Source organism: Paenibacillus sp. BIHB 4019 (genome assembly GCF_002741035.1).
Lineage (GTDB): Bacteria > Bacillota > Bacilli > Paenibacillales > Paenibacillaceae > Pristimantibacillus.
In genome coordinates, this window is record NZ_CP016808.1 from 6,001,975 (window position 1) to 6,059,396 (window position 57,422).

Sequence of the window (57,422 nt, forward strand, 5' to 3'; positions counted from 1 at the left end):
AGGTATTAAAGCAATTTACGTTTAACGATCCGGATGGCAATGGCAAACAGGATACCATCGGATTATCGGGCTATACCTTTGCCGCCGGACTAGGTACGCTGTCTTGGGTCGAGCAAGCTTTTACTGGAAGCCCTGACCGTTTCTCCATGAAAGACGGCAAGCTGATTGACCATGCCGCTGCGCCTGAACAAGCACAGGCGCTGAAATGGCTTGCCCGCGCTTATCGCGATGGGCTGGTGGACAAAGAATTCGCCGTTAGAACCGGGGAACAGACGAAGGACGCCCTGAGTGAAAACCTCACAGGCCTTGCTGCCATGAGCGTCACTGAAGCAGCACAGCTTTCAACTGGACAAGCGGTATGGGTGCCGCTTTCCGGCGTTCAAGCCACTTCAGCAACCCCAGCGATTGCCCCATGGAAGCTGGAGGGAAATGGGATGTATATCGTTAGCACTATGACGAGAACCGATCCCGGGCTGATGCTGAACTGGCTGAATCGCGGCTATGAAATGACGGAGAAAAACGAATGGGGAGCGATTGCCGAGCTTGGTGCCGCGGACTATTCTGCCATCAATCATCTGTTCGGACAAACCGATATGCTGAAAGGCAATCAAAGCGTAGCAGCGTTGCCTGCCAATGTAAGGAGCACTTATGAAACAGCCGTTGCCGAGTGGCGTAAAACCTCTTATGCCGACACGGCGCTGCCTCAGCTTAACAGCTTCTGGAGCCAAGGCAACTATGCCGATCTAAACAATAAGCTGGCGATGTTTAAAATTAAAGTAATTATGGGTGCCGCAACGATTGAGGAATGGGAGCGTTATATTGCCGCTCTTGTCGCGAGCGAAGAATATAAGCTAATGATCGCCGATATCCATACCCATCTTGCAGCCCCAGCCAAGTGAGCGTCTGGCTAGTCGCATTTTCACAGGCAGCTAGTCTTGCCAAGCATTAACCTATTTACACGTCTGGGCATATAGTGGAGCATCTTAGTTTGAGAGGAATATAAAGATGAACGCTACTTATGCAAGCTATAATCACGATCCCTATCGCACGTATCCGATGAACGGCTGGCAAGCCCAGCCTCATCATGCCGCGATGCATATGAAAGTACAACCGACCGAACCACAGCAGCCGCTTACCTTTGTGCTTATCCACGGCTCTTGGGCGGATGCCAGTTTTTGGGACGAATCAGCTGCTGAGCTGCGCAAAATGGGCCACGCCGTGTATACGCCAGAGTATCCCGGACACGGCAAAGATCCTAACAAAGCGGTAACCCACGGGATGTTATCGCGCTCGATTGCAGATTTCATTATCGCCCATCATTTGCAGCAAATTGTCCTAGTGGGACATAGCTTTGGCGGCTCTTTAGTTCAAAAAGTGGCGGAACTTGTTCCGGACCGCCTGAAGCGGCTCGTATTTTTCAATGCCTTCGTGCTGAATGACGGGGAAATGGTTGCAGACGAGTTGCCGCCAGCTGCCGGGGCCCTTTTTCAACAGCTGAGAGAAAGCTCCAAGGATAATACTATTATGCTGCCGTTTCCTTTTTTTCGAGAAACCTTCGTCAATCTTGCAGGCCTCGGTTTTGCCAAACATGTGTACAGCCAAATTACACCGGAGCCCGCTGGCCCATTATATGAAAAGCTGGATCTCAAAAAATTTTACAGTCTGACTACTCCCAGAAGCTATCTGTACTTTACGGTAGACAACGTTATGCCGCAATATAATCAAATGTATGGCTGGCATCCTCACATGTCCAGCAGACTGGGCTTATTCCGGCTTATAAGCGGGCATGGCGATCATTTTTCTACCGCAAAAACCGAGCCGCGCATGCTTGCGCAAAAGCTATATGAGGCGGGAAGGGACTAACCTGTACAAAAAAAAGGGCAGCTCATGAGCTGCCCTTCCCTCCGTACTTTATTAATAATTTTCCTGCTTTAAATGAATAGAGAACAAGCGTCTCCCGCTATCATCAGCTTCCCTGTACTGAACGATCTGCCACTGCCGATGGATAAGGGCTTGCAGCTCATTTGCTGCATGCTCATCCAGCACAAAACCCCGCACTCCATCATCCGCGCTTCTGTAATCCCGCTCCGCTTGAAGGCCGAAGCGGAAACGAAGCAGCTTCTTCAAACCATTTAAATGCAAAAAACCAAATTCATAGCCGCTGCGGAAAGCTTCCTCCAAATCAATAGACAGCTCCTCTGCAAGCTGGACACGCTCTACGAATGCCATTGAAGGCTCTGCCGTTCGATCGATAATGGAGGAGAAATCCTTGCTTCGTATACAAGCCGCAATATGCGCATCCGATTCGCCGCTAGTCCGGCAGTTTTCAATGAGCAACGCAATCGGCAGCGGCAATTGCATTTTATGCTTCATCTGGCGCGCCCCCTGTTTGAGCAGTTGCGGCAAGATGCTTATCCAGCCAAGCGTTCACTTCACGGAGTGCCTCCACGCGATAAGAGGGCTTTCCGTTTTTGAGGAAGGCGTGATTAGAGCCCGGATAGCGAATGAGCTTCGTTTGCTTGCCTAACCGCTTAAGAGCGGTGTACCACTCGTCAGATTGTCCGACTGGACAGCGAAAATCCTGCTCGCCATGCATAATAAGCACAGGAGCCTTCACTTGGCTCACATAGGTCAATGGCGATTTTTCCAACAGCAAGCCCTGCTGCTCCCATGGGTTCCCGCCTACGATACCTTCTGTGTAGGAAATGCCAATATCGCTTGTCCCGTAGAAGGAGAGCCAATTTGAGATGCAGCGCTGTGACACAGCCGCTTGGAAACGGTTATTTTGGGAAATAATCCAGTTGGTCATTAGCCCGCCATAGCTTCCACCCATGACACCCAAGCGCTCAGGATCGATAAAATCAAAGCGTTCAAGCGCCACATCAACAGCGTCCATTAAATTGCGGTAGTCCCCGCCGCCGAAATCACCTCGGCAGCTCTGCGCGAAGCGCTGGCCATAACCGAAGCTGCCGCGTGGATTTACATAGAGAACTGCGTATCCTGCGGAAGCTAGCGTTTGAAGTTCATGGCTATAGGCTGGCGCATACATCGCATGCGGGCCGCCATGAATGACGAGCACCAGCGGCGCCTTTTCGCCTTGAGGGAGTGCTGGCGGGCGCATCATCCAGCCTTGGATACGGTCGCCATCCGTGGAATCGAACCATAACGTCTCAGGAATGCTGATGTCCAGCTCGTCCATTGCCGCCTTATTCCATGACGTCAACCGCAGTTCCTCTCCGCTCAGTCGATCCAAACGGTAAAGCTCGCCCGATCCATGAGCATCCATAGACAGCACAATAAAGTAACGGCTATCTCTGGATTCCTCTAGCTGGTAAATGTCGCGTTCCCCCGATGAGACCGGCTCCGGTGCTCCAGCTTCTCTGAACCGATATAGCTGGGCTTGTCCATGATGTGTACCTATTGCGAATACACTCGTTCCATCCTTAGCAAACAACGGGCCGGGCATAACCGCAGCCGTGCGCATGTCGTTCAAAATATAATTGCCAACCTGAACATCTGTCTCCTGCCATGCGACAGGAGCCCCACCGCTACTTGGCACTGTATAAATGTTGCTTTGGGTGCCACTGCCATACTTGCGGTCTTCGGCGATTAGCGCAATCGTGCTGCCGTCCGGCGAATAGCTGAACTGGCTAATGCTCAGTGAATGATCCGTAATCCGGCAAAGCTCTCCGCCAACTGCACTAACTGTAAACAAATCCTGATAGGCGATTAAATCCGGGTCCAGCTCAGAATCATCTATTTTTTTGCTTAAAAAAGCAAGCTTGCTCCCATCCTCCGTCCACACGGGCTGTGATACATTGAACTTGCCTGACGTAAGCTGCGTCACTTCTCCGCTCGTTACCTCAATCCGAAACAGCTGGCTGTATCTGCCGTCCCACCAGCCTGATCCTTCCGCCTTTGGAATCGTCCGCTCGTAGCTTCGGCCGCGGCGGCTTTCCTGCTTGACGATTTCTTCCTTTGTGAGCTTTCCCTGCGCCTCTTCCTCGCTTATTCGGCTCGTAAAGGCGATTGCGCTCCCATCTGGCGACCAGACGAAAGCAGCAACGCCATGCTTTGCCGAAGTAAGCTGGGCAGCAGTACCTGCGCTCACATCTGCCAGCCACAGCTGCTTGCCGTTTTCATTCACCCGCAGAAAGCCCAGCTTCAGGCCATCCGGCGACCAGCTCGGTGCGAAATCCTTTGAACCATCCGTTAATGAAGCATCCTCTTGGCCATCTATCGTTACGACGCGGATATGCGTCTTATAATCATTTTTATCTTGATCGATTTCTTTGTACACATAAGCAACTGAAGATGTCACCGGATGAAGGGACGGATCGCTGATCCAGCTGTAATTGTATAAATCCTCAGGCTCGATTAAGCGTTTAGGCTCAGGCATATAAGCGCCTCCTCTTGATCTTAGCTTTAGTCTAGTTCAGCGGAAAATGGCAGGCCGCCATGTGTCTGGAACCGGAAGGCTCCAGGGCGGGCGCTTCAATTTTGCATATAGGCTGCACATAAGGGCAGCGAGGATGAAACGCACAGCCAGTCGGCGGATTGACAGCGCTTGGCAGTTCGCCAGACAGCACAATCCGTTCCTTGCGGATCGTCGGATCAGGCACAGGAACGGCCGACAGCAAAGCCTGCGTGTACGGATGCTTCGGCCGTGCAAACAAGTCGTCACGATCAGCAAGCTCAACAATTCTCCCTAAATACATGACCGCAATGCGATCGCTAATATGCTTCACGGAAGGCAAGCCGTGGGCGATGAAAATATAAGTGAGCGAAAACTGCTGCTGCAGCGATTTTAGCAAATTTAAAATTTGCGCTTGAATCGATACGTCCAGCGCCGATACGGGCTCATCGCAGACGATCAGCTTCGGCTTGAGCGCGAGCGCTCTTGCAATACCGATTCGCTGGCGCTGTCCGCCGCTGAACTCATGAGGATAACGGTCCAACTGATGGGCACCAAGGCCCACCGTTTCCAGCAGCTGGACTACCTCGCTTTGCAGCTCGCGCCCTTTCGCCAGACCATGAATTTTGAGCGGCTCGCCAACGATATCTTTAACGGTCATTCTTGGATTCAGCGAGGCGTATGGATCTTGGAAAACAATTTGCAGCTCCCGCCTTACTTGCCGGATGTCCTGCTCATTCATTCCCGTAAGACGCCTTCCCTCAAACCAAATCTCGCCAGAAGACGGCTCAAGCAGCTGCGCTACCATCTCGCCCGTTGTTGATTTGCCACAGCCGGACTCGCCGACGATGCCCAGCGTTTCCCCTTGATTAATCGTGAAATTGAGGCCATCCACTGCACGGACATACTCATTGCCTCGGGCAAACAAGCCCCGCTTCAAGGGGTAATGCTTTCGCAAATCTTTCACTTCCAGCAGGGGCGCCGCATTAAAGCCTCTCTGGTTCATCATGACACCTCCTCGCTTTTCAGGCATCTCGCATAATGACCATTGCCAACTCGCTCAAGCTCCGGTTTAATGACCATGCATTCGCTGCCTGCATAAGAGCAGCGAGGGTGGAAAGGGCAACCGCTTGGCATGTCCAGCAAATTAGGCACCATGCCGGGTATTGACGCTAGCTGCTCCCTCTGCTCATCCATTCTCGGCAATGAACCGAGCAGACCGACTGTATAGGGATGCTTCGGAGCAGCGAACAGATCAATGACCGATGCCTCTTCGACAACTTCCCCTGCATACATAACGACGACTCGATCCGCCATTTCCGCTACAATGCCTAAATCATGCGTAATTAAAATAACGCCCGTCTGCTGCTCCTTGCTGAGCTTTGAAATTAAATCTAAAATTTGCGCCTGAATTGTCACATCCAGCGCCGTTGTCGGCTCATCAGCAATAAGCAGCTTCGGCTCACAGGCAAGCGCCATCGCTATCATAACCCGCTGCCGCATCCCTCCTGACAGCTGATGGGGAAATTGGCGAACCAGCTTGGAAGCATTAGCTATGCCTACACGCTGCAGCATATCTATACTTTTCTGCTTGGCCTCCGCTTTGCTTGTGCCTTGATGGACGCGGAATACTTCCGCCAGCTGATTGCCAATCGTAAACACAGGATTAAGCGATGTCATCGGCTCTTGAAAAATCATCGACATTTCGTTGCCGCGAAGCTTCCGCAGCTCCTTGCGAGAGAGCTTTACCAGATCGCGCCCTTGGAATGTAATCTCCCCTCCCATTATAGTACCTGGAGATGCGATAAGACCCATAATGGAAAGCGACGTGACGCTTTTTCCACAGCCTGATTCCCCTACTATGGCAAGCGTTTCCCCCGCTTCGACGGAGAAGGAAACGCCGTTCACTGAAGGGATAACGCCCTTGTCCGTTTTAAAGCTCGTTTGCAAATGTTTAACTTCCAGCAAAGGTGTCGGCATATTGCTCCCTCATTTCCCTTCTTATTCCTTCGATTTCATGCGAGGGTCCAGCATATCGCGAAGCCAATCTCCGAAAAAGATAACGCCTAGAACCGTAATCGTAATGGCAAGCCCCGGAAAAGTAGCGACCCACCAGCTTGTAGCCAAATATTGGCGACCATCGCTCAGCATCCCGCCCCAGGAAACGGCAGGCGGCTTAATGCCAAGCCCTAGAAAGCTAAGTGACGCTTCCATAATAATCGTTGTAGCCACGCTCATCGTGGAAATAATGATAAAGGATGACAGTACATTCGGCAAAATATGGGTGAAAATAATTCGCCCATTCCGTGCGCCTAGCGCTCTTGCAGCTTTTACAAAATCCCGTTCCTTTACGCTGAGCACTTCCCCGCGGACAACCCGCGCATAGGAGACCCAGTTGGTAACGCCAATAACGAAGATTAGCGTTCCAAGTCCCGGTCCAAGTACGGCGAGTACAACGAGCATAAACAAAATCGCCGGGATAGCGATAAAGGCATCGGCGACCCTCATAATAATGGCATTTACCCATTTGCCATAAAAGCCTGCAAGCAAGCCCAGAAGCGCTCCGATTGCACCTGACAGCATAACGGCTCCAATGCCGACGATTAAAGATACTTGCGAGCCATAAACAATTCGGCTCCAAATATCTCTGCCCAAATTATCCGTCCCCAGAAAATGCTCATGCGTGCCGCCCTCCAGCCACATCGGCGGAAGCAGCCGCTGCGCCGGGCTGATCTTCGCTGGCTCATGGGTGGCAAACAACGGCGCGCCAATGGCAATGATGCACACGGCGAGTACGATCAGAATGCCGAGCGTACCGGTCTTGCTTTTCAAAAGCGACTTTATGCCTTGCCGCCACCGGCTTTCCGTTTCCTCGGGCCGCTTGCCCCGCAAGCCATCCGCTTGCGTTTTGGATAATAACGACATCTGCCTCACCTCTGGCTTTAACTGTATTTAATGCGTGGGTCCAGATACCGGTATACAATATCCGTTAATAAATTTACAACCAATACGATGATGGCAATGACGAATACGGCAGCCTGTACAATCGACATATCATGCGTATTGACGGCCGACACGAGCAGTTGTCCAAGCCCCGGCCATGAGAACACGGTCTCGGTTACGAGCGTCCCGCCGATCAGGCTTGTAAATTGCAGGCCCATGATCGTAACGACGGGAATAAGTCCATTGCGCAGCGCATGCTTGAAAATAACGATCGTCTCCAGCAGTCCCTTGCTTCTCGCCGTACGAATGTACTCCTGGTTTAAAATCTCCAGCATGCTTGCTCGAATGAGCCTCGTCATTTGCGCCGCAATTCCGGCTCCAAGCGTGATGGCCGGAAGGACAAGATGCTCCGGCCCGCCCTTGCCGGAAACGGGGAAAATGCCCAATATGACCGAAAACAATAAAATCAGCATAATGCCTGTCCAGAAATTCGGCATCCCTTTGCCAAGCGCAGACAAGCCTGAAATGAATAGATCCAAATAAGTGTTGCGCTTCAGCGCCGAAATAATGCCCAGTGGAATCGCAATCAGCGTTGCAATCAGCATTCCCGCTCCAGCAAGCTGGAAACTTGCAGGCAGCCTTTCCAGCACAAGCGGCAAAGCTGATTGTCCGTAATGGAAGGAATGTCCGAAATCTCCCTGGATCGCATTAAAGAGAAATAGGCCGAATTGAACATATAGAGGGCGGTCCAGCCCCAGCGCCTCAGACAGAACGGCCCGATCCTCCGCTGTTGCCGTTTCCGGCAGCATCAGATTGACCGGGTCACCCGTCACATGCACAAGCACAAAAACGATGGCGGATATGAGAAATAGAACCGGCACCATTTGCAGCAAAGATTTGATCAAGTATTTGCCCACTGAACGGCCCCTCTCCCTGTAATAGATTAAAGCAAAAGGAAGGGAATAGAACGCTATTCCCCCCTTTATAGTTGCTGCTATTTTAGCGTAATGTCTTCCGCATAATACATTTCATCGAGCCTTGGCGTATAGCTGATGCCTGCTCCGACGCCGTAAATGCCTTTCATTTGATACAAATAAATAGTAGGACGGTCAACTGTAAATTGCTGTTGAACCTTCTGGTATTGCTTCTCGCGGTCTGCTAAATTCATGTTTTGCAGCGCCGATTGCAGCAGCTCTTCTACTTCTGGATTGTTATAATCCGTCTCGCCAGCCGCATTTTCTTTCTTGAAGCGATTGTAATTGTTCGAGGCATCAAACAAGGAATTTCCTACGCCCAGCAGGAACAGCTCGTTGAATTTCTTCGAGTTCAGCTTCTCGCTGAAGCTGCTGGCTTCCAAAATTTCCAAATTAACTTCAAAGCCTACATCCGTAAGCATTGCTGCTACGACCTCGGCCACCTCTTTGTATTGAACGGAAGCTGAGAACGATACTTTCGCGCCATTTTCATAACCAGCTTCTTTCAATAAAGCTCTTGCACGCTCTTGGTCGTACTCAAACGTATCATACAAGCTCGGATCTGAACCGAAGTTGCCCGGCGTAACCGACGTTCTAGTCGGAATGCCTGCGCCGCCAGCGATGCTGTCGATAATAACCTGATTGTCGATCGCAAGATCAATCGCCTCGCGAACCTTCGGATCAGCCGTAATCGAACCTTCCGTCATGCGCATAATGATATGAAGCACACGCTGAATTTTCGCTTGTTCTACACTCAGGCCATCGACGCCGTCAATACGGGCAATGTCCGTTGCCGGAACGCCAGCAGCAATATCAACGCCGCCTGTCAGCAGCTCGGATACACGAGTGGACGCTTCAGGAATGGAGCGGAAAACAACATTTTCCCATTTCGGCGTTCCACCGAAATAATCGGCATTTTTCACCAGCTCAATGCGGTCATCTTTCGTCCATTTGGAAAATTTATAAGGGCCTGTGCCTACCGGAGCTTTCAAGAAAGCTTCCATGCCGTTCTCCTCAATATATTTGGAAGGCAAAATGCCTGCGCCCATACGGGACAAACGATTAAGCATAATCGGATCTGGCGTTTCAGTAATAATATCAACCGTATAATCATCAATAACATTGACTTCTTTAATATGCTTGTAATACGTATTTTGCTTCAATGTGGTATCCTTTGCGACACGCTCAAGCGAGAACTTTACATCCGCCGCTGTGAATGGGTCGCCGTTGTGGAACTTGACGCCTTCGCGCAGCTTCAATCTCCATGTTGTATCATTGACCTGTTCCCACGAAGTGGCAAGCACGGGCACTTTGTTTTGCTCGTCGTCATTTTTCAGCAAATAATCAAACACATTGACGAGTACCGCTTCGCTCATCGTATTGTTGTTGTTGTGGGTATCGAAGCTTTCGATATCCGTCGAGTTAGCGATCGTTAAAGTCGTTTTGTCTGCGCCAGCTGGAGCGCTAGCCGTCCCGCCATTCGTTTGCGTCTCATTTTTCGTCTCTGCGGCATTGCCGCATCCTGTAACAACCAGCATAACCGCTATTATTGCTGCAAAGCCCTGTACATACCATCTTTTCAAATCGCACAGCCTCCTGAAATTCGTTTAGTTTGTTTGTTTGTTCAAATATAAGAATTTATAAGTTTAACCTTGCCATTCACAATTGCGGATCAGCCAAATAGTTAAGTGCAAGGGCCGACAGCATTGCAGCTCCGTAAGGGAGAGCAGCTTCATCCAAATCAAATTGGGGATGATGCAGCGGGTAGGATGTATAGGCCTCTCCGCTTCCAACCCCCAAGCGGAAAAACACGCTTGGCACAGCTTCTGAATAAAAAGCAAAGTCCTCGCCGCCCATCGACGGCTTTACATAAATCCATTTTTTCCCGCCGAGTACCTGCTCGCTTGTCGTGGTAAGAAAATCAACCATCGCTTCATCGTTTTGCACAACTGGATAGCCCATCTGGTAGTTCAATTCGTAATCCGCGCCAAAGGATGAGGTCACGCCGCGAATGATGTCCTCTAGCAGCTGCGGCATCCGATCGCGTACTGCCGGTGTCAGTGTCCTGACTGTGCCGACCATCTCCACTTCAGGTGCAATCGCTGCTCCCATGTAGCCTCCGTTGATTTTGCCAATGGTCACGACCACCGGCTCAAGCGGATCAACCAGACGGCTCGCTACATGCTGCAAGGCTGATATCACCTGTGCCGCTACCGTAATCGCGTCTACTCCCTCATGAGGACGGGCAGCGTGGCCGCCTTTGCCGATCACCTTGATCTTTATGCTGTCCGCTGAAGCGAAGGCAACTCCCTTCGTTACTGAAATGGAGCCTGTCGGCAGCGCAGGAAAGACATGAAGCCCTGCCATTACGTCCACAGCGGGATTTTGAAGCACACCGTCGTCCATCATCGCTTTCGCTCCAGCAAGCCCTTCTTCGGCAGGCTGAAATACAAATTTGATATTTCCGCTTGCCGGCTTCCCTAAACCTGCTAGCAGCTGGGCTGCGCCCATAAGCATGCTCGTATGAGCATCATGGCCGCATAAATGTGCTTTTCCCGGTATTTTCGATTTATAAGGAACGCTCTTCAAATCCTCGATCGGCAAGGCATCCATATCTGCCCGAAGCGCGATGGTGGGACCAGGCTTTTCGCCGCGAAGCAGTGCGACAACGCCTGTTTTCCCAATATTCGTCTGAACCTCCAAGCCTAGCTGCCGCAAATGCTCGGCGACGATTCCCGAAGTTCTTACTTCCTCAAATCCAGTTTCAGGGTATTGATGGAGATCTCTGCGCCATGCTACTAGTTGTTCCTTCTGCTGATTTGCAAGAGCAAGAAGCTCATTTAATTTCAATTTGTTCACCCTCCTACAGTGCCGGTTGACCAGTTAACTGTCTCCTTCGACAACGACACGCGCATAAATCGCATGCACGGTTTCGTCGATATGCTGATTCATCGCTTCTTTCGCGCCGTTTCCATTGCCGGCTTGAAGCGCATCGAGCAGCAGCATATGCTTGTCATAACTTGTCCGTCTGACGTTCTCGTTATAGGGCATCAAATCCAGTGCAGGATTAATTTTGGTGCGAATTTTCCTGACTGCCTTCTCGAAATAATCGTTGCCGGAAGCTTTCGCAATCGACAAGTGAAATTTGACGTCCAAGGAGCGGAACATTTCACGCGTGCAATCCTCTTCCATGCTCGTTTCAATAAAACCCCGCAGCAGTTCTAGCTCTGCCGTGCTTATCCGCTTAGCAGCAAGGAAAGCCGCTTCCGGCTCTATAATGGAGCGATACTCGAATACTTTCAACATATCGTCCCAGCCGCCGCGCACCTCCTCGCGTGTTCTCTGGTGCGAGTTTATCGTTAAAGGAAGAACGAATGTGCCGCCCTTGGCTCCAATTCGCTTCTCGATTAGCCCTTTGCCTTCAAGCTCGGATAATGCTTCCCTGACCGCAAGCCTGCTAGCCTTGAATACTGCTGCAAGCTCGCGTTCCGTCGGCAGTTGCTCCTCCGCCAGAAAATCTTTAAGGATAATCGCTTCCTCTAGCTGCTCCAAAATAAAATCGCTAACTTTTTTAGCGGATACTTTTTCGAACTGCATTTGACCCCTCCAAATCAACAGAAAAACATTAAGGTTCAAACCTTAGACCAAAACTACCATATCAATCCCTATCTGTCAACTTGGTATTTGAATTTTCTTCGACAACGGCTTCCTTTATCCGACAAAATCCACCTAGTGCAAGTGTAAACGGCTGTTGCCGTCCTCTGGCGGCAAAGCTACCGTTTCGAGGGTGACCTATGAGCCGATTATAAGTATGAACCTGATAAATTCTTAAATTTCAAAAAAGACCGCCAAGTGGCATTTGGACGTATGCTCCAAACCCTTTGGCGGCCTGCTCTGCTGCTTTCTATTATTTTGGGTGCCTTTTGAACGCTTTAAGAAGCCTTTACACGAGTGAAGTATCGCGCGCACTGAATGACGACAATGAGCCAAACCAAGCTAATCAAATAAGCACCTACAACATCACTCGGATAATGCACGCCTAAATAAATTCGGCTGATCCCTATGCTGGCAATCATAATCGAGCTGAAGGCGAGCAGCCATATCCTCGCCTGCTCTAACGGAATATGACGCCAGCATAAGTATGTAACGATTCCATAAAAGGTAAACGCACTCATGGAATGACCGCTCGGAAAGCTGTAGCCAGCTTCAACAATAATCGCATGCAGACTTGGTCTTTCGCGATGAAACAACAGCTTCAGTCCAATGTTTAACAATGCGGAGCCAATTACAGCTGTTAAAAACACGATCGTCTCCCTGCGGCTTTTCCATGCAAACAGCAGAAACAGCGTAATGGGAACCGAGAGAAGGGCAACCATACTGCCTGACCCAATGAAAGAAAGAAATTTCATAATGCTTGTCCATGCCGGTGCCTCGAGCAATTGAATAGTATGGATCACCCCTTGATCCACGATTTTCACAAATTCGGTTTGCACGGTTAGCCCGATAAAAATAAATAGAACGAAGCTTACAAATGCAAGTAAATTCAGCTTTGAGTAAGAAAAAACAACCACTTCCTTCACCTTTTGATTTTCAGTCCTTTGTACAGCTTTTCCAAATTTTAAAGGACGATACCAGCATGCTAACATTGTTGATCTGCAGGGTCAGGCAAGGCGGGTCAGCCTTTGAACCATTCAGCGGCAATTTTCCAGGCCAATAATGACCAAAAAGCCTGTGTGAACAGGCTTTTCCCCCTGTTTGCGCCCGCCTGTTCTCGCTCCCCCTATAAGAGCTCAGGGACGTTTTCGGATCAAGCGATTTAATGCTGCAGTCACCGCTTTTTCATTATCGCCGTCCGCATCTGCTTTCTCCAATGCAACTAATGCCAGACCATAACCGAATAGCGACAATGAGGCAGAAATTTTAAACAGATCGCTAGAGGTTATTTTTGGTTCATCAGACATCATTAGCCCCTCCTCAATAGGTGATCCTATCCTCCATCAGCCCTATACTTATAAAACGAAGCTGCTAATGGCTTTGTCAGGAGGTATCCTCTTTCTCTGCTCTCGCTTTCAGTACGGCAAATAGCCCAAAAAGATCGCCAACCACTAATATAACAGCAGACCATAAGGCGAGATCATCGGCTGAAGGCTCATTCAATTCCGGTTTTGCGACGGTTTTTGACATCCGGATTAAGCTCCTTCGTTACTAATAATGATAACAGCCTATGCGAAAAAGCATGGCGCGGTATAGGCATTTGTAACGTGTGCGGAAATTTTCATCAATCCCGCACATGAAGAAAACCGTCAAAGTCGGGCTTTGACGGTTTTTTAAAGCATTTGGCTAGTATTGCGGCTCTCCCGCCCGAACGTCAAAATCCTTCAAAAGAACAAGTGGTTTTTGGCCGCGATTGCTCTCCTCGCTCAAGCGTTTGCCTGCCGCTGCATCCCATGTTTTTTTCATATAATCGCCTGTCAGCAAATTATAATCTTCTTCATCCGCATCCTCCATCAGCTGAGTGCCGGTGAAATACGAGCCCGTTGTGGCCCCAATCAAATACCAGCCCTCATCCTGATAACGAAAACGATACGTATTGTACCATCTCCAGTTGCTCCCGCCAATATGACGAAGAACAAGAACGCCCTTCTCAATTGTCAAGCCTTCAAACGGATCGCCGTAAATGCCGCCTTCATTAGCGCTCAAAACCGCATGCTCTGCAATAACAGATCGCTTGTATGTGTGATCCACCTGTCCAAAAGCAATCATAATGGCGCGGTCTGGCGCTTCTTGCGAGATGTCTTCCTTCTCCAGCACAGCAGCGATGTCGACAAGGCCGTCGTTGTTCAAATCTCCTTCTGTTTGCTCCGGCTCTCCCTCAAAAATCTCCAGCACCTTCCATCCAGCTGGAACGAGTGACTCGAAATCTGCTGCTTCAGCCTCGTCATCATTCGTGGCGCTTGCTATTGGCGATTCCGAATCCCCCTGACTCGTATCCAATGCATGATCCTGACCCGCTGCATAACCCTGACTGAACGGATTAGGCGATGCGCTTGCCGAAATTGGATCAGCTTCAGGCTCAATGCTCCCAGTATTCGTATTCGTGCCGCCGCTGCATGCGCTCGTGAATAGCAAACAGGCAATAACCAGCGTGTAACAAATTCTCAAATACGTTCCCCTTCTCTATCTCCATCCAACCGTTTTAGTTCCTCATCGGTAAAATGCTTAATCGCTTTCTCTTTGGCAAATTTCCCTGCATTGTATTGCTTTGATCCATTTTTTGGCACGGACAAGCTGTTCCACTCGTGTTCCTTCAATCCTTTTGCAGCGTAAACGATTTGCCCAATATGATAGGGGTAATGCGCCAGCTGACGGTTGATCGCCTCCAGAACGGTATGCCCCTCGTTGCGAATATAAACAATTTGGCTAAGCTGCTCCGGCTGGAGCGAATCTATCGCCTGAAAAAAACAAGCCCATGCTTCGTCCCAGCTTGCGAGCAGCTCTTCCTTATTCGCCCAGTCATTTTCAAACTCGGCATCGCGATCCCGCCAATCCTTCTCGCCGTCTGCTGTCAGAAAATCCGTCCATCTGGACAAAATGTTGCCGCACATATGCTTGACGATCGTGCCAATGCTGTTTACATCCTCTTTAGGCTGCACAAACAGTTGCTCCGGCTCAAGCTGATTCATCGCTTTTTCAGCAAGCTTTTTGTAATAGTGGAACTGTGATTTAATGCTATCCAAATAAACAAGTTGTAAATTCATCTCAACGCCCCCTATTTTCGAGTAAAAAATAGTCGTTCCACCGTTTGCATGCTACTCCATGCTCCAGCCCATGCGCTCACGCAGCCGGGTAATATGGGCGATATGATGATTGCCATGCCAAGCATAATTGCCCGCATTCCAATCGAGCTGAATCGTATTTCCAGATTCGGGATGAATAAAAGCTCGCTTTAGCTGCTCGCGGCTTAGCGAGCGAAGCAGCAGCAGCCACCTGCTGTGCAGCGCATCGAGAAGCGCTAAAGACAACTCAATAGCACCTGTGCGCCCGTCACTTAGCTCTGCCCATCTTTCCTCATAATATGGACGAATAGTCGGCGTTTCTTCTGTTAGCGCCAGCTTAAATCGCGTATATGCATTCATATGGCTGTCCGCCAAATGATGCACTACCTGTCTCACCGTCCACCCATCCGGGCGATAAGGGGTATCGAGCTGTTCCTCGCTTAAATCGGATACAGCTGCTCGCAGCCGTGCCGGGACCGATTCAATATCGGCAAGCCATCCATCCAGTTGACGCTGCGTAATGTCGCCTTCATGCTCAAACAATCCGATGGGAAAGCGCAAATCATCCATTTTCCAGCCTCCTGCAAGCATAAAAATGCCAGCCTCCTCATTCTTATTAAAATTATAATAGCATTTCCTCTTGTTTGGAAAGGCATTTATAATATCACGGGAATTCGTCTGGCAAAACCGGCATTTAACTACTCGATGGGGGACAAGCTGCTTTAGCGATCGAATGACTTTTTCATCAGTTGAATTTCCGTTCAGGCAAATATGGGAGCAGTGATTTGGTCATTATTAAATCTATTTGTTCTTCATCTCCCATATAGAAGGAGTGGGCCCCTGTTTGAACAAAGCCGATTTTTTTATAAAAGGCAATTGCGCCCTCATTTTTTTCCCAAACGCCTAGCCAGATGCTCCCTTTGTTCCGTTCAATCGCTAAATGCATAGCTTTGTTTATCAGAAGCTTACCAAGCCCCTGCTTATGAAGTTTTTTCCTTATATAAATTCTCTCGATTTCAAGCGAATCGTCGCCCATTGATTCAGTTTGAGCACCATCCGTGTTCAGCTTTAAATACCCGGCAATTTGCTCATTAGAATATATAAAAAAGAATTCCGAAGAGCTATTACATAATTCCTTTTCTAATTGGTTAAAGTTAAATGCTTTTTCCAAGTAAGCTTGCATATTTTCAGGCGAATTTTGATTGCTAAATGTGTCAATAAATGTTTCCATACTCACTTCCTGAAGCAATCTTAAATCTTCAATGGTGCACTTTATTATTTTTATAGTCATTTTATATCGCCTCCTTAATATGCAAAAAGCTAACCGTCTTTCCTATCTGTACAGGAAATAGGTTTTTATTTTTTGGTTATATTAATCATTATTCTTTACATGATTACTGACAGTAACCAATGCCCTGGCAGCTCCACTACGATTATATTTTTCAATTGAGGTAAAAAAATAGTACACCATTTTTGTTGCATTTACAACAAAAATGGTGTACGTATTTTCCACGCCAACAGCTTTATTTTCTTTCAACATTAAAAACACGATAGATATATGCACGCTGGCAAATGAATAAGCTTTATAAGCTGTCGGCAGTACAGCCACACCTAGCAGCACCGGCGTTCCAGCTGCATCATCGCGTCCACAACGTTATATTTCATTACACTACAAACCTAAAAAACATTTAAAGTCATATATGTTGACACTAAAAGTAGTGTTGCGTTACTCTAAATAGCAGTGATTACTGTACAGAACGGTGGTAAAGCGATGCGTTTTAAAAATGTATTTTCTATAATCGGGCCTGCCATGGTCGGTCCCTCCAGCTCGCATACAGCAGGCGCCGTCCGCATTGGCCGCGTAGCGAGGCAATTGCTCGGTACGGTTCCGAACAAAGCTGCGATTAAACTGTACGGCTCTTTTGCCGAAACCTACCAAGGACATGGCACCGATCTCGCACTCGCTGCAGGCTTGCTTGATTATGATACAGATGATGCCCGAATTCGCCATTCGCTTAAAGATGCTTGGTCATCTGGCGTGGAAATCAACTTCAGCCTGGGGGTCGGGCATGTTCCGCATCCGAATACAGCGAGAGTCGAGCTGTGGGCAGGAGATCGATATGCTGAAATTGTCGGTGCTTCTATCGGCGGGGGAAATATTATGATTCATCAGATGAACGGATTTGATGTCCAGTGTACGGGAGAGTTTCCGACGCTTGTGCTTCTTCATGGCGATTTTCCCGGCGTACTGTCCGGCATTACACATGTGCTCTGCGAGGATGGCATCAATATAGGTTACATGGATGTGGATCGAAAAGCGAGGAATGGCGAAGCGATGACCGTTATTGAAGCCGATACGAAAATAACAGCTGCGATGCAGCTCAAAATCCAGCAACTTCCCCATATGATCAAAAGCTCTGTCATTGATCTCACCTTAAGGAGCTGAGCCGGATGAAATATCGGTTTTTGCATGAGCTGGCCGCAGCGGGACAGCAGCAAGCCAAGCCTATATCGCAAATTATGCTTGAGGAAGAAATCGCAGAGTCCGGCCATACCGAGGAGCATATTTTAAGGCAAATGGCAGACTACTACCAAGTTATGAAAGAGGCCGTGCATAAAGGGCTAACTGCTAATACGCAATCCAAGAGCGGTCTTACAGGGGGCGATGCTAAGCGCGTGCAATCCTTCACCGCCAATAACGCTCCCTCCTCTGGGGAACCGGCAAGCAGAGCAATGGCCTATGCCCTCGCCGTTTCCGAGGTCAACGCTTCCATGGGCCGGATTATTGCAACCCCGACCGCAGGCTCATGCGGCATTATTCCTGGCGTATTCGTGAGCGCGCAGGAGCGGTTTGGGTGGAGCGATGAGCATATGGTTAGAGGTTTATTTTGCGCAGGCGCAATTGGCTATGTCATTGCGAATAATTCTTTTATTTCCGGTGCGGAAGGCGGCTGTCAAGCCGAGGTCGGCTCAGCGATCGGCATGGCGGCCGGAGCTATGGTTGAGCTGCGAGGCGGTACGACAGACCAAGCGGTTCACGCGGTTGGGCTTGCCCTTAAAAACTCGCTGGGGCTCATTTGCGATCCCGTTGGCGGTTTAGTAGAAATTCCCTGCATTGTACGCAACGGCTTTGGCGCTGTCACCGCTTTAGCGGCAGCGGATATGGCGATGGCTGGCGTCCGCAGCATCATTCCCTCCGATGAAGTCATTAACGTCATGCTGGAGGTCGGCAGCGCCATGCCGAGCAAGCATAGAGAAACGGCGCAGGGCGGTCTCGCCCAAACGCCGACAGGCCGTAAAATTATGGAAAATTTAAAGAAACGAAAATAATTAGAGAGGCCTATGAAGTGGATTAATTGGATTGATGGGAGCCCGGCGCACCAAGGATAATTCCTTCCGACTCCAGCAGCTTGCGAATCTGCTGGACGAACAAGAGCGCCTTCTCGCCATCGCCGTGGACACATATCGTGTCCGCAGCAAGCGGAACCTTCACGCCCTGCGTCGACCATACAGCTCCTTCTCTTATCATCTGAAGGAGCTGCTTCAGCGCTTCATTCGGCTCCTCTATTAGCGCGCCTTCGTGACTGCGCGGTGTTAGCGAGCCGTCTTGCTGGTAGGTACGATCTGCGAATACCTCGCTCGCGGTGCGCAGCCCCCGCTTTTTCCCCGCATGAATCAATTCGCTGCCAGACAAGCCATACAATATAAGCTCCGGATTCACCCTGTACACCGCCTCAGCAATCGCTTCAGCCAGTTCCACTCGCCTAGCCGCCATATTATATAAGGCGCCATGAGGCTTTACATGATGCATGACGCCGCCTTCGGACATAACGAAGCCATTGAGCGCGCTAATTTGATACACGGTCAGATCATACGCTTCCTCAGGCGAAATCGCCATTTCACGACGTCCGAAGCCGATTAAGTCCGGCAGCCCCGGATGGGCGCCGATGGCAACGCCATTTTCCAGCGCCAGCTTTACTGTCCGTCTCATCGTTCCCGGATCGCCGGCATGAAAGCCGCAAGCTATATTGGCCGATGTAATGAGCGGCAGCAATTCAGCATCCCGGCCCAGCTCATAAACGCCATATTGCTCGCCCAAATCACAATTTAAATCGATAGCCAGCGTCATTTTTCTACCTCTCCTCTCTATAACGTATTTCAATAAACATGGAAAGCCGCTGCATTTGAAGCTCGTGCTTGATATAAAGCTCTTCCGATTTTTGCCTAGTAATCTGCTTGAATCTAATCGTCTCTCCCGGCTTCGCTTGCGCCAGCAGCGGCAAATCTACCGTCGCAACCTGGGCGATCTTCGGATAGCCGCCAATCGTTTGATGGTCCGCCATCAAAATTATCGGGCTGCCGCCAGCAGGCACCTGTATCGTACCTATGGATACCGCCTCAGAAATAGGCTCAAGCGCTCCAACTGTTCCAAGACGCGGCCCTTCCAGCCGATAGCCCATTCGATCCGATTGCGTCGAAATTCGAAAATCGCTCTGCAAAAAATGCTTCCTGCTCCCTTCGGTAAACACATCAAAATGCCGCCCCGGCACAAAACGAATGACCGGATTTTTCCGATAAAAGGGACGCCCCTCTGAGCCAATCGACCAGCTGGTTGCAAAAAACGGCGCGGTATCCTGCCGCTCTTCCGCTTCCTGCTCCCAATAATATAGCGTTTCCGAGGCTCCTTCACCAATCGCCAGCACATCTCCCGCTTTTAAAGCCCGGCCTCCAAAACCGCCTATAGCCGCACGTGTGTACGTGCTTCTGCTGCCCATAACAAGCGGCACATCAATGCCTCCAGCCGCTGCTATATAAGCGCGAGCGCCCGCGACGCAATTTCCGAACGAAAGCTCATTCCCTGCTCTTATGTACACCGGCCGCCACAGCGGAACGGCTGTTCCTTGCACAGCAGGCGACAAATTGCCCCCGCATATCGCAATTAACGCATCCTGCTCAAAAATCAGCTTTGGGCCGATAAGCGTAGCTTCCAGCACCGCTGCTCCCGCATCGTTACCAACGAGCAAATTAGCCGCGCGAAGCGCAAAATCATCCATCGCCCCTCCAGCAATAATGCCCTGCTGCCTATAACCGTGACGCCCCCGATCCTGCACGGTCGTAAGGAGTCCGGCATGTTTGATTCGAATGCCCATTATGCCTGCGCCTCCCATGCGATAAACGCCTCATAGCTAATCGGCTCAAAATAAACCTGATCTCCCGCCCGCAATAAACTCGGCTGCTCATGCGCAGGGCGGAACAGCGCCACTGGCGTTCGCCCGATAATTTGCCAGCCGCCAGGGGAGACAATCGGATAGACCCCGGTCTGCTTGCCGCCGATGCCTACGCTGCCTGGCTCAATCCGCAGGCGGGGCGTGCTCCGCCGAGGCGTAGCAATTTGCTCAGGCAAGCCTCCCAAATATGGAAAACCGGGGGCAAAGCCGACCATATGGACGAGATAAGGCTGCGCTGCATGCATGGCGATGACCTCGCTTTCCGAAAGTCCGCTATGCTCCGCAACCGCTGCAAGATCCGGCCCCAGCTCTCCGCCATAGCAGACGGGAAGGGTCATGATTCGCGGAGCAGCAGCCTGCTCGTCCTCCAGCTTGCTGGCCATGTCCAAGAGCAGCTGGCAAACCCATTCATATGGGGAAGCAGCCGTTTCCGCCTGCGGATTCCAGTTGTTTTCGGCTAGCGGCGCTAGCAGCTTCATTGGATCATAAAAAATCGTCAGCGTTACATACGCTGGTACAAGCTCAATAAAACCGGGAAAAGGCTCGCGCCGCAAATAAGAGCTGAGTGCTTGCACGCGCTCGTGCGTCTTGCGGTCAATCGCGCTGCCGAGCTCGACAATAATTGCCGTATCTCCAAGAGGCGAAAGCTTGACTTCAAAGACTGGATTGACTGGAGCAATAGACATGCCCTCACCTCTTTTTTTCAAAAATAATATTTAAACTCTTATTTCTTATATCGGTCGCTAGTCGGCATAATCATATGGCAGCCTAGTAGATATTTGCTTCGCCGCTTTCCTCATTATCTCTCCAAAACCCATCAGGTGCTTCTGCTATACATTCGGCAAAACACAACGCTCCTCCTTCCTTCACCCCGCAGCCAAAAATCAGGGATCAGCATGCTGAGGCAACAAAAAAACTGCAAATCGCCCTATGGCGATTTACAGTTTCGTTAACCTTTTATGTTTCGTGCTTAGGTCGTCCTATAGACCCTCCGCCAGCTCGCATGCTTATTTGCCTGCGGTCCAGTTGAAAGGCGATGACACTTAAAACAATCAAGCCCGCGGAAAAGGCTGCCAGCAGCCATACAGACTGGTTCACCTGCAAATGATCAAGCCCCCAGCCCATCGTAAGCGGAAGCACGGCGCCGCCGACACCGCCTGCTGCAATCATAAAGCTAGGGGTAGATTCCTCTGCCCCTGGAAGCAGCTTGCTCGAAAAGACGAGCGCGATAGAGAACACGCCGGACATGGCGAGTCCCAGCAGCAAAATGACCGCGAACGCCGACCATATCTGGTTCATAAACGGAAATAAGATGAACAGCAGCACCGTCGCCCCGCAGCTCGCCATAATATACACCCGGTATTTGATTTTCTCGGCAATGACGCCAGCGAACAAACGACCGAATGCCATCGCAATCCAGAAGCAGGTTACACTCAGCGTTGCTCCTGCCTCCTTCATGCCCAGCTTCTCAATGAGAATGGCTGGCATAAAGTTTGCAAGGCTCATCTCCGTCCCTACATAGAGGAAGAAAAACACAATAAATAAGGAAAAAATAACCCATTCCTTGCCTTGATAAAGCGGCTTGCCTGCGCGCTTCGCCTGCTTCCGTTCCGCTGCGGCGGCTGCGACTGACTTCTTCAGCACCGCATCCAGCTCGCCGAAGGAGCCTTTTGCCCATAAGAACAAAGTCAATATTGCAAAAAAAGAAACGACCAAAAATGACAGCTTCCAATAATTGGCCCAAATCAGTCCGCTCGCTATAAGTGGCATGACCATGGCGCCAACGCCGAAAAATACCTCAAGCCGGCTCATCGCGACGGCCGTTTGATTTTTGACTGCTGCGATTATAATCGTTCCGATTACCGCTTCAATCATGCCAAACCCAAAACCGGCTACGATGGCAATCGCATACAGCCAGCCCCAAGGCGGCAGCAGCATAAACATAAATTCAGCGGCAAACAGCATGCCAAATGCCAGCAGCAGTCCGCCTCTTTTGCCCAAATGCCGATTCAGCCATGGCGAGAGCAGCACCCCGACTAGAAATCCGCCGAACTGTGTGAAAATGAGTGTGCCGCCCTCGCTGTAGGCTTTGCCATAATGCTCGAGCGCAACGGGCAATACAGAGCCCAGCACAACATGGGCAAGCCCGATAATGAAATAAGACAAACAGCCTAGCCAAATCAATCGTTTCATCATATACTCCTTCTGGAAAATAAGATTACCAGAAACAATTGTATGATAAATGGGAGCTAAGAGCTAGCAGATTCAGTAAATTACTTTCGCGCAGATTTTCGTTGCAGCACGTTTAAGGTCTTCACTAGTTTCAAACACTCTCGCTGCCTCCCCAGCACAGCATGATCATCTGATCGAACGATATCGCTGCGCAACCCGTTAATTGGATAACGCCAGTAAGCTATGAATGCGCGCTCCGCTATGATTGCCATCCAATTGCAGAGCGGCGCCAAACTGCTCCACCGCCTGTTTGCGCTCCCCAAGCCCAAGAAGGCCTAATCCCATCATATAACGGCAATGAATTTCGTTGCGTTTGCTCAGATCATCCTCGAAAACGAGGAAATCCGGCAGCGAAACGGCAAAATAATCAAATTCGACCCGGTCGAAAATATGCTTTTCCGCATAATCGAGCAGCTTATGGAAGCGCTTTTTTGCCTCCGGCTCATTGCCCAGCTTTAACCACGACAACCCTTGATAAAAAATCATATCTGGCGGCTGATCATTGTAATACAGCGCGCTAGCGGGCTCCTCCAGCCCTTGGGAAGCCTGCTTAAAGCAATCTACCGCTTTAAGCGGATCATTCAGCGCTTCATACGCACAGCCTAAATAATAATAAATATTGTTTTCCTGTGCGCCATGCAGCTTGCCTTCGCCATAATGCTCCGGATAGACGAGCGCCATGTTCAGCAATTGTATCGCATGGGACGCATTCCCCTGCTGGAGTGCCTGTTTAGCGAGTTCAACATGCGTGAATACATGCTGCCCCGTCACTTTGCCTTCCCCGCCCTCCCAAGGATGGAACTGGCGTGAAGCGAGCGCAACTACTGCTTGACCATGCTGCCCTGTCGCATTGAGCAGCGTGACATATTCGATGTACAGGTCGTCGCGGAGCTCGACAAGCGTCCGCTGCTGTTCCAGCTTGGCGAGCCGCTGCTGAGCAGGATGCCCTAGCTTTTTATACAGCTGATCCAGCTCATAGCAGACTCGCGCGTCGGCCTGATCGAGTGCGAAAGCCAGCTCGAGTGCTTCAAGCGCAGCCGCCTCGTCGCCGCGTTTATTGTAGTAAGCGAGTGCTAAGTTGCGATGGACGGTAGCAAAATTCGGTTCTGCTGCGCGCGAGGCTTCCCAATGGGCAATCGCGTCGTTATGCCGTTTCTTGTCATACAATAAATTGCCCAAATAATAATGCGCCTTCGCATCGTGCGGATTGGCCGCAATCGCTTGCTCCAGCACGATCAGCTCAAACAAGCTGTTCGGGAAGCAATATTGGGGAGCAGCAGCTTCCGCTGCTTGGCGCGAAGCAGCAGCTGCTTCCGTGTGGCCTGACTGCTCATACGCATAAGCAAGCGTATAATGAAGCATCGGATAGACCGCTGCCGTGCCATCTGCCGCCGCCCCCTCTAATGAAGACACGATGCACGCAAGCACCGCAATCGCTTCCTCATGCAGCCCGCTGCCGATATAGTCGGCAGCTAAGTTCAAATAATTGTGCGCATCGCCGCGCATAAGCCGCTGCAGCTCGGCGCGCGCCTGATCCGCCAGCTGCTGCTGCCCCCCAGCAGCTAGCGCCAAGCTGCGCTCGTGGGCCGATCCGAAATCGGCCACATCGAGCCCGAGCGTCTCCGCCGCGAAGGCTATCGCCTCATCGCAGCGTCCCAGCTTGCGCAGCAGCGCCGCCTTCAAATGGCGCGCTTTATAATTGCGAGCGTTCCGCACGATGGAACGCTCCACCAATTCCAGCGCATCCGCAAGCGCGCCTTCCGCGCAAGCGATCTGCGCCAGCGAGAAGTAGCCGGCATCCTGCCAAGCCGCTGACCAAGTTGCCTTGTAGAAAGCAGCGAACGCTTCTTCTCGCTTCCCCTGATGCTTCAAGGCAACACCAAGCTGATAAAGCGCCTCGCTATCATACGGATTCGGGTTACGCGACGTCAGCGACTTAATGGCGGTGCGGAAATACCCTTCCGCCTGCTGAAATTTCCCTTGCCGCAGCAGCAGCGTGCCATAGGCGACATTAATCCGGCTATCGCTAGCATCGCGCTTTAGCCCTTCCAGATAATACGCCTCCGGCTCAAAGGTCGCGTGGCGATATTGCTCCAAATGAAGCCCCGCCAAATACAGCTGCTCATTGGTTTTGAGCGCAGCAGGCGCTTCAAGCGGCTTAGCCGCATCGGGTATTTGCTCAAGCGAAGGCTTGGCAGGCTTGTAAGAAATGAGCAGCTTCCCTGCCGAATCACGGACCGACAGCAGCAAATCAGAAGCCTGATCCGCTTCATCCCATGTGACGATCGACTTGAATATGTCGTTCGGTGACAGCCTCACCTTCTCCTGAATATAGCGGCGTCCCCGTCCACGCAGCTCGATCTGGGCATCCTCGAACACGGCTGTTGCATAAACGTAAACGACAGCTTCCCGCGCCTCTTCATCGACCTCCAAATTAACAGCGGCATCAATGGACGCATTTTTGACGACCCCAATATTTTTGTAAGGCATAAAATATTGCTTGAACGACTTTTCCTCATACGGCTGAAGCCAGGTGAAATCCGGCTGATTGTCCGTATACACGCCCGTCATCAGCTCAATATAAGGCCCGTCCTCATCGGTCAGATTGCGATCCCAGGCGATGCCGAACTCGCCATTTCCCCATGTCCACTGCTTTTTGCCGGGGGAAATATGATGGTTCGCCACATGCAGCAGCCCCGCCTGTACCCCATGATCATAGCCTCCGACAAAATTATAGTCGGATTTGTAAGCCATATAAGAAGTTGGCACAGGAATGTTGCGATAGCGGGAAATATCAACGCCGGCGGAATAATCCATTTTATAATACGTGCCGGTCGCTATTGGAAACCGGCTTACGTCCCGCTTGCCATGGTCGAACACCGCTGTGACGTCAGGAGGAAATACCGACTGCGTATGCTCATTAACCGCTACGGCCGGATTGGCCCACCATAAAAAAGTTTGCGGCTGAGGCGTACGGTTGTAAAGCTGGGCGGAAATTTCCAAATACGCCTTGCCGGGATACAGCGTAAAGCCAGCCGTTACCTTCGTTCCATACATGCGGTCAATTTCGCTGACCCACACTGTAGCGCTGCCGTCTTTATTTTCAGCCACACGATATTCTACAGGCCCATAGGTGTTTGGACGATGATGCTGCGGCCAGTTGAATTCAATGCCACCAGAAATCCACGGACCCGCGAGCCCAACCAGCGCAGGCTTGATTACCTTGTTGTAATAAACGAAATCATAGTCATTTGTCTTATCCAGCGCCCGATAAATGCGGCCGCCCAGCTCTGGCATCATTTCGATACGCACATATTCATTTTCGAGAATGACGAGCATGTAGGGCTGAAGCTTCTTTTCATCTTCGATTTTATCAATTACGGGATGCGGGTACACCCGACCCGAGCTGCCCTGATATACTCTTTTTTCTAAAAACATCGGATTTCGCTCTGGTTTGCCTACGCCATATGTCGGTATGGAAACCGTCTCTTCCCAAATCTTCACCTGCTGCTCCAACGTGATTCCTCCCTAGCTTTAATGCTTTAACTTTAGCGCCTGGGAGCAGGAGATCCAATTCACGATACACTTGTTCTAATGGACTATATTCTGATTTCATTAGACACCGATTGAGCTGGCTTTCGCGCCAGCTCTTCACCTCCATCTAGGCTGCTGCATACACTGCTGGAAAAACTAAGATTTCTGAAAGGCAGGCCGATCATGAGTACAGAATATGTAGACCTCACATCACCCGCATTAAATTTGTTTTACGATGTCAATTGCGCCCCCTTGTTCCATAAGGACTCCTGCAATTACTTAAACCAATTAACCGCACATGAATTGCCTGTGCTAAGAAGCACGTCGTTTTTCGATGCGCATATGACTAAAAATCATATTGTTGAGCCGCATTGGCATCCCAATACGACGGAGCTTGTATTCGTCACGCATGGTGAAATTGTCGTTTCGATTTTGAATCCTTTCACAAAGCAGCTGCTTACTTACCGGGTGTGCGATCACCAAGCCGTATACATTCCAATGGGCTGGTGGCACTGGATTATTGCGTGCAGCGAGTATACGCATTTTATTACGATTTTTGATGACCGCTGTCCACAAACGGTATTTGGCTCTGACGTGCTGCGCATTACGCCGAAGGAAGTATTCCAGCTCGCCTATTGCGTTAATGCCGGGCAGCTTGCCCATGTGCTGTCGCCGATTCAAAATACGACCATTATCGGACCGGCCTGCGTCAATGCCCAAGCTGGCGCGAGCGAATACGGAGGCTATGGCCACGGATCGGCCCAAGGCGTACAATGGCGAATTGGCAACCCGCCACCGCAAGCTTTGGATGAAGAGGACGAACAGGAGCAGGAGCTGCAAAGGTAACGGCGGCTTCCTGTTCCGCATACCTAGCAAAACACAAAAAAGACACGCAAGCTTCACCTTATTAGGTGCAAGCATGCGTGCCTTTTGTATTGTCACAAAACCCCAAAACAATTAAAGCTTGTAATTAGGAAGGATTTTTGTATAATTCGAGGGATAAGCAGCCCTTATATCCAATCTTTTTTTCAAAATCTTATTTTCAAAATCTTTTTCAAAATCATTCATTGTGAAATGGAGTTCATTACATGTTAATTGCAACAGAGCGGTTGCGGATTCGCCCTTTTAAATCCGACGATTGGAAAGCTGTGTGGGCCTACACCTGCGATCCTGCTGTTATGGCATACATACCCGGAGGCGTGCAAACAGAAGAAGGCGCTAAACAGTTCGTTCTAGATAATATCGGAGACCAGAGGCAAAATTACGCTGTACTGCTGAAAAACGGCGGTCCGCTCATTGGGCATCTTGTGTTCCATAACTATTTTGGGAATCACACCTATGAAATTGGCTGGGTATTCAGCCCGCATTATCGCAATCAAGGCTATGCCTCGGAAGCCGCACGCTCCATGCTGAAATATGGGTTTGAGGAGCTGAAGCTGCACCGAATAATTGCCACCTGCCAACCCGAGAACATTCCCTCCTATCGCGTGATGGAGAAAATAGGCATGCGCAGGGAAGGCTTTTTCAAAAAATGCATTTCTAATGGCGCCCATGCTTGGTGGGATGAATATTACTACGCCATTTTGCAAGAAGAATGGCTCACCCTTACTTGCTAATCAGCAGCGACAGCAGCCCAGCCGCAATAAGCGGACCGACTGGAACGCCTTTAAAAAAAGCAACGCCAATGATCGTCCCGATAATAAGCCCGGTCACGATCGTCGGCTGGCTGGACATGAGATGAAAGCCGCGCCCGCCCAAATATGCAACCAGCACGCCGACGATGATGGCCGCTATTGATTTCCAATGGAGAAACGATTCATAGACCGATTTCATACTGATCGTCCCGCTTGCCAGCGGCGCGAGTATGCCGATCGTCAATATGATGATGCCCAAAGTCAGGCCATGCTTCTCGATCCACGGAAAAGCCTGGTGCACATTTGTTACCCGGAGAAGCAGCAGAAATACGGCAGCGATGGTGATGGAGTTGTTTTTGCTCAATATGCCCAGCAGTGCGAAAAAAAGCAGCAGGACAGACGGCGTGTCGATTTGCGGCATTTGCTGAATCCCCTTTCTCTTAATAAGCAGTAGTTTGTCATTCTCCAGGGTCCATTACTCCTTGCAAGGATTAGCGTCGTCGATTGCGGCGTTTGTTCCATTCCAACAGCTCCATACAGCCGATAAACAATGCGAATAAAATGAACAATGGAATCGTCTTGCCGAACTCCATTAATTTGAACAGAGGGGCGACAATAGCAGTCGTCCCCACAATAACTAGTCCCAGCACCGAAAGGCGCCATCCCGTAAACATAAACGAATTTCCTCCCAATCCTTTAGCAAAATGACCAAAGAGCCTGCCGCTGGCAAGCTCTCTCGTCCTGTACGGCTATGCAGCTAGCCTTGAATAATCGCAACGGCAAGAATGGCCCAGCCGATCAAAAAACAAAGTCCGCCCAGCGGAGTAATCGCACCCAGCTTCTTCACACCGCTGAGGCTAAGGGCGTAAAGGCTGCCGCTGAACAAAATAATGCCAGCAAAGAGAAACCAGCCTGCGGTTACGACGAGCCCGCTCGTCAATACCCCGCCCGCTAAAATGCCGGCAAGCAGCAAGCCAAGCGCGTGGGCAATCTGGTATTGCACCCCCGTCTGAAAAATAGCCAGCATGTCGGCAGAAAGCCTCTTCTTCAATGCATGCGCGCCGAATGCGCCGAGCATTACCGATAAAAACATATTGATGCTGCCAAGCAGCAATAAAGTCGTCATTTTATCCTCCCGCATCTTCCTATTATTCGCTATAGCTTTGACCATTGTATCATTATTACTAGTCACAACCTAGATTAAATATTATGCGCAGGCGACTGGCATGGCCACGTATAAGCGAGCAGCTCAAAGCCTCGCTTCGCCAAAATCGGACGGCTCATTGGACTTGCATCCACCGTCATCAAACGAAAGCCCGCCTGCCAGGCAGCCTGTGCCCGAACAGCCAACAGCGCTGAATAATGCCCTTTGCCGCGGTATTCCGCAAGCGTAGATCCGCCCCAAATGCTTGCGAAGGACGTTCCCTCGTGCAAATACATCCAGGCGGCGCTGACCATTTGGTCTCCATCATAAGCTGCGTAGATGTGCAGTCCGATTTGCTTATCCTGCAAATCCTGCTTCAATCGCTCGCCATGCTCGGCATGCGGTACGCCCCACACCGCTTCTTCCAGCGCGACCAATGCTTCAATGCCCGCCGCATCCGTGACAGGGCGAATCGAAGGCGGAATTTCATACTGAAGCAGTTCATGTCCATCGGCAAGCTGAATGACCATCATGGCTTCTTCTTCGCCGATGTCGAAGCCGTGCGCCAGCAACCGTTCTTTGAGATTGCGAGGCTTGTCATCGCTATACACCTTCCACTCAAACGATTGCCCCAGCTCGCGGAAATACGCCAATTGCTCTGCAATGGCTTCATCCACGTTATTTTCGTTCAAATCCGTATACAGGACGAAGCCGCCCTCGCTCTCATTTTCGAGCGCGATTTGCCGAATGACTCGGCCTTCCTGCTCGCGACGATAGCCCGGAAACGTAATATCGATTCGCTGCTCCTTCGTGAATAAAGCTGTCAGCTGTTCTTGGTTCATGGTCCGCTCCTTCTTCTTGCCTTGTCTTCAAGCCATCATTGTTCAAAATCAATGACTTCATGCTTTATGTATATTGTTTTACGTTGTTTTCCTTCTTGGCCCAGCCGAATGTTGAATGAATCTGTTTTGGCAAGCGCCGCATATTGCGGCTCGCTAATGGCCCTTGGAATGGCGCTGCGGATAAGCCCGACCGCAAACTGATGAAATAAAACCAGCTCTCCCCGCATCATATCCTCAATATCGCCGCCCAATATTTTTCCCCCATAAGCTTTGCGCTGCTCGTTCAAATTCGTCATCAGCTCCGGAACGAACTGATACAGCCAGGCGGTATTATAGTTCTCGAAATAAGGCTCCGAATCGTCGTATCCTTGCTCGCCATAGGCCTCTACCCGATAGGCAAATAATTCATCCGCGTTGGAAGATGCCTGCAAGCTATATTCTATGATGCTAATGGCTCCAATCAGCCGCTCCTGCTGCCTGGCATAAAGCCGATGGCATAACTGGCGAAAAGAAGACAAAAAAAGCTCAATCAGCTGTTCTTGATGAATGTGGTAATAACGATTTTCCTGAAACACCGTTTGCTCAAGAGCAGGTATAAAACAGTTTTTATAAAAATGACGGAGCATCAGCGCTTTCCGGGTATCCTTCCGCTCTCGCCGCCTGCACGACTCTTCTCGTCCAAACCCTGTTAGCCTGATCCACTGGAAAGCTGCCCCCTCGGCATCTTTGCTGCTGTGGCCTGTACCGCTCAAAGCATTCCCTCCTCCAAACTTTATCCCATGTGCGCATGTATATCGCTTTTATATATGTACACGGCGCAGCCCGTCTTAAATGACATCGTATTGATCTTTTAATTATATCGGTGGGAAATGTTGGATTGTTAAGAGGATATTTCAACAGATGCCAAGAAACCTTGTGTGGCGCAAAAATATAGCAGCTGCCAAAACGGTTAATTTTTCTCGATTGAAGCTTGCAAATGATGATTAATCCGCAGCAGCAGCGAAATCATCAGCTCGTACTCCTCTGAGGAAATAACCTTCTTCACTTCGTCGTTTACCGATTCATTAATAGCAGTTGTTTCATTAATAAGCTGCCGTCCCCTGTCCGTAATATAAACAACAAAGCTGCGGCGATCCTGAACGCCAGGCCGCTTATGAATCAGCTGCTCCTTCTCCAGATGGTCGATGATCCGGGTAACGGTTGGATTTTCCTTGCTTGTCCGCAAAGCAATTTCCTTCTGAATCAAGCCATCCGACTTGCTGATTTGAATAAGCACCGACCACTGCTCTGGCGTAATCGCATACTCTCTCAACCGTTGCTGAAATAAATTAGTCAGCTTGCGATAGGTCATTCCCATTGTAAAGCCTATCGATTGCTCAAGTCCCTGATAGGGCATAATCCTGTCCTCCCACTCTAAAATAACTCCAGCTGCTCAACCGCTGGCGGCTCTGGCTCATTTCGAACAAAATAAGGCCCTTCCCCATCGGGGCAGTTCAGTCCAAGCAGGTCCATCAGTTCTTTGGCATTATCAGCCGCGTCCCCGCCGGAGTTATTGTTAAAAATAATGCAAATATGCTTGCTCTGCTGCTGCAGCTCCTTGATGTTGTCTGCCCATTCTCGCAGCTCTGCGCTGTTATAGCGATACAAATAACGAACCTCTCGCCAATTGGGCGCTCCGCTCTGATTCCAGCCAGCTACATTTCGGCCATGCAGCCTAACCAGCGTCAGCTCCTGATCGGTCGCTTGCAGCACGGTCGGCACCGAGCCAACACCCGCCTGCGGCTCATCGCACACGCTGTGGATCCAGCCCTCGCGCTCCATGAACGCCAGCGTCTTCGCCCGAAACTCAGGCATAAACCAGCTCTGATGGCGGAACTCCAAAGCACAGCGAATGCTGCCCATTCTGAGCTTCGTCTCGCGTAGCAGCCGGACATTGTCCTGCGTGCAATCAAACCACGGCGGATATTGAAAAAGCACAGCAGTCAACCGCCCAGCCTCCATAACCGGCTCAATGGATTCGCGAAAAGCGGCGAACATCTGGCCCGTGTCTTTTAAAGCCGCCGCCGCAGCTGCTTCACCGCGCTGATGCCCTGTCATGCCCTGATACGCTTTTATCATAAAATGGAGCGAGTCCGGCGTTTCCGCTACCCATTTAGCGAACCGTTCCCGAGATTGAATCGCATAGAAGGAGCTGTCTACTTCGACGACGGGAAAATATTTGGCATATTGGCCCAGCCTGTCCTTCGCCTTTGAACCGGGAATATAAAGCGAATCATGGTCTCCCCAGCCTGTAAGTCCGATTTGAACAGCCATTATTCGGCTCCTTTCTTATGTCCTTGGCAGGTTGTATGTCTGTTATTGATGTCCTATTTATGATAAAGCAACTGTAGTTGCTTTGACAACTTTTACGCACACCCTGCCCTTATCCGTTAAAAGCATTCAAAAAAACAGAAAAAGCCTGATTACTCAGGCTCCCTCCTCGTTATGGCGCTATCGCTTTGTGTATACTTGCTTGTTCCGCTTGGCGTATTATGCTACAGACTGAAAAATCGACCAAAGGTTTCAATGCTTGGTTAAAAAAACGTTAGGTGGCCATTGTGCGCTGTGAACGCCCTTTGAAGCGTTTCAGCTCCGGCAGCAAAATGCCCGCCAGGACGACGGCGACGCCCAGCCATTGCAGCATGCTCACATGCTCATTCAATATAATTGCCGACATCGTGACAGCTACAGGTAGCTCGGCTGCGCCTAATACGCCAGCCATGCCTTCACCAATATGCGGCACTCCGATTGCGAACAGGACAGGCGGGATAAACGCACCGAACAGCCCTAACAGGAAACCGAATACGAGCAGTTGTCCCCATATCAAACCATTAAACAGAAACATTGGCGGGAATAAAATAAACACGAGCAGCAATCCGCCAGTAATCATCCACGCACTGCGATAAGCCGGGTGCACGGCTGGCACCGCTTTGCCGCTGAACAAAATAAACAAGGAATAGCTCACGGCGGACAATAAGCCGAAAATAATGCCGATCCAGTTGAACTGGGCTGCGCCATCCTCCATAATGCCGGCAGCGAGCAGCGTGCCTCCGAATAATACAATCAATGCCAGCATCATAATGCCTTTAGGACGTTGGCGCTTGCTGAAAGCTTGAATCAATACGCTGATCCATGTGAATTGAAATAATAATATGATTGCCAGCGAGGCTGGAATATAGCGAAGCGAATGATAATACAACAAGCCCGTTATCGCTGTGGGCATGCCTGAAAGCATCAGCAGCACTCTGCTTTTCCACGTTAGCTTAGAGGCAAGCGTTTTGGCAGCCTCTGCCGCTCGAGTAATTGAAGAACCTGTGTTTGGGGCTGTACGGGCTTTGCGCTGCTCCCGCCATTTTGTATAAAAAGCCAGCATCCAGGCCAAAATAAATCCCGTCAGCAGCTGCGTTCCAACTACTTCTCCTAATTGGTAGCCTTGACCATATGCCAGGACTACGATTGTCGATAACACACCATAACTAATCGCACCGAATAAAACCGATAATAAATACTTCATTTGTGCCTTTAAACCTCCTTGATTGTCTCTCTAAACGTGCCCAGACAACACAAAAAATCCTAACCACATAGCAACGACCAATACAGCTTGATCCTTGTTATCGTAGTTAGGAAGTAAAGGCTTCCTGTAGATACCCCCGACCTGTTCTTATATCCAGCTGCAGCTGGATACGGCTTACGAGGTTATACGAAAAAATATATGGTTTAATGCCCTGCTGTCATCTGATGTTAGATCGTAATTCATTTAACATGTTACATGACAAGTAAGGTCGTGTCAATTGTTTTTCATTGAAATATTTTGGGAGACCGCTTCCGGCTTGCTCCAGCCCCGCTTTTTATTTTTTGCAGCCGCCGTCAGGCTAATGATCAAATATACGAGCAAAAAAATAATCATGACGCCAGCAGCGCAGCGATACATCGTTTCATAACTCGTTGCTGAGGCAATAGCGCCTAACAAAATTGCACCTGTGGCTACGCCAAGATCGGTTGCGTTGTAGAACATGCTGTTCACGGCACCATGCTGCTCCGGGCTGGAGCTGCGCAGCATCCAAGCTTGGATTGTGGGCTGGACAGCGCCGAATCCAAGACCATACAGCAGGGCCGATACGATCAGCAGCGAAATGGAAGTTGTAAACGACAGCACCGTCAAGCTTGCAATGACACATAACGCTCCAGGAATCAGCACCGCGGCATGCCCTTTGCTATCAAACAATTTTCCGGAAATCGGACGAACAATAATAATCGTCACCGCATTAAACAAGAAAAACAAACCGATTTGATTGATCGCCAGCTTCTCCCCGTACAAGGCGATAAAGCTTAATATTCCGCTGTATGTAATCGACAGCAGTATATTTAATAGCGCTGGAAATACAAGCTGGAAATTAAAAGGCGGCTTGCTCGCGGAAGCCAGTTTCCGCTCTTCCTGGTTAAGGCGCGGAGGCTCTGGCGGAAGCGGACGAAACACTAAAAGAATCGGGATAATGAGCAATATAGCTGCCGTACCCGTTATGCTTAACGCCTCGAATCCGAATTGCTTCAAAATATTAAGTCCTATCATTGGACCAATGGACATCGCAATGCTCGTGGATAAGCCAAAATAGCCAATTCCTTCGCCAATTCGCCCAGCGGGAATAATTTGCGATACGAGCGTAGGTATAATTGTACTCGCTATGCCAAAGCCAATGCCATAGAAGACACGCATGATGAGCAAGGAGCCTACAGAATCGGCCGCGATATATAGGGCGGTAAATAGGGCCGCAAGCACAATGCCTGTGTACAAAATGGCCGATCGCGGCATTCTTTTCATCACAAATGCCGTCATAAAGCGCGTCAAAATCGCAGAAACAGCAAACACGCTCGTCACGAGGCTAACCGATACATCGCTTGCCATAAAGGTGCTTTTCGTATAAGCCGTAAGCGGAGATAGCAGAAGCTGCAAATTAAAGAAAACTAAAAAAGAGCAAACGGTAAGCGTAATAAATGCAGTAGTCCATAAGCGCGGGCGTTGTTCCTGAGACAGCATGCCGTTCCCCCTCATTGATGCAAAAGCAATATAGTTGACTTAAGCAATTATATTTCAGACAACTATTACTGTCAATGGAAGAAACATGGCATAGGATGGCCTTAGTTTTCTTAGTTTGCTTGGTTCGCCCGTCTACTTCTAACGTTGTCCGCCTGCCAGCAGCTCGCTAATTCCGTCCAGCTGCCACTCCAGAGCTATTATGCCGTCCAGTGTCCAGCTTTCCTTGAAGATATACACCCTGCCGCTTTGAACAGCCGTTAATTGTCTCCACTCTGGATGCGCCAAAAGCTTTTCGAACGTCTCCCGCGCGCCTTGCATTTGTCCACATACGATAAAAATACGGTCAGCATCGTATTCCAGAAACGACTCCAGCGGCACAAATAGCCGCGCTTCGCACTCTGCCATTAGCTGCTTCAGCTTCAGCGGCGTTTTAAAACCGAGCACCTCGTAAATGACAGGCATCTCCTGCGGCCGATACAAATAAAGCTGTTCACCAACGACATGAAAAAAAATAGCGGTCTCCTCACGTCCAATGGTCGGCAGCCATTGCTCCCTTATTTGTCTCGCCTTCGCTGCGTAGCGATCGAGCCAGAGCTTCTCCTCCTGCCGCTTGCCAAGCAAAACCGCAACCTCATTCAGGTGCTGGAACATGCTGCCTTTGGACTCCAGATGAACAGCCGGAGCAATATGCGACAGCTCTGCAAGCAGTTCTTGCGGTGTGTAGGCATTCACAACGATAAGATCCGGCTTTAGCACAGCCGCCCTCTCCACTCCTGAAAGACTGCCATCTATGCTCGCCATTCCGCTTATCTGCTCCTGATCCAGCCAGTTGATCAGATGATGATCGACAGCAAGCGGCTGGGAGCCGAGCGCCATCATATCGCCAAAGTTCGAGAGTGCAATGATGCGCAAATTCGACTTTTTGCTGCGCATATATTGCCTAGGCGACATGCCGGTGCTTTTTTTGAAACGGCGGTTAAAATAATACTCATCCTCATAGCCTACTGTGCGGGCAATTTCGCTTAAGCGCTGCTGCGATACAATCAGCAGTTCTTTAGCCCGCTTCATTCGAAGCTCCGTTACAAATTCATTCGGATTAAAGCCGGTTATGCGCCTAAACAGCTGCCTGTACTGCCAGCTCCCAATATTCGCCTGCTTTGCAAGCTGCTCAATCGTTATATTTTGCGAATAAGCGCGCTCTAGATATGCAATGGTCTCCTGTACTGCTCGAAGTGAATGCTTCGTCACAGGGAAAATATCTGTTCTCGACATAAACAAACCTGCCTTTATAAAATGTGAAAATGATTATCAATGATTTTCTATTCATTTTATATGAAAGCCGGGCTTCTGTCGCTGTCATTCAGTGGCAAAAGCTCGTCTTCTGGAGGCAACAAAAAAAGCCCGCCAACGGTAGCGTTGACAAGCTCTCTATAAAGTTTATACGATAACGTTTCTAAAACGCTATCTTTGCATCCTGATGTTATTTCACAAGCTGGGCTGCTATTTCATCCAGTTGGGCTTCAAGGGAAGTCGCATCGCCAAGGCCCCACTTATTGCTGACCGTATAAACATGTCCTTCTTTCGCCGCATCAAACGATTGCCAAATTTCACTGTTAACTACGTCGTTGTACATCTCCTTAGTCGCTTCCGAAGTATCATCCATCTCAATAAAAATATAATCGGCGGCAAACGACGGCAGCGCCTCCAGCGTCAGCGATTCATAGCCGAAATTTTCATTTTCGTCCATAAGCGGCTGCATGTTTTCCGGCCATGCCAAGCCAAGCTGCTTGTAAAGTGTATATCCGCCGTTGCGAATGCCTGACACCCCCATATCTTTGCCCGAAACGATAAGCAGCAGCGCTGTATCGCCTTCCTTCACAGCTGCTCCAAGCTTCGACTTGGCGTCCTGCACCTTGGCGTCGTATCGTTCCTTCCACGCCTGCGCTTCCGCTTCCTTGCCAAGCAGCTCCGCCAGCTTGTTCATATGCTCAAACGGATCTGGCGTCCAAAAAGCATACGAAATCGCAGGCGCGATTTTAGACAGCTGCTCCACTTCCTTCTTGTCGTCAGTATCATCGGTAACAATCAATTCGGGCGCTAATGCCGTCAATTTCTCCAAGTTAACCGGACGGTCGCCGATGCTCTCCGTTCCGCTCAGCAGCTCGCCGAAGGTATTCAGATTATATTCTGTCGTATAAGCCGGCTTGACGCCCAGCGCCAGCAAATCCCCAACAAAGGCTATAGCAGCCACATGGTCAAGGTTTTCCGGCAGGACGGCTTCCTTCCCCATCGCATCGGTAAACGTTTTGGCGGCTGTAGTCACCGCTGGCGATGCTTCCATTTGCTGCCGAGATGGACTCTCCATTTGCTCCACCTTGCTGTTATTTGCCCCGCTGCATCCGATAACGGAGGCTGTCAGCATAACAATGAGCGCCCCCGCACCTGCTGCATTCTTAAAATAAAACATAATGACCCTCCCAAAATTGTGATAACCGTTCTCAATTTGAACGCTAAATCTTATCATACATGAACTTTGGCACAAAAAAATGGACAGAAGTGTGATTTCCGCAGTTATCTGCCGGTCGCACGACTGTCCACTTAAAACGGCTTGTGTTACACACTGGCTACATTCAGACGGCTTGCCCGTCTTGCACCGCAACAAACGTATAATAGGATGGAATGGAAGCTATTTTTTCCATACGGGCGCTTAACGCTTCTTTATGGGTTGGGTAACCAAGATCGGCCATAAGCTCGACTACCGCTTCCACATCCTGATGGTCATATGGACGGATGTGCATTTATGAATATCCCCCTTAGCTATCCAAGTAAAAGGTTAGGCTGCGTTTTGGATAAAAGCATGCTCCAGCGCCCTGTTCCGCGCTTCCGCCGGAATCGTCTCACGCCGTGATGGAAGGCGGCCCAGCTCATGCTGCGCCATATGGACGGCCAGCTCTGGATCATTTTCGCTAAGCTGCATTAACGCCGCAACTGCTTTCATGTCGCCGGACAAATAAGTGGCGGCCAGCGACCTTACATAGGTTTTCATATGTTCCTCCTGCGGCTGGGGCAGCCCGTCTTGAAGCAGCTGCTGGCGCACAGCTCTAAGCGCTTGTCTGGCACGGTGAAGCGCCGCTTTTACTGCCCCATCTGTCATGCCCAATAGCTCCGCAGCTTCAAGGCTTGAGCAGCCGTAAACATCCCGCAGCATAAAAACAGCCCTTTGCGCAGCTGTCATATGCTTCACCAGCACATGAAAAACAATTTCAAGCTCGCTGGCTTCTTGATTATTAACTGCGGTTCCCTGCTGATGCAAATGCAGCATTTCTCCGCTTATTTTTTTCCAGACCGCTTTTCTGCGGCTTTGATCGATCCAGCTATTTTTGGCAATGCGCCTCAGCAGCGCTTCGGGATTTTGATGGCTGGCCGCATCCGCCGAGAGGCTCGCTTTCAGCCACGATTCCTGCACCAAATCATCGGCGTCCCAGCTCGAGCCTGTCAGCGAGATGCTGTAGTTGCGCAGCGATGCCAGCTGCTGGCCCGCGTATTTGTTCGGTAAAGCGGCTTTATTTTTCACACGCATGGGACAACGCTCCTCTTAACCAGATTCCGGGCGAAGACGCGGCAGAACCGTTTATTTTTAAATATAGGAAAGGATATGATTTTCTCATCCTACCTCTATATTTCTCGGACTGAAACGCGCCGCGCCGCCAAAGGACGGCTTTCGGCCGTTTCACCTTGTAAACGAATGAAGCTCGCAATAAGATACGCTGATGGGCAAAAAAAAGATTTCAGCGCTGCATATCCTTTTGAACCTGGATAATCGTTTACTAAGTGTTAGCAAACATCCTATTGATTAAATGGAGGTATACCTATGACCAATTATGTTCCTTACGTAGTGGAGCAAAGCGCACGCGGCGAAAGATCCTATGATATTTATTCACGGCTGCTGAAGGATCGCATTATCTTTCTCGGCTCAGCCATCGACGACCAACTGGCGAACAGCATCGTTGCCCAGCTGCTGTTTCTCGCAGAGGAAGACCCGACGAAAGACATCAGTATTTATATTAACAGTCCGGGCGGCTCTACTTCTGCCGGCTTTGCCATCTATGACACCATCCAATATATTAAGCCGGATGTCAGTACGATATGTGTAGGGCTTGCAGCATCCTTCGCCGCTATTTTACTGCTTGCGGGTGCCGAAGGCAAGCGCTTTGCACTGCCCAACAGCGAGGTAATGATTCACCAGCCGCATGGCGGCGTCCAGGGCCAAGCGAGCGATATTGCGATTTCTGCCAATCGGATTGTTCGCATTCGGGAGCATCTCAACCAGATTGCTGCCGCGCGAACCGGCCAGCCGCTGGAGAAAATTCAGCTGGACATGGACCGCGATTATTTCCTCTCCGCAGAGGAGGCTGTAGCATACGGCATCGTAGATCGCGTCATTACTACCTTATAACAAAAGAGCAGCAGCGCCCCTTCTGCCTTATCGGCTGGAAGGGGCGCTGCTGCTCTTTTGATTCTATAAAAATGGGCTGTTATTGCGTCGCCATGACTTTCGTTCTCATCTGCTTTATAATAAAGAAAGATTTGATGAAAGTTGGTGTCCATTTGAGCGGCAAAAAAACAGTTTTTATCGTATTAGGCATATGTACAGGCCTATCCTTGTTTGTATACTCTTGCATTCAATACGTGCTGTACTTGCGGCCGTAATCGCGTATGCGATACGAACCGCCAGCAAAATTTATAACCTATTGGCAGGCCTCATTTACACTCAGTCCCAAGGATGCTTAACCGTCAAAAATTCAGCAAAGCGTTTACTCTGCTCGCGGCGGGTACGGCGCATTTCCGCCCGCTGCTCTGCTGTCTCAAACAGCTTAAGCTCCTCCTCCGTTTCCGGAACGACCGCTGGCACAGCTACCGGACGCCTGTCCGAATCAAGCGCAACGAATGTCAGAAAGGACGTCGCCGCCACTTCCCGCTCACCGCGGAGCAAATCCTCTTTCACCACTTTGACGAACACTTCAATGGAGGAACGGCCTGTCCAAGTAACGAACGCTTCAAGACATACGGAATCCGTCGGGCGGATGGGATATAGAAAATCGACCGAATCCGTCGAAGCGGTAACAACGGAACGACGGCAATGCTTTGTCGCCGCAATGGACGCAATATCATCGATATAAGCCATCAGTTTTCCGCCAAACAGCGTATTATGATTATTCACATCTGTTGGAAACACCCTTGCTGTTTTGTAACATTTTGATTCCCGCGAAAAACGCTGCTCCATCTGCCAAAATCCTCCCTTAATTACGTACACTTGACTGTTCTTTTGTTCCCTAGCCTTATTCGCTCCAAAATACCGACATCATTTGGCGAATCGCTCTGGCGGAATCCACCTCAACGCAAAATTCCACACTTCTGCCCACAGATGGACGTGGTCTTCTGTCTGTTACAATCATACCCGCTGTCAGCCCGCTGCTGCAATCAACGACGGCATTAAATTTTTGTGTCGTAACGAGCGACGGATTAAGCGCTACTAGAACGGCAAGCGCATCATGCATCGGACATTCCTCAATGAAATAGTTTACCTTGCGGTAAAACTCAAAATAAACGCCCAGCGATTCATTCAAAAAGCGAATGATCGCTTGCTTATGTTCCGGCGCGTAGCGGGCAAGCTTGTCCAGATCAGCTCCCGTAAGCCTTGTAGGCACAGTCACATCAAGCCCGACAATCGTGAGCGGCACATCGGAGGCAAAAACCGCCGCCGCCGCTTCCGGGTCGGCATAGATGTTAGCTTCTGCAACCGGCGTCACATTGCCGGGCGCAAACAGCGTTCCCCCCATCGTTACGACCTGCTTTAGCTGCCTTGCCAGCTCAGGAGCTTTTTTCAGCGCAAGCGCCAAATTCGTCATTCTGCCCGTCGTAACGAGTGTGAGCTCTCCTGGATTTTCCGCAGCTTTGCGAATTATGAAATCTACCGCATTTTCCTTCAGCGGCTGCTGGGAGGAAGGCGGCAGCACCGCATCTCCAATGCCATTATGCCCATGAATATGGGCATCCGTTCCACGCGAAGGCCTTACCGTTGGCGCTACCGCCCCGGCGGCAACGGGAACCTCGTAGCCGCAATTGGCTAGCTGCACCACTCTTAGCGTATTGTCTGTAGCTTGTTCAACCGTCGTATTGCCATACCCTGTCGTTATGCCCTCCACCTTGATTTCAGGCGAAAGCAGCGCGTATAAGATCGCGATGGCATCATCAACCCCAGTGTCTACATCCAGCAAAATTCTTTTTTTGTCTGTCATCGCAAGTCACCCCTTACCCAGTGTGGCGGAGCAGCCATGCCGAGTTCGGCACCCGCTCCATTCCTCTTCATTGTAAACGATGAAAGCTGACACTGACAAAGCCAATCTGCACAAAACGACAGCATTTATTTAATCACCTAAAATAGATTGCCGATCAGCCGCCGAATTTGTCGATTTTGGTCATTAATGCCATTAATTTTCGACCGAAAAATCCATTACAATTCGCCAAGCAGCGGGCTAATCGTTTATTTAATCTCATTAATCAATTTGATTAGGCTGCTTATTCAAAATCTCCCATAATCATCTGATCCAATGTCGTTCCGGCTAAAACCATCGGATATACATTCTCTTCAGTCGGCACGACAAACTCAACAAGTATAGGTCCCGGTGTCTGCAATGCCTCTTCCCATACGCGAATAGCCTCTTCTTTATTGTTTGCTCTTAGCCCTTTAATGCCATACGCTTCAGCAAGTTTAATGAAATCCGGGCTGCCAGCAAGATCGATCTGGCTATAGCGCCTTTCGTACATGAGCTCCTGCTGCTGTTTTACCATGCCCAGCACTTGATTGTTAATTACGACGATTTTAACGGGAATTTGATTGATTGCACAAATCGCCATTTCTTGCGCACACATCTGCATGCCACCGTCACCATTTATTGAAACGACTAGACGTTCTGGATTTCCGATTTGGGCACCGATTGCAGCGGGGAAGCCAAAGCCCATCGTCCCAAGGCCTCCGGATGTAATGAGCGAGCGGGGATGCTTGAATTTGTAAAATTGCGCCGCCCACATTTGATGCTGCCCTACGTCCGTCGTAATAATCGCATTTCCTTGCGTCGTCTCATGAATCATTTCAATAACAAACTGTGGTTTAAGCACCGTATCGGAGTCGTTGTACCTTAATGGATACCGCCTTTTATTTTGCTTCACTTCAGCGATCCAACTGCTGGAATCGGAAGCTGCCGCGCGCGTATTGGCATATTGCAGCACTGCCTTTATATCTCCGATGCACGCAATATCCGTTTTAATATTTTTGCCAATTTCAGCTGGATCGATATCCATATGGGCAATCCATTTCGCCTGTGGAGCGAAGCCATCCAGCTTCATCGTTACCCGGTCATCAAATCTTGAACCGATGGAAAGGATCAGGTCGGCATTTTGGATCGCCATGTTCGCCGCGTATGCACCATGATGGCCCGGCATACCCAGCCATAGATGATGCGCACTTGGGAAGCCGCCCAAACCGAGCAAGGTCGTCGCAACTGGAATGTTCGTTTTATCCGCAAACGCGATAAGCTCCTCGGAGGCATTGGAATAAACGACCCCTCCTCCCGCTATAATAACAGGTTTTTGAGCTTGGGCAATCGCCTCGATTAATCGATCTATTTCCGCAGGATTCGGTATCGGATTGCCATGATAACCGCGTATATGAATAGGACTGGCAGGCTGAGCCAGCATTTTCTGATTCGATACGTCTTTTGGGATGTCGATTAAAACCGGCCCTTTCCTACCCGTGCTGGCGATATGAAACGCTTCATGGATTATTCGCGGCAGCTCCTCTGCATCACGAACGAGATAGCTATGCTTTGTGATTGACATCGTCATGCTAACGATATCTGCTTCCTGAAAGGCGTCCGTACCCATTACCGCTGTAGATACATTGCCCGTAATTACGACTAATGGCACAGAATCATAATAGGCTGTCGCAATGCCGGTCACTAAATTCGTTGCGCCTGGACCAGAAGTGGCGATGCAAACGCCCACCTTCCCAGTTGACCTCGCATAGCCGTCAGCCGCATGAATGGCCCCTTGCTCATGCCTGGTCAAAATATGCTTGAAATCCCGATTACGAACCATCGCATCATAGATATAAAGCACATTTCCACCCGGGTAGCCAAATACACAATCTACCCCTTCCATCAGCAAGCCGCTTAATAGCATTTTCGATCCGGTTACCCATTCCTGTTCCTGCTGCTGTAATTCGCTCGTAAGTGTAGATGATTGATCCATGTGACTGCCTCCTTAAAATATAAATAGCCCCTCTTATCCGCAAGCAACGGCAAACTTCTGCCATGCTTAAGGGACGAAAGGGGCAAACATTTCGTGGTACCACCCTGATTTACTGAAATGCTGCCATTTCAGTCTCAAGAGGTAAGGCATTGCCTTACCTGCCGCACGGTAACGTGTGCCATTCCGTTTGAGTCTACTCACGGGCGCCTAGCATATTCAGGCCCGCTTTCTATCAAAAGCTCCGAGACGACAGCATACAAGGATTATGGCAAAGGTCTCAGCACTCCCCCTGCTCTCTGGGCATAATCGACTTTGGATGTTTTCTCTTCCTCGCTTATCCTATTTTTGAAAACAGAAAAACCCCTCTCATCCGCAAGCGATGGCAAACTTCTGCCATGCTCAAGGGACGAAAGGGGAAACATTTCGTGGTACCACCCTGATTCACTGAAATGTTGCCATTCCAGCCTCATGAGATAAGGCAATGCCTTACCTGCCGCACGATAACGTGTGCCATTCCGTTTGAGTCTACTCACGGGTGCCTAGCATATCCAGGCTCCGCTTTCCATCAAAAGCTCCGAGACGACAGCATACAAGGATTACGGCAAAGGTTTCAGCACTCCCCCTGCTCTCTGAACATAATCGCCTTCGTATGTTTTCTCTTCCTCGCTTTTTAAGATGGTTTTGATATTAGCATAGTTTTTAAAATGTTTCAAACTATAATTTTCAGATCAAGATAATAACCAAGGTGTATGTGCATACCGGAGCTTGTGATTGTTACTGACACCCCAGAGCTCGGGACGCTTACTCCTTTTTTGAAGGACTGAGGTTCCGCTATTCTGGCTTTTGCTGCGATTTCAGGCGGCAAGCGGACAGGAAAGCCGCTATGGCTCTCCTCATCCTGTCAAAATGGCCATTTGCAGCGCATTAGCTGCTCCTGAGTCCGCTGCCTGTGCCATAACACGTTATTATGTTAAAATAGCTGCTGCTGTGTCCATCAAATCAAGCTTTAAGCAGAGAGTTCCCCTGAAACAAAAAGCATAAAACCGCCTATTTTTGTTCCATAACTCTACTTCGTTTTCTATGCCTGTTTCAGGCGGGGAGACTAGCTTGCCGCCTCTACCAGCAGCTTGGTATAGAGATGCCTTTCCTGGTGTGTCAACTCGGTGCTCGCAAACTCGTCAATCATTGCCCCGTCCTTCATGACGATCATGCGGTCGCTCATATATTGGACGGAAGCGATATCATGGGAAATAAACAAATAGGACATGCCTAGCGTGTGCTTCAAGCTTTTGAGCAGCTGCAAAATTTGCGCCTGAACGGAAACGTCGAGGCTTGAGGTTGGCTCGTCACAGACGAGCAGCTTCGGGTTCAGGCTGATGCCCCGTGCAATGGCGACCCGCTGCCGCTGCCCGCCGCTAAGCTCATGCGGATATCGGTTCAGATGATCCATCGGCAGGCCGACCAGCGCTAGCAGCTGCGCTGCCATACCAAGCCTATCTGAGCGATCCCCCGTCAGAAAAGGCGGCATCACCTCCGGAAAATTATCAAGAGGTTCCATAATGGATCGCCAAATCGGCATTCTGCTGTTCAACGATGCGTTAGGGTCTTGAAACACCACTTGAACATGCTGGCGCTGCTCTCTTAACGCTGCCCCTTTTAACTGAAGCAGCGGAATCCCATCCAGCCATACCTCACCGCTATCCGGCCGCTCCAGCGCCAAAATCACCTTGCCTAATGTGCTTTTTCCGCTGCCGCTTTCCCCAACAATGCCAACGCATTCGCCCCTCGCAATTTGCAGGGAAATTTCTTTCAGCGCATAAACCTGTTCCTTCGATTTCCTGAAGGTTTTACATAAACGCTCTACGCGCAACAAAGGCTCCACTGCTTTTCACCTCCTGATTTCTCATCGTTACGTTATTTAATAAATAAGTGATTTAAGTAATATATGGCCTTGCATTCAGCAGCTGCTGCGTATATTCATGATGGCAGTCATACAAAATATGCTCTGCTGTATCCAGCTCAACAATATGGCCGCCCTTCATGACGGCTATCGTCGAGGCCCTTTTCACGACATGCCTCAGATCATGGGAAATGAGCAGTACCGAGCAGCCCGTTCGCTTCTGAAGATTGGCAAGCACACCCAGCACCCTTTCGCCGGAAATGACATCAAGTGCCGTTGTCGGCTCATCGGCAATGAGCAGCGCAGGCTGCAGCATCATCGCCGCAGCGATGGCCGCCCGTTGCAGCTGCCCTCCGCTCAATTGAAACGGATAGCTGCTGTAGACACGCTCTGCAGGCAGGCCAACCTGCTCCAGCCATTCCAGCGCCTGTTCCTTCGCCTGCCGCCTTGTCAGCTTCTCATGAGAGCGCAGCGTTTCATTCATCTGCTTGCCAACCGTAATAAATGGCGTAAAGCTCTCCTGATAATTTTGAAAAATAAAACCGATTTCGCGTCCACGCAAACCCCGACGCTTCTTATCGCTCCAATCCAAAACATTGTCGCCACAAAAACGAATTTCCCCGCTGCTTATAGCGAGCGAACCGGACATCAACCCAAGAACAGCGCTTGCCGTTACACTTTTGCCGCTGCCGCTTTCCCCTACGAGCGCAAATGTCTCGCCTTTAGGAATCACAAAGCTAACATTATGAACGAGCGAGCGCTGCTCTTTCCCTTGCCGCGTGAAAATTTGCAGCTGCGAAACCTCCAGCACCGGTGCTTCAACAGAAGCCAGTACTGACGCGGCATTTTCCTGTTCCGCCTTCTCCATATGAACTTTTTCCATGTGTTCCGTTTCCATATCCATTATTTGCGTCTTCAGATCATACGCCTCCTTTCCCTCGCTACTCTTGTAGCGCTATTAACGGCTGCGGACATCCAGCGCCTCGCGCAGCCCTTCACCAAGCAGATTGCAGGCAATGACGATGGCCATAATGGCAAGTCCCGGATAAATCATAAGCTGCGGCGCAGATTGGAAATAAGGCCGGCCATCATTGAGCATGGCGCCCCATTCCGGTGTTGGCGGCTGTGCGCCCAGTCCCAGATAGGAGAGCATGGAGATAATCATAATGATTTTTCCAATATCCAGTGCCGCGAGCACGACAACGGGAGAAATCATTTGCGGGAGCAAGTGGCGGTGCAAAATCGTCCAAGTGCTGCATCCCGCAACTTTAGCCGCCAGCACATATTCCTTCTCTCGCTCAGATAATGCGACACTTCGCACGACTCGGGCGTAGCCGATCCATTTTACAAGCACAATGGCAAAAATTAAATTAGGCAGGCTGGGCCCGAGGAAGCCGGCAAACGCGATAGCAAATATAAATTCCGGCAGTGCCCCCATGCCGTCTACAAGCCGCATAATAATCGTATCGAAGCGTCCGCCGATATAGCCCGAAATCAGCCCGAGCGGTACGCCTAACACGATTACTGTGACAAGGACAATGGCGGAAATGCCGAGCGTAAGCTGCGCACCTATTACAAGCCTTGTGAAAATGCATCTTCCGAGATGGTCCGTTCCTAGCGGGTATTGCCAGCTTGGCGAAAGCAGCCGCTCCCCCATTTGCACCGTTAAGGGATCATTTTGGACGATCATCGGTCCGAAGAGCGCAAGCAGCACAATGCTTCCAAGCAAGCCCATGCCCAGCATCATCGTCCGATTTTGCAGCATTCTCCGCCCCGCAGCGTTTCGTCTAAGCGGAAGCGAAAGCTCCGCGGTTATTCCCTTCATGAGGCAGCTCCTTTCCCTAAGCGAATGCGCGGATCTAGCAAGCTGTAGCTGAGGTCAACAAGCAGATTGACGATGACAACAAATAGTCCAGTTGCCAGCACATACCCTTGAATAATCGGATAATCCCGTTCAAAAATCGCTTCAAGCGCCAAGCTTCCAAGGCCAGGCCAAGCAAATAGCGTTTCAATGACGACAGATCCTGCGAGCAAATTGCCGAAGCTGACACCGAACACCGTAATAACCGGAAGCAGCGCGGCACGCAGTGCATGTCCCATCAAGATGCGCCTTTCAGCCAGGCCCCGTGCTCTCGCTGCTTTAATATAATCCTGAGACAAGCTGTCCAGCAGCCCGGAGCGCAGCAGCCTTGCATAGACAGCGGCCATTGCAAAGCCGAGCGTAATGGATGGCAAAATCATATGGGCGAAGCTGCCCTTGCCGCTTGTTGGAAGCCACCCAAGCTTTAAGGAAAACAAGTAAATAAGCAGCAGCCCCATCCAAAAACTCGGAATCGAGGCCCCAATAAGCGCAAGTATTCGGCTCACATGATCCGGCCAGCGGTTTGGATAGCGTGAAGCGACGAGGCCCAGCGGTAGTGCTATGGCTACCATAACGACCAATCCACTAGCTGTGAGCTGAATGGTTGCCGGCAGCTTGTCCAGCAGCTCATCCAGCACGGGGCGGCCTTTTAAATACGAAGTGCCCAGATCAAGCTGCATGAGCCCCAGCATCCATTGTCCATATTGCATGAGCACGGGCTGGTCGAAGCCAAGCTCCTCGCGAAGCGCAGCCTCATCGGCCTGTGTAATCGACATTTCATCGGCATGCAGCAAAGTAAGCACCGGGTCGCCAGGAGCGAGCTTCATTAGAATGAAAATAATTAATGACAAAATAAACAGTACAAATACGAGTTGAATCAAACGTTTTTTTATAAGCTGCAGCACATTAAGACACATCCATTTTGTTTGTTACTAGATAATATTCTTCTGGTCCTGGCGCCCAGCCAGTCACCCTCTTGTTCATGCCTACAATCACGTTGGGATATACCGCATAGGAATGCAAAGCCTGTGCTTTTATTACCTGAACGGCTGCTCGGGTCAGCTTGGCGCGTTCTGCTACGTCTCCCGCAGCATTCAACTGCCCGATGATCGTGCTTAGTTCATCATTGCTGATATTAGCCGGATTAAGCGAACCGCCTATCATAAACGCCGAGTTAAGGAAAAAACCCCCGTCTCCGCGCGGAGCAGTCAAATTGCTGTAAGTGGCCAAATCCCAATCGTTATTTTCGCGCAAATAGGTATCTACATTTTCTACTGTTTTTATCGTTAGCGATACACCGATTTTGGCGGCATCGGATTGCAAAAGCTGGGCAATGAGCGGAAGCTCTGGGCGGCCTTTATAAGTAATGACCTCAAGCGTCAGCGGCTTTCCATCCTTCTCCAGCTTGCCGCTGCTGCCCTGCGCATAGCCAGCCTGTTCAAGCAGCAGCTTTGCTTTTTCCGTATTTAGCGGCTGAACCGCCTCCTGGCTACCGAAAGGCAGATTCGCATTAAAAGGGCCATTGGCAGGAGAAGCGTTGCCCAGCATGACGTCCTCCGCAATGCTTTCACGGTCAATGAGCAAGTCCAGCGCCTGTCTGACAAGTACGTCTTTTAAAGCGGGCTGCTGCTGATTATAAAGCAGGAAATGCGCTCGCAAACCCGCAAGAGACGCTATCTTTAAATTTTGATCCCGCTTAATGACGTCAACCATTTCTGCTGGAAGCTGAAAAGCCAGATCAGCCTCCTTCGCCTGAAGCGCCAGCGCCCGTACATTGCCGTCCTCATTAAATTTGAACGTAATTTCTTCAAGCAGCGCTGCACCGTCCCAATAGCTGTCATAACGGGCTAGATTTATTTCCATATTCGGCGTGAAGCCTTTTATTTGAAAGGGCCCCGTACCAATTGGCGCTTTATTAAACGCTTCAGTACCCCTTGTTTTTTCAGCAGCCACATCGATAATGCCGCTATATGGGTTAACAAGCTCAGAAGGAAAAGCCGGCAGAGGTTCCTTTGTCGTGATCGTAAGCGCTTGGCCTTCCGCTTTAATCGAAGCAATCTTGAGTGTTGTGTCCAGCGCTTTGTTCACAGCTATGCCACGTTCGAGCGAAGCTTTAACAGCAGCTGCGTCAAGCATGGCGCCATTATGAAAAGTAACACCCTCGCGGATCGTAAACCGCCACGTAGAGGCATCTACCGACTCCCACTTGGATGCCAGCCACGGCTGAAGCTCCAGCTTATCATCCATACGCACAAGCGTTTCAACAACGCCCGCTTTCAAAACAATGTAATCATTATGCGGGTCAAGACTTCCGCTCTTGAAATGGTAGAGCAGCGTCAGCTTTTTTACCGCTTTGCCTTCCGCAGCACCCGCTGCGCTTTGCCCCGTATTCCCCGCCTCCGATAATGAATTTGCAGATTTTCCACAGCCTGCAATGACTATAGACAGGATGAGCAGCAGGATGGTGAAAAATAATCGTTTATTCGCTTTATTCCCCTTCAACAATCGCATAACCAAACTCCCTCTCCCTTTCGGGTATGTATCTCCCGCTAAATATATGTAATCATTACGATTAGACTCCAAATAAAAAAACGAGCTGAACACCCGTCTTTTTATTCGTAATATTTACTATCAGGAATGATACCACGGCCCTCTTTGACGTGTCAATCGATTGTCATTAACTTTTTTAATGGCAAAATTAAAAGCTGCTATGCATAATTGCATAGCAGCTTCGCTACAGCTATTCATCAAGTCCAGAGTTAGGGTTATGTGTCCTTGGCTTCAAAGCCCCGGATTCACACTCTGGTTTACGGGATATTTTACGGAATATATTGCTGAACAATTTTTACAATTTGCCCATCTTTAATCGTAATGTGATAAGGGAAATTGTTGAGCTGGAATGGATCGTCGGAATTCATAATCGAGACGAATTTGTCAACGGTGATCGGCTCATTCCATTGAATGTCTGCTTCTGCAGCATTGCCCGTACGATTGTAAATTTGCATAAATACTTCAGCATCTGCTGCAATCGGCAGGTCGTGAAGCTGAGGATCGTCATTGACAATGTAGTAGCCGTCCGGTGCATCCGTCATTTCAGCATCTTGTTCATGCTGGCGGAACTGAACGCTCGCCGCCTCTCCTTCGTACCACTGAATTTCATCATATGTAGCGACATAGGCGTTATTTTGTTTGATTATATGATCCATATAGACGGTCGTCTGATTAATCGGGCTGGTGGATGCATTGCCTTTGCCGTTGTCTACGGCCAAACTAAGTGTTAATAAACAAGCGATGGCGAGTGCTGCGCTGAGAATAGCTTTTTTCATTTTGTACCGCTCCCTTACTCGTTTCTATGCTTATAACTATACAACGTAAATGTGGCAGAAAGTGTTGCAAAAAAGAAACAAAATTTTTTCTTTAAATATAAGCATGTATAAGTTTCATACTTATAATCGGCTTATATTTCAACGCGAAACGGTAGCTTTGCCGCCAGAGGACGGCGATAGCCGTTTACGCTTGCCCCTTTTTGACGATTGGCGTAAATTGCTGTAGGGTTCGTCCCATCGCAGAGTCATCAATTAGGGTGCGTAGCCGCTTGCTGCGCGTCTCCTCTTTCTTAGCGCTGATCACCCACCATAGGGCCGATTTCTGATACGTTGCACGCTGCTTCTGAAAATAGCTCCATGCCGCTTCCTGCTCTCTAAAAGCTGCTTCTTCCGCTGGCGCCAAAGCAATATGCTCCGGCTTCTGCTCATATGCATACACAGCAGATTTCGCTTCCTTGCGCCGTTCATACGCGGCAAGCCCTGCCGGATGCATGAGGCCGCCTGCAGTTAGCTCCGGCACACGCTGCATATTAACGGCACTCCAGATGCTGCCTTTTTTCCGCGGTGTAAAGCGGATTTTGTAACTCTCCTCATCTATGCTTTTGCGAATTCCGTCGATCCAGCCAAAGCACAGCGCCTCGTCTACTGACTCTGGCCAGCTCATCGATCGTTTCCCGCTGCTCTTTTTACGAAAACCGACCCAAAGCATCGTCTCCTGCTCATGATTTTGCTCCAGCCAGCTGCGCCATTCCGCAGGCGATTCAAAAAATATTATCGTTTCATCCATCTTAAGGCCTCCTCCTTTGAAATAAACGAAAGAAATGATACGCACTCTTGTTCCCTTGGACTGTTTCTTGTATAATAACATAGCGAACATACGTTTGAATACATAGCTGGATAATAGCCAGGCATTAGGAGGAACAATGAAAGGCACGACACATCTTACGATTGGCATGGCTATTGGAGCCGGTGCGGCAGCTTATTATTCCTTCACCCCTGCGAATGCGGCTGCTTATGTAGCCGTTGCCGCGATCTCCGCGTTAAGCGCGGATCTTGACGGCCCTAGTATTTTGAGCAGCAAGCTTGGCAAAGTGTCCAAGCTCATTCATGATTTGCTTATTTGGGGCGGCGTTATTATGATTGCGATTGTCAGCTATTTGTATGTGGTGAATCATACGGTAGGGTGGAAGCTGCTTGTTGCTTCCGTTGGCGTTGTGCTGCTAGGGCTTGTCGCGAAGCGCGGCGTCATCCGCAATGCACTTGTGAGCGCTATCGGCGGGGCCTTTGTATACGGCGGCTTCTGGTTCGGCATGAACTGGCTTATCGGCCTTGGCGCTTTCGTCGCCTTGGCGCCTTGGCTCAAGCATCGCGGAATGACCCATACGGTATGGGCTACCGCAGCATGGGGCGCAATCGCCTGGGGACTGGAGCAGCAGCTTCATCTTGAGGGCATTATGCGAGTTGCAGTCATTGGATATTTATCCCATTTATTTGCAGATACGTTGACGCCGAGCGGGGTCAAATGGCTTTATCCGCTATACAAGAAGCCTTTTAAGCTTAGTATTTTTTAATTGCCAGCTTCTATCCCAGAGGAAGCGCCTCTGAGTTGAGGGGTCGCTTTAGAAAGGAGCATCCATCCATTGATGACAATAAAGCAGAACATTTATTTAAAGCCCCTTGAGCTTGCTGATGCAGAGGCCATGCTTGTACTTAGATTAAGCAATCAAGCCTTCCTCCAGCCTGTAGAGCCCGTCCGCCCCAACAACTTCCTGACCCTGGAAGGCCAGCAGGAGCATATTGCTCTAGGCCTTCAGAAGCAGGCTGAAGCTGCAGCTTATCCATTCGGCATTATGCTGGGGCAGCAGTTAATCGGGCGAATGGAGTTGTCTAATGTGATAAGAGGCCCCTTGCAAAATGCCAATGTCGGTTATTTTCTCGATCGCGCCCATCAAGGCAATGGTTATGTATCGGAGGCTGTTCGCTTGGTCACCGCTTATGCTTTCGAGCAGCTTAACCTCCATCGCCTGCAAGCTGGGGTCATGCCGAGAAACACGCCGTCCATTCGTGTTCTGGAGCGTGCCGGCTTTCGCCAAGAGGGCCTTGCCCTTCGCTATTTACAAATTAATGGGGTGTGGGAGGATCACTTCCTCTTCGCCTTAACAGCCGAGGAATATAAGTCCTGAAAGACAAGACATTTCACAGCCATGCAAGACGCATCGTATACTCTGCTTCTTTTAGCGAGTATACGATGCGTTTTTTTCAATAGAAAAAAAGCAGCTCGTCTTCCTAATAAGGATAAGCTGCTTACCGTATTTTTTATTTTGCTAATCAGCCATTAGTGATTTGAACTCAAACGTCCTATAGTCCCCATTGGCTGATGAATACCTTGTAATATTTCCATCATCCGGTATGCCAATTGAAGTAAGCACCCATGCAGCCCGCGCTACAGCTGATGCACCGTCACTTCACTGCGAATGAGGAATCTGGCATTGGGCTCGGTCTGGCTAATACCTTTGGAAATATAGAAGGTGCCGTTGCTCCATTTGTGCTGTCCTTTATAAATACCAGAAGCAGCAAGCTTGCCCTTGTTAATAAACCGGAACAGGAACGGGACATTAAACTGCATGCCATGAAAATGGCCCGCCATGAGATAATCATAGGAATGCTTAATATGCAGAACCGTATTCGGATCGTGTGCGAGCACAATAATAGGCTTTGACGGGTCAACGTGGAGAAAAGCTTGTCCCGGCTTGCTCTTTTTGCTGCTCCAATCGTCAATGCCAACCAGCTGAAATGCGCCTAAATCGATGCTCTCATTAGTCAGAACGGTAACGCCTTCCTGTTCCAGAAGCTTCTTCAGCACGCGCACTCCGGAAGGCTTTATTCGATGGTCGTGATTGCCATACACCGCATAAACCGGAATGCCGCCTGCGCAAATCGCCTGCACATACTGCCTAACCTTCGGTAAATAACGCAACTTCTGGGTAAAGTCTCCGGTGAGAAATATGTATGCCGGCTGCTCCCTTGCAATCAGCTTCTGGATTCGCCTCGGGCTGATGCGAATATTTTCAACATGCAGGTCGCTAATTTGCAGCACCTTGAGCCCTAATCCCGCTTGATATTGGAAACGCTCCACTTTAAACCACTGCGTAGGCAATATCAAAAATAAATAAAACAGCAGCGCAAGCGCTGCAATACCAATAGCAACGACCATGCAACCCCTCCTTACTACTAAAACCGCTAACAAGGTGAAACGGCTGACTCCGTCCATTAGCGGCGCAGCGCGTTTCAGTCCGAGAAATGTAGAGAAAGGATGGCGACATCATATCCTTTCCTATATTTTAAAAATAGCGGCCCGCCTTCATAATGGGAGGCCATAAGCCGGAACAACCGAAGGCATCGCCTTCGGCTGTCGCAGCATTTTTGACATAAGATGATGATTCTTGCTTATAGCCTGCCGATTGCTTACAGCTGATTGTCACCTGTGCTTTGGAAAAACTCAATGATTTCGCCATTCAAGCCTTTAACAAAAGCGATTTTCACTGGAGTTGGCGGATTGTCGCCGAGCACAACTTCCTTCGTCTCTACCGTTACAACTGCGCCAGCTGCTACTGCAGACTGAACCGCCAGCTCTATATTTTCGGAGCGGTAAGCCAAATGGAAATAGGAGCCTTCGTCCGACACCGGCGCTTTGCCGCCAGCGAATACTTCGAGATAGTTGCCATCGCCGCTATCGAGCATAATAACGCGACCGTCTCCTTCACCCCAGCTATGTCTTGGCGTAAAGCCAAGTCCTTCTGTATAAAATTTCACGGTTGCTTCAAAGTCAAATGCGCGCAGCGCAATATGATGAAGGCCGCCGCCACCAATTTTTGCATTTTTATTCATTGGATGTTGTCCTCTCCCAAAAACAAAATGAAGTACCCTTTTAGAATACCCGATTTTTAGGCGGCTGGGCAACCCTGCCATTAGCATCAGGCTTTGATTTTCATCCGCTGCAAGCGCAGCGCATTGAGTACGACCGATACGGAGCTAAGCGCCATCGCCGCCCCCGCCAGCCAAGGAGCAAGCAGGCCCGCTGCCGCTATCGGAATGCCGATGACGTTGTAGGCCAGCGCCCAGAACAGGTTTTGCTTGATGTTGCGCATCGTTTTTTTGCTCATCGTTATGGCGTCGACAATGCTGTTAAGATCGCCGCGCATAAGTGTGACATCTGCCGTCTCCATGGCAACATCCGTTCCTGTCCCCATCGCCATGCCGATGTCTGCTGCCGCCAGCGCCGGAGCATCATTAATGCCATCACCAGCCATTGCTACTTTCATGCCAGCCGCCTGAAGCTTCTTAACCTCCTCGGCTTTTCCTTCCGGCAGCACGCCAGCAATGACATGCTCGATACCCGCCTCGCTCGCAATAGCCTCCGCCGTCCGTGGATTATCTCCTGTAATCATCATGACCTGAATGCCAAGCTCCTTGAGCCGGTCAATCGCTTGCTTGGATGAAGGTTTAATCGTATCGGCAACCGCAATCATGCCTGTATATTGGCCGTCAACAGCCGTCAGCATAACCGTCTTCCCAACTTCCTCCAGCTTAGCCATTGGCGCTTCGCTGTTGTGTGCAACATCGTAACGCTCCATTAAAGCACGGGTTCCGACAACAACATCGCGTCCTGCTACAGTTGCCCGAATGCCAAAGCCCGGAATGGCTGAAAATTCCGTCGCTTCGGGAAGTGCAATGTTTCGCGCTTCAATTGCGGCTACAATTGCTTCGGCGAGCGGATGCTCCGAGCGTTTCTCGGCTCCCCCAACGAGGGCCAGCAGTTCCTGCTCCGGTATATTTCCTTCGACAATAACATCCGTCAGTGAAGGTTTACCTTCCGTCACCGTACCTGTTTTATCGAGCAGCACCGCAGTAATACGATGGGTCGATTCTAAATGCTCGCCGCCCTTGAACAAAACGCCTACTTCTGCCGCCCGGCCCGATCCCGCCATAATAGAGGTCGGTGTCGCAAGTCCGAGCGCACATGGGCAAGCGATAACGAGCACCGCGATAGCTTTCTCCAGCCCTTCAGCGAACATGCCTGGATCGAGCCAGAAGTACCACAAAGCAAAAGCGAGTAGGGCGATTCCTACAACGATGGGAACGAATATGCCGGAAATACGGTCTGCTATTCGCTGAATCGGCGCTTTGGAGCCCTGCGCCTGCTCGACGATGTGAATAATTTGCGCAAGCGTCGTATTTTTGCCAACCTTCGTAGCCTGAATGCGCAAGACGCCATTTTTATTAATAGTCGCCCCAAATACTTGATCACCTGACTGCTTGTCAACAGGCAGGCTTTCTCCAGTCAGCATCGATTCGTCAATCGCTGAGCTGCCGTCCAGTACAATACCGTCGACCGGAATTTTGCCGCCCGGCTTCACAATAAGCTGATCGCCAATGATCACCTGTTCGACCGGGATGCTTACTTCGGAGCCATCGCGCACGACGAGCGCTGTTTTCGCTTGCAGTCCCATGAGCGAGCGAATTGCTTCCGATGAACGGCCTTTAGCGAGCGCTTCGAACCATTTTCCAAGTAAAATCAACGTAATGAGCAAGGCGCTCGTCTCATAATACAGCTCCTGCATAACGGGCATATTAGCCATCCCTGCATGCTCTTCAGGCTTCAACGTCAAATACAGGCTGTAAAAATAGGCGGCCGATGTTCCAAGCGCCACTAAGACATCCATATTCGCGCCCCCACTCCGCAGCGCATTAAATGCCCCCTTATAAAAGGGCCAGCCGATTATGAATTGCACAGGAGTTGCCAGCGCTAGTTGAAACCACGGATTGAGCAATAAATCCGGCACCCATATAAACGACGTAAATGAAAAATGTGCCGCCATTGCCCACAAAAGCGGCAGCGACAATATCGCCGATAAGATGAACTTCAGCTGCTGCTTGCGGATCTCGTCACGCCGGCGATCCCCATCCTGCTTCTGCTCTACCTTCTCCTCTGCTGTAAACCCAAGCTGCTCTATCCGCTTGATGACCGCAGCCAAATCGATCGTATCCGCACGATATTCGACATGGCTCGTCTCCATCGTGAAGTTGACCGTCGCTTGCGATACGCCTTCCAGCTTATTTAAGCCCTTCTCTATACGATTCGCGCATGCCGCACATGTCATACCCGAAATTTCCAGTGTAGTCTGCCTGTTCTCCATTGTAGCTACCACCTTTTCATACCCTATGGGGGTATCTCTTGTTGTTTTCATCATATAATACCCCATGGGGGTATGTCAAGGGTTGGCACAATCTATGCCAAAAAAAACGACCCAAGCGCTGCGCGCCTGAATCGGTCTGGTCACAAATTGCATTTTAAAGTTCGTATAATACGATAAGTACGCTTATTTAACACTTGCATCCATATGTACCGTTTGCCATTCATCCTGATCTTCGGCCGTAATAGCAAAGCCTTGCCGCTGCCAAAAATCGACGGCTCCCTTTAGAAAACGATGCGTATGCAAATACGCTACGCTATAGCCCTGCTCTGCAATAAAACGCTTGGCCTCTGCTGTAAGCAGCGAGCCTACACCGCTTCTGCGGCTGCTTGCAGCTACATAACATTTCACTATTTCTGCGGCTGGCCGGTTCGCTTCATACTTAGCCGTCTCAATTCGGTTATCATAGGGCTGCACACCGATGCACCCCCATATTTCTCCACGCTCCGAAAGTGCCAGGAAAAAACCGGCTCCCTCCTGGTGCAAATAATGCTCGGAGAAATTCACGAGATCCGGCGACATTCCATTTACCGCAAACATCGGCATAACCTCTTCTCGCACTAGAGCTGCAAAAGCGACAGCATCCGCAATATGCTCCTCGCGAGCCTGTATAATAACTGGCGACACTACTGTCACGTCTAGACCCTCTCCTTAATATGGACGCAACACCTAGCTGTGATGCAAATGCTGAAGCGTCTGGATGAAAATTTCCTTTACATGATCATCGTCAAGCGAATAATAGACGGTTTTCCCAACTTTGCGGCGCTTTACAATTCGCACATTGCGCAAGTAACGCAATTGATGCGAAATAGCCGACTGTGCCATATCCAGCACGACGCATAAATCATGCACGCACAGCTCTTGCGACAGCAGCGCATAAATCATTTTAACCCTCGTCGGGTCGCCTAGCGCCTTGAACATTTCAGCCAGATCAATGGCCGTCTGCTCCTCGACCTTTGCGGTCAGCAGATCTGCA

General features: G+C 49.9%; 59 protein-coding genes and 1 riboswitch (2 of these 60 only partly in view). Of the genes, 9 read left to right on the forward strand and 50 right to left on the reverse strand.

The features are described 5' to 3' along the window. Both BBD42_RS25935 and BBD42_RS25940 read left to right on the forward strand, forming a co-directional pair. Window positions 1-899, forward strand: partial view of a stalk domain-containing protein gene (locus tag BBD42_RS25935; protein ID WP_099520522.1) — the 3' end only. 949 nt of this gene lie to the left of the window's left edge; only the last 899 of its 1,848 coding nucleotides appear in the window; its start codon lies off the left edge, out of view; it ends in the stop codon at window positions 897-899. Window positions 900-1,005: 106 nt separating this feature from the next. After that, a complete protein-coding gene (locus BBD42_RS25940; protein WP_237163236.1) occupies window positions 1,006-1,863 on the forward strand; it encodes an alpha/beta hydrolase in 858 nt (285 codons plus the stop codon). A gap of 51 nt (window positions 1,864-1,914) precedes the next feature. Here BBD42_RS25940 and BBD42_RS25945 read toward each other — a convergent pair whose 3' ends face one another. From BBD42_RS25945 to BBD42_RS26015, 17 genes are all read right to left on the reverse strand, one after another. Next, complete coding sequence (locus BBD42_RS25945) at window positions 1,915-2,373, reverse strand: hypothetical protein (protein WP_099520523.1); 459 nt, start codon at window positions 2,371-2,373, stop codon at window positions 1,915-1,917. Beyond that, the gene (locus BBD42_RS25950) at window positions 2,363-4,399 is read right to left on the reverse strand and encodes a S9 family peptidase (protein ID WP_099520524.1); all 2,037 of its coding nucleotides are present in this window, start codon (window positions 4,397-4,399) and stop codon (window positions 2,363-2,365) included. The genes BBD42_RS25945 and BBD42_RS25950 overlap by 11 nt, the downstream gene beginning before the upstream one ends. Window positions 4,400-4,430: 31 nt before the next feature. Beyond that, on the reverse strand, window positions 4,431-5,420 hold the full coding sequence (locus BBD42_RS25955; RefSeq protein ID WP_099520525.1) for an ABC transporter ATP-binding protein: 990 nt from the start codon (window positions 5,418-5,420) through the stop codon (window positions 4,431-4,433). Then, window positions 5,420-6,394 (reverse strand): ABC transporter ATP-binding protein, encoded by a 975-nt coding sequence (locus BBD42_RS25960; protein ID WP_099520526.1) that lies wholly within the window; start codon window positions 6,392-6,394, stop codon window positions 5,420-5,422. The genes BBD42_RS25955 and BBD42_RS25960 overlap by 1 nt, the downstream gene beginning before the upstream one ends. Before the next feature lie 21 nt (window positions 6,395-6,415). Then, window positions 6,416-7,339 (reverse strand): ABC transporter permease, encoded by a 924-nt coding sequence (locus tag BBD42_RS25965; RefSeq protein ID WP_099520527.1) that lies wholly within the window; start codon window positions 7,337-7,339, stop codon window positions 6,416-6,418. Between the two features lie 17 nt (window positions 7,340-7,356). After that, window positions 7,357-8,274 (reverse strand): ABC transporter permease, encoded by a 918-nt coding sequence (locus BBD42_RS25970; RefSeq protein WP_099520528.1) that lies wholly within the window; start codon window positions 8,272-8,274, stop codon window positions 7,357-7,359. 77 nt (window positions 8,275-8,351) lie between these two features. Next, the gene (locus BBD42_RS25975; RefSeq protein ID WP_099521815.1) at window positions 8,352-9,869 is read right to left on the reverse strand and encodes an ABC transporter substrate-binding protein; all 1,518 of its coding nucleotides are present in this window, start codon (window positions 9,867-9,869) and stop codon (window positions 8,352-8,354) included. Between the two features lie 121 nt (window positions 9,870-9,990). Continuing rightward, the gene (locus BBD42_RS25980; RefSeq protein ID WP_099520529.1) at window positions 9,991-11,181 is read right to left on the reverse strand and encodes a M20 metallopeptidase family protein; all 1,191 of its coding nucleotides are present in this window, start codon (window positions 11,179-11,181) and stop codon (window positions 9,991-9,993) included. 33 nt (window positions 11,182-11,214) lie between these two features. Then, a complete protein-coding gene (locus BBD42_RS25985) occupies window positions 11,215-11,928 on the reverse strand; it encodes a FadR/GntR family transcriptional regulator (protein WP_099520530.1) in 714 nt (237 codons plus the stop codon). Window positions 11,929-12,263: 335 nt separating this feature from the next. Then, window positions 12,264-12,902 carry a phosphatase PAP2 family protein gene (locus tag BBD42_RS25990; protein ID WP_172455636.1) on the reverse strand — a complete coding sequence of 213 codons (639 nt, stop codon included), beginning with the start codon at window positions 12,900-12,902 and terminating at the stop codon, window positions 12,264-12,266. A gap of 219 nt (window positions 12,903-13,121) precedes the next feature. After that, entirely contained in the window at window positions 13,122-13,295 is a 174-nt protein-coding gene (locus BBD42_RS31880; RefSeq protein ID WP_172455637.1) for a hypothetical protein, read from the reverse strand. A 73-nt stretch (window positions 13,296-13,368) separates the two neighbouring features. After that, window positions 13,369-13,515, reverse strand: coding sequence for a hypothetical protein (locus tag BBD42_RS31885; RefSeq protein ID WP_172455638.1), 147 nt, complete (start codon window positions 13,513-13,515; stop codon window positions 13,369-13,371). Window positions 13,516-13,671: 156 nt separating this feature from the next. Beyond that, window positions 13,672-14,493: a hypothetical protein gene (locus BBD42_RS25995; RefSeq protein ID WP_099520532.1), complete on the reverse strand. Its 822-nt coding sequence runs from the start codon at window positions 14,491-14,493 to the stop codon at window positions 13,672-13,674. Beyond that, a complete protein-coding gene (locus tag BBD42_RS26000) occupies window positions 14,490-15,089 on the reverse strand; it encodes a DUF1572 family protein (protein ID WP_099520533.1) in 600 nt (199 codons plus the stop codon). Before BBD42_RS26000 ends, BBD42_RS25995 begins: the two co-directional genes overlap by 4 nt. Before the next feature lie 51 nt (window positions 15,090-15,140). Beyond that, window positions 15,141-15,677, reverse strand: coding sequence for a YfiT family bacillithiol transferase (locus tag BBD42_RS26005; protein ID WP_099521816.1), 537 nt, complete (start codon window positions 15,675-15,677; stop codon window positions 15,141-15,143). Window positions 15,678-15,852: 175 nt separating this feature from the next. Then, window positions 15,853-16,398, reverse strand: coding sequence for a spermidine/spermine N(1)-acetyltransferase (gene paiA, locus BBD42_RS26010; protein ID WP_099520534.1), 546 nt, complete (start codon window positions 16,396-16,398; stop codon window positions 15,853-15,855). A gap of 81 nt (window positions 16,399-16,479) precedes the next feature. Further along, window positions 16,480-16,728 carry a hypothetical protein gene (locus BBD42_RS26015; RefSeq protein WP_099520535.1) on the reverse strand — a complete coding sequence of 83 codons (249 nt, stop codon included), beginning with the start codon at window positions 16,726-16,728 and terminating at the stop codon, window positions 16,480-16,482. 150 nt (window positions 16,729-16,878) lie between these two features. Between BBD42_RS26015 and sdaAB the strand changes: the two genes are divergently transcribed. Both sdaAB and sdaAA read left to right on the forward strand, forming a co-directional pair. Further along, the gene (gene sdaAB, locus BBD42_RS26020) at window positions 16,879-17,553 is read left to right on the forward strand and encodes an L-serine ammonia-lyase, iron-sulfur-dependent subunit beta (RefSeq protein ID WP_099520536.1); all 675 of its coding nucleotides are present in this window, start codon (window positions 16,879-16,881) and stop codon (window positions 17,551-17,553) included. 5 nt (window positions 17,554-17,558) lie between these two features. Next, window positions 17,559-18,437, forward strand: a complete 879-nt coding sequence (sdaAA, locus tag BBD42_RS26025) for an L-serine ammonia-lyase, iron-sulfur-dependent, subunit alpha (RefSeq protein WP_099520537.1) — start codon at window positions 17,559-17,561, stop codon at window positions 18,435-18,437. Between the two features lie 22 nt (window positions 18,438-18,459). Here the strand turns inward: sdaAA and BBD42_RS26030 are convergent, their stop codons facing one another. The 5 genes from BBD42_RS26030 to BBD42_RS26050 all read right to left on the reverse strand — a co-directional run bounded on the left by BBD42_RS26030 (window position 18,460) and on the right by BBD42_RS26050 (window position 26,083). After that, entirely contained in the window at window positions 18,460-19,236 is a 777-nt protein-coding gene (locus BBD42_RS26030; RefSeq protein WP_099520538.1) for a LamB/YcsF family protein, read from the reverse strand. Window positions 19,237-19,240: 4 nt separating this feature from the next. Next, complete coding sequence (locus BBD42_RS26035; RefSeq protein ID WP_099520539.1) at window positions 19,241-20,257, reverse strand: 5-oxoprolinase subunit C family protein; 1,017 nt, start codon at window positions 20,255-20,257, stop codon at window positions 19,241-19,243. Further along, window positions 20,257-21,021 carry a 5-oxoprolinase subunit PxpB gene (pxpB, locus tag BBD42_RS26040; protein ID WP_099520540.1) on the reverse strand — a complete coding sequence of 255 codons (765 nt, stop codon included), beginning with the start codon at window positions 21,019-21,021 and terminating at the stop codon, window positions 20,257-20,259. Before pxpB ends, BBD42_RS26035 begins: the two co-directional genes overlap by 1 nt. A gap of 271 nt (window positions 21,022-21,292) precedes the next feature. Beyond that, the gene (locus tag BBD42_RS26045) at window positions 21,293-22,528 is read right to left on the reverse strand and encodes an MFS transporter (protein ID WP_099520541.1); all 1,236 of its coding nucleotides are present in this window, start codon (window positions 22,526-22,528) and stop codon (window positions 21,293-21,295) included. A 198-nt stretch (window positions 22,529-22,726) separates the two neighbouring features. Beyond that, window positions 22,727-26,083, reverse strand: a complete 3,357-nt coding sequence (locus BBD42_RS26050; RefSeq protein ID WP_237163237.1) for a DUF5107 domain-containing protein — start codon at window positions 26,081-26,083, stop codon at window positions 22,727-22,729. 201 nt (window positions 26,084-26,284) lie between these two features. On the opposite strand from BBD42_RS26050, the gene BBD42_RS26055 reads away from it, so the two are divergent. Together BBD42_RS26055 and BBD42_RS26060 are read left to right on the forward strand one after the other, a co-directional pair. Next, the gene (locus BBD42_RS26055) at window positions 26,285-26,947 is read left to right on the forward strand and encodes a cupin domain-containing protein (RefSeq protein WP_099520542.1); all 663 of its coding nucleotides are present in this window, start codon (window positions 26,285-26,287) and stop codon (window positions 26,945-26,947) included. A gap of 242 nt (window positions 26,948-27,189) precedes the next feature. Further along, window positions 27,190-27,717 carry a GNAT family N-acetyltransferase gene (locus BBD42_RS26060; protein ID WP_099520543.1) on the forward strand — a complete coding sequence of 176 codons (528 nt, stop codon included), beginning with the start codon at window positions 27,190-27,192 and terminating at the stop codon, window positions 27,715-27,717. Here BBD42_RS26060 and BBD42_RS26065 read toward each other — a convergent pair. From BBD42_RS26065 to BBD42_RS26120, 13 genes are all read right to left on the reverse strand, one after another. Then, window positions 27,707-28,156, reverse strand: coding sequence for a DUF441 domain-containing protein (locus BBD42_RS26065; protein ID WP_099520544.1), 450 nt, complete (start codon window positions 28,154-28,156; stop codon window positions 27,707-27,709). The genes BBD42_RS26060 and BBD42_RS26065 overlap by 11 nt on opposite strands. Window positions 28,157-28,226: 70 nt before the next feature. Beyond that, window positions 28,227-28,409, reverse strand: coding sequence for a hypothetical protein (locus BBD42_RS26070; RefSeq protein WP_099520545.1), 183 nt, complete (start codon window positions 28,407-28,409; stop codon window positions 28,227-28,229). Between the two features lie 83 nt (window positions 28,410-28,492). Then, window positions 28,493-28,861: a DUF423 domain-containing protein gene (locus tag BBD42_RS26075; protein WP_099520546.1), complete on the reverse strand. Its 369-nt coding sequence runs from the start codon at window positions 28,859-28,861 to the stop codon at window positions 28,493-28,495. Between the two features lie 74 nt (window positions 28,862-28,935). Further along, entirely contained in the window at window positions 28,936-29,721 is a 786-nt protein-coding gene (locus BBD42_RS26080; protein WP_099520547.1) for a GNAT family N-acetyltransferase, read from the reverse strand. A gap of 35 nt (window positions 29,722-29,756) precedes the next feature. After that, on the reverse strand, window positions 29,757-30,473 hold the full coding sequence (locus BBD42_RS26085) for a hypothetical protein (RefSeq protein WP_099520548.1): 717 nt from the start codon (window positions 30,471-30,473) through the stop codon (window positions 29,757-29,759). Window positions 30,474-30,670: 197 nt separating this feature from the next. Further along, entirely contained in the window at window positions 30,671-31,117 is a 447-nt protein-coding gene (locus BBD42_RS26090) for a MarR family winged helix-turn-helix transcriptional regulator (protein ID WP_099520549.1), read from the reverse strand. A gap of 17 nt (window positions 31,118-31,134) precedes the next feature. Further along, window positions 31,135-32,034: a DUF72 domain-containing protein gene (locus tag BBD42_RS26095; protein ID WP_099520550.1), complete on the reverse strand. Its 900-nt coding sequence runs from the start codon at window positions 32,032-32,034 to the stop codon at window positions 31,135-31,137. Window positions 32,035-32,305: 271 nt separating this feature from the next. Then, a complete protein-coding gene (locus BBD42_RS26100; RefSeq protein WP_099520551.1) occupies window positions 32,306-33,274 on the reverse strand; it encodes an EamA family transporter in 969 nt (322 codons plus the stop codon). Window positions 33,275-33,357: 83 nt separating this feature from the next. Continuing rightward, window positions 33,358-33,484, reverse strand: a riboswitch (purine riboswitch). 63 nt (window positions 33,485-33,547) lie between these two features. Continuing rightward, window positions 33,548-34,795 (reverse strand): MFS transporter, encoded by a 1,248-nt coding sequence (locus tag BBD42_RS26105; protein WP_099520552.1) that lies wholly within the window; start codon window positions 34,793-34,795, stop codon window positions 33,548-33,550. Between the two features lie 138 nt (window positions 34,796-34,933). Further along, window positions 34,934-36,067: a helix-turn-helix domain-containing protein gene (locus tag BBD42_RS26110; RefSeq protein WP_099520553.1), complete on the reverse strand. Its 1,134-nt coding sequence runs from the start codon at window positions 36,065-36,067 to the stop codon at window positions 34,934-34,936. 208 nt (window positions 36,068-36,275) lie between these two features. Beyond that, complete coding sequence (locus BBD42_RS26115) at window positions 36,276-37,262, reverse strand: ABC transporter substrate-binding protein (RefSeq protein ID WP_172455639.1); 987 nt, start codon at window positions 37,260-37,262, stop codon at window positions 36,276-36,278. Window positions 37,263-37,425: 163 nt separating this feature from the next. Continuing rightward, a complete protein-coding gene (locus BBD42_RS31625; RefSeq protein WP_150131609.1) occupies window positions 37,426-37,593 on the reverse strand; it encodes a GNAT family N-acetyltransferase in 168 nt (55 codons plus the stop codon). Window positions 37,594-37,628: 35 nt separating this feature from the next. Further along, window positions 37,629-38,375, reverse strand: a complete 747-nt coding sequence (locus BBD42_RS26120; RefSeq protein WP_099520555.1) for an RNA polymerase sigma factor — start codon at window positions 38,373-38,375, stop codon at window positions 37,629-37,631. Window positions 38,376-38,666: 291 nt separating this feature from the next. On the opposite strand from BBD42_RS26120, the gene clpP reads away from it, so the two are divergent. Next, window positions 38,667-39,251, forward strand: a complete 585-nt coding sequence (clpP, locus tag BBD42_RS26125; protein ID WP_099520556.1) for an ATP-dependent Clp endopeptidase proteolytic subunit ClpP — start codon at window positions 38,667-38,669, stop codon at window positions 39,249-39,251. Window positions 39,252-39,566: 315 nt separating this feature from the next. Here the strand turns inward: clpP and BBD42_RS26130 are convergent, their stop codons facing one another. From BBD42_RS26130 to BBD42_RS26175, 10 genes are all read right to left on the reverse strand, one after another. Next, window positions 39,567-40,079: an acyl-CoA thioesterase gene (locus tag BBD42_RS26130; RefSeq protein ID WP_099520557.1), complete on the reverse strand. Its 513-nt coding sequence runs from the start codon at window positions 40,077-40,079 to the stop codon at window positions 39,567-39,569. A gap of 55 nt (window positions 40,080-40,134) precedes the next feature. Beyond that, window positions 40,135-41,094 carry a nucleoside hydrolase gene (locus BBD42_RS26135; RefSeq protein ID WP_099520558.1) on the reverse strand — a complete coding sequence of 320 codons (960 nt, stop codon included), beginning with the start codon at window positions 41,092-41,094 and terminating at the stop codon, window positions 40,135-40,137. Between the two features lie 280 nt (window positions 41,095-41,374). Next, window positions 41,375-43,105 carry a biosynthetic-type acetolactate synthase large subunit gene (gene ilvB, locus BBD42_RS26140; protein ID WP_099520559.1) on the reverse strand — a complete coding sequence of 577 codons (1,731 nt, stop codon included), beginning with the start codon at window positions 43,103-43,105 and terminating at the stop codon, window positions 41,375-41,377. Between the two features lie 1,102 nt (window positions 43,106-44,207). Next, window positions 44,208-44,987, reverse strand: coding sequence for an ABC transporter ATP-binding protein (locus BBD42_RS26145; RefSeq protein WP_099520560.1), 780 nt, complete (start codon window positions 44,985-44,987; stop codon window positions 44,208-44,210). Between the two features lie 52 nt (window positions 44,988-45,039). Further along, a complete protein-coding gene (locus BBD42_RS26150; protein ID WP_237163238.1) occupies window positions 45,040-45,888 on the reverse strand; it encodes an ATP-binding cassette domain-containing protein in 849 nt (282 codons plus the stop codon). Window positions 45,889-45,963: 75 nt separating this feature from the next. Continuing rightward, on the reverse strand, window positions 45,964-46,830 hold the full coding sequence (gene nikC, locus BBD42_RS26155; RefSeq protein ID WP_099520561.1) for a nickel transporter permease: 867 nt from the start codon (window positions 46,828-46,830) through the stop codon (window positions 45,964-45,966). Next, window positions 46,827-47,768 carry a nickel ABC transporter permease gene (gene nikB, locus BBD42_RS26160; protein ID WP_172455739.1) on the reverse strand — a complete coding sequence of 314 codons (942 nt, stop codon included), beginning with the start codon at window positions 47,766-47,768 and terminating at the stop codon, window positions 46,827-46,829. Before nikB ends, nikC begins: the two co-directional genes overlap by 4 nt. A gap of 4 nt (window positions 47,769-47,772) precedes the next feature. After that, a complete protein-coding gene (gene nikA / locus BBD42_RS26165; protein ID WP_099520563.1) occupies window positions 47,773-49,377 on the reverse strand; it encodes a nickel ABC transporter substrate-binding protein in 1,605 nt (534 codons plus the stop codon). A gap of 308 nt (window positions 49,378-49,685) precedes the next feature. Beyond that, the gene (locus tag BBD42_RS26170; protein ID WP_099520564.1) at window positions 49,686-50,192 is read right to left on the reverse strand and encodes a hypothetical protein; all 507 of its coding nucleotides are present in this window, start codon (window positions 50,190-50,192) and stop codon (window positions 49,686-49,688) included. A 184-nt stretch (window positions 50,193-50,376) separates the two neighbouring features. Continuing rightward, entirely contained in the window at window positions 50,377-50,979 is a 603-nt protein-coding gene (locus BBD42_RS26175; protein ID WP_099520565.1) for a YdeI/OmpD-associated family protein, read from the reverse strand. Window positions 50,980-51,115: 136 nt separating this feature from the next. On the opposite strand from BBD42_RS26175, the gene BBD42_RS26180 reads away from it, so the two are divergent. Next, on the forward strand, window positions 51,116-51,763 hold the full coding sequence (locus BBD42_RS26180; protein ID WP_099520566.1) for a metal-dependent hydrolase: 648 nt from the start codon (window positions 51,116-51,118) through the stop codon (window positions 51,761-51,763). Window positions 51,764-51,835: 72 nt separating this feature from the next. Continuing rightward, window positions 51,836-52,375 (forward strand): GNAT family N-acetyltransferase, encoded by a 540-nt coding sequence (locus tag BBD42_RS26185; RefSeq protein WP_099520567.1) that lies wholly within the window; start codon window positions 51,836-51,838, stop codon window positions 52,373-52,375. A 260-nt stretch (window positions 52,376-52,635) separates the two neighbouring features. Here the strand turns inward: BBD42_RS26185 and BBD42_RS26190 are convergent, their stop codons facing one another. The 5 genes from BBD42_RS26190 to BBD42_RS26210 form a co-directional block, all read right to left on the reverse strand. Further along, on the reverse strand, window positions 52,636-53,406 hold the full coding sequence (locus BBD42_RS26190) for a metallophosphoesterase (protein ID WP_099520568.1): 771 nt from the start codon (window positions 53,404-53,406) through the stop codon (window positions 52,636-52,638). Window positions 53,407-53,657: 251 nt separating this feature from the next. After that, window positions 53,658-54,080 carry a VOC family protein gene (locus tag BBD42_RS26195; RefSeq protein WP_099520569.1) on the reverse strand — a complete coding sequence of 141 codons (423 nt, stop codon included), beginning with the start codon at window positions 54,078-54,080 and terminating at the stop codon, window positions 53,658-53,660. A gap of 86 nt (window positions 54,081-54,166) precedes the next feature. Next, the gene (locus BBD42_RS26200; RefSeq protein WP_481855901.1) at window positions 54,167-56,443 is read right to left on the reverse strand and encodes a heavy metal translocating P-type ATPase; all 2,277 of its coding nucleotides are present in this window, start codon (window positions 56,441-56,443) and stop codon (window positions 54,167-54,169) included. 129 nt (window positions 56,444-56,572) lie between these two features. Continuing rightward, on the reverse strand, window positions 56,573-57,082 hold the full coding sequence (locus BBD42_RS26205; protein ID WP_237163239.1) for a GNAT family N-acetyltransferase: 510 nt from the start codon (window positions 57,080-57,082) through the stop codon (window positions 56,573-56,575). A 33-nt stretch (window positions 57,083-57,115) separates the two neighbouring features. Further along, window positions 57,116-57,422: the 3' portion of an ArsR/SmtB family transcription factor gene (locus BBD42_RS26210; protein ID WP_056037911.1), read on the reverse strand. It continues 59 nt past the right edge of the window; only the last 307 of its 366 coding nucleotides appear in the window; its start codon lies beyond the right edge, outside the window — the gene reads right to left on this strand; the stop codon is at window positions 57,116-57,118.

Excerpts from the sequence above, each read along its gene's own strand:
- BBD42_RS25940 (WP_237163236.1), top strand. The coding sequence starts at position 1,006 with ATGAACGCTACTTATGCAAGCTATAATCACGATCCCTATCGCACGTAT.
- BBD42_RS25945 (WP_099520523.1), bottom strand. The coding sequence starts at position 2,373 with ATGAAGCATAAAATGCAATTGCCGCTGCCGATTGCGTTGCTCATTGAA.
- BBD42_RS25950 (WP_099520524.1), bottom strand. The coding sequence starts at position 4,399 with ATGCCTGAGCCTAAACGCTTAATCGAGCCTGAGGATTTATACAATTAC.
- BBD42_RS25955 (WP_099520525.1), bottom strand. The coding sequence starts at position 5,420 with ATGAACCAGAGAGGCTTTAATGCGGCGCCCCTGCTGGAAGTGAAAGAT.
- BBD42_RS25960 (WP_099520526.1), bottom strand. The coding sequence starts at position 6,394 with ATGCCGACACCTTTGCTGGAAGTTAAACATTTGCAAACGAGCTTTAAA.
- BBD42_RS25965 (WP_099520527.1), bottom strand. The coding sequence starts at position 7,339 with ATGTCGTTATTATCCAAAACGCAAGCGGATGGCTTGCGGGGCAAGCGG.
- BBD42_RS25975 (WP_099521815.1), bottom strand. The coding sequence starts at position 9,869 with ATGCTGGTTGTTACAGGATGCGGCAATGCCGCAGAGACGAAAAATGAG.
- BBD42_RS25985 (WP_099520530.1), bottom strand. The coding sequence starts at position 11,928 with ATGCAGTTCGAAAAAGTATCCGCTAAAAAAGTTAGCGATTTTATTTTG.
- BBD42_RS31880 (WP_172455637.1), bottom strand. The coding sequence starts at position 13,295 with ATGATGTCTGATGAACCAAAAATAACCTCTAGCGATCTGTTTAAAATT.
- BBD42_RS31885 (WP_172455638.1), bottom strand. The coding sequence starts at position 13,515 with ATGTCAAAAACCGTCGCAAAACCGGAATTGAATGAGCCTTCAGCCGAT.
- BBD42_RS26000 (WP_099520533.1), bottom strand. The coding sequence starts at position 15,089 with ATGAATTTACAACTTGTTTATTTGGATAGCATTAAATCACAGTTCCAC.
- BBD42_RS26005 (WP_099521816.1), bottom strand. The coding sequence starts at position 15,677 with ATGGATGATTTGCGCTTTCCCATCGGATTGTTTGAGCATGAAGGCGAC.
- paiA (WP_099520534.1), bottom strand. The coding sequence starts at position 16,398 with ATGACTATAAAAATAATAAAGTGCACCATTGAAGATTTAAGATTGCTT.
- sdaAB (WP_099520536.1), top strand. The coding sequence starts at position 16,879 with ATGCGTTTTAAAAATGTATTTTCTATAATCGGGCCTGCCATGGTCGGT.
- sdaAA (WP_099520537.1), top strand. The coding sequence starts at position 17,559 with ATGAAATATCGGTTTTTGCATGAGCTGGCCGCAGCGGGACAGCAGCAA.
- BBD42_RS26030 (WP_099520538.1), bottom strand. The coding sequence starts at position 19,236 with ATGACGCTGGCTATCGATTTAAATTGTGATTTGGGCGAGCAATATGGC.
- BBD42_RS26035 (WP_099520539.1), bottom strand. The coding sequence starts at position 20,257 with ATGGGCATTCGAATCAAACATGCCGGACTCCTTACGACCGTGCAGGAT.
- pxpB (WP_099520540.1), bottom strand. The coding sequence starts at position 21,021 with ATGTCTATTGCTCCAGTCAATCCAGTCTTTGAAGTCAAGCTTTCGCCT.
- BBD42_RS26045 (WP_099520541.1), bottom strand. The coding sequence starts at position 22,528 with ATGAAACGATTGATTTGGCTAGGCTGTTTGTCTTATTTCATTATCGGG.
- BBD42_RS26055 (WP_099520542.1), top strand. The coding sequence starts at position 26,285 with ATGAGTACAGAATATGTAGACCTCACATCACCCGCATTAAATTTGTTT.
- BBD42_RS26060 (WP_099520543.1), top strand. The coding sequence starts at position 27,190 with ATGTTAATTGCAACAGAGCGGTTGCGGATTCGCCCTTTTAAATCCGAC.
- BBD42_RS26065 (WP_099520544.1), bottom strand. The coding sequence starts at position 28,156 with ATGCCGCAAATCGACACGCCGTCTGTCCTGCTGCTTTTTTTCGCACTG.
- BBD42_RS26070 (WP_099520545.1), bottom strand. The coding sequence starts at position 28,409 with ATGTTTACGGGATGGCGCCTTTCGGTGCTGGGACTAGTTATTGTGGGG.
- BBD42_RS26075 (WP_099520546.1), bottom strand. The coding sequence starts at position 28,861 with ATGACGACTTTATTGCTGCTTGGCAGCATCAATATGTTTTTATCGGTA.
- BBD42_RS26080 (WP_099520547.1), bottom strand. The coding sequence starts at position 29,721 with ATGAACCAAGAACAGCTGACAGCTTTATTCACGAAGGAGCAGCGAATC.
- BBD42_RS26090 (WP_099520549.1), bottom strand. The coding sequence starts at position 31,117 with ATGCCCTATCAGGGACTTGAGCAATCGATAGGCTTTACAATGGGAATG.
- BBD42_RS26095 (WP_099520550.1), bottom strand. The coding sequence starts at position 32,034 with ATGGCTGTTCAAATCGGACTTACAGGCTGGGGAGACCATGATTCGCTT.
- BBD42_RS26100 (WP_099520551.1), bottom strand. The coding sequence starts at position 33,274 with ATGAAGTATTTATTATCGGTTTTATTCGGTGCGATTAGTTATGGTGTG.
- BBD42_RS26105 (WP_099520552.1), bottom strand. The coding sequence starts at position 34,795 with ATGCTGTCTCAGGAACAACGCCCGCGCTTATGGACTACTGCATTTATT.
- BBD42_RS26110 (WP_099520553.1), bottom strand. The coding sequence starts at position 36,067 with ATGTCGAGAACAGATATTTTCCCTGTGACGAAGCATTCACTTCGAGCA.
- BBD42_RS26115 (WP_172455639.1), bottom strand. The coding sequence starts at position 37,262 with ATGTTTTATTTTAAGAATGCAGCAGGTGCGGGGGCGCTCATTGTTATG.
- BBD42_RS31625 (WP_150131609.1), bottom strand. The coding sequence starts at position 37,593 with ATGCACATCCGTCCATATGACCATCAGGATGTGGAAGCGGTAGTCGAG.
- BBD42_RS26120 (WP_099520555.1), bottom strand. The coding sequence starts at position 38,375 with ATGCGTGTGAAAAATAAAGCCGCTTTACCGAACAAATACGCGGGCCAG.
- clpP (WP_099520556.1), top strand. The coding sequence starts at position 38,667 with ATGACCAATTATGTTCCTTACGTAGTGGAGCAAAGCGCACGCGGCGAA.
- BBD42_RS26130 (WP_099520557.1), bottom strand. The coding sequence starts at position 40,079 with ATGGAGCAGCGTTTTTCGCGGGAATCAAAATGTTACAAAACAGCAAGG.
- BBD42_RS26135 (WP_099520558.1), bottom strand. The coding sequence starts at position 41,094 with ATGACAGACAAAAAAAGAATTTTGCTGGATGTAGACACTGGGGTTGAT.
- ilvB (WP_099520559.1), bottom strand. The coding sequence starts at position 43,105 with ATGGATCAATCATCTACACTTACGAGCGAATTACAGCAGCAGGAACAG.
- BBD42_RS26150 (WP_237163238.1), bottom strand. The coding sequence starts at position 45,888 with ATGGAAAAAGTTCATATGGAGAAGGCGGAACAGGAAAATGCCGCGTCA.
- nikC (WP_099520561.1), bottom strand. The coding sequence starts at position 46,830 with ATGAAGGGAATAACCGCGGAGCTTTCGCTTCCGCTTAGACGAAACGCT.
- nikA (WP_099520563.1), bottom strand. The coding sequence starts at position 49,377 with ATGCGATTGTTGAAGGGGAATAAAGCGAATAAACGATTATTTTTCACC.
- BBD42_RS26170 (WP_099520564.1), bottom strand. The coding sequence starts at position 50,192 with ATGAAAAAAGCTATTCTCAGCGCAGCACTCGCCATCGCTTGTTTATTA.
- BBD42_RS26175 (WP_099520565.1), bottom strand. The coding sequence starts at position 50,979 with ATGGATGAAACGATAATATTTTTTGAATCGCCTGCGGAATGGCGCAGC.
- BBD42_RS26180 (WP_099520566.1), top strand. The coding sequence starts at position 51,116 with ATGAAAGGCACGACACATCTTACGATTGGCATGGCTATTGGAGCCGGT.
- BBD42_RS26185 (WP_099520567.1), top strand. The coding sequence starts at position 51,836 with ATGACAATAAAGCAGAACATTTATTTAAAGCCCCTTGAGCTTGCTGAT.
- BBD42_RS26190 (WP_099520568.1), bottom strand. The coding sequence starts at position 53,406 with ATGGTCGTTGCTATTGGTATTGCAGCGCTTGCGCTGCTGTTTTATTTA.
- BBD42_RS26195 (WP_099520569.1), bottom strand. The coding sequence starts at position 54,080 with ATGAATAAAAATGCAAAAATTGGTGGCGGCGGCCTTCATCATATTGCG.
- BBD42_RS26200 (WP_481855901.1), bottom strand. The coding sequence starts at position 56,443 with ATGATGAAAACAACAAGAGATACCCCCATAGGGTATGAAAAGGTGGTA.